Annotated in this window: 47 protein-coding genes (2 of these 47 running past the window's edge); 21 read left to right on the top strand and 26 right to left on the bottom strand. The window is 61.8% G+C overall.

Annotation, left to right across the window (positions count from 1 at the left end; genetic code table 11):
* On the bottom strand, window positions 1-52 hold the start of the coding sequence (locus R8871_RS38335) for an alcohol dehydrogenase (protein WP_217468913.1). 77 nt of this gene lie to the left of the window's left edge; 52 of the gene's 129 nt are visible here — the first part of the coding sequence; it begins with the start codon at window positions 50-52; the stop codon falls past the left edge of the window.
* 107 nt (window positions 53-159) lie between these two features.
* Between R8871_RS38335 and R8871_RS22215 the strand changes: the two genes are divergently transcribed.
* The 3 genes from R8871_RS22215 to R8871_RS22205 are packed head-to-tail and all read left to right on the top strand — an operon-like array spanning window position 160 to window position 1,784.
* The gene (locus tag R8871_RS22215; RefSeq protein WP_175052382.1) at window positions 160-597 is read left to right on the top strand and encodes a carboxymuconolactone decarboxylase family protein; all 438 of its coding nucleotides are present in this window, start codon (window positions 160-162) and stop codon (window positions 595-597) included.
* A 58-nt stretch (window positions 598-655) separates the two neighbouring features.
* The gene (locus R8871_RS22210; RefSeq protein ID WP_175052381.1) at window positions 656-1,348 is read left to right on the top strand and encodes an FMN-dependent NADH-azoreductase; all 693 of its coding nucleotides are present in this window, start codon (window positions 656-658) and stop codon (window positions 1,346-1,348) included.
* Window positions 1,349-1,352: 4 nt separating this feature from the next.
* Window positions 1,353-1,784 (top strand): cupin domain-containing protein, encoded by a 432-nt coding sequence (locus R8871_RS22205; protein ID WP_175052380.1) that lies wholly within the window; start codon window positions 1,353-1,355, stop codon window positions 1,782-1,784.
* Window positions 1,785-1,814: 30 nt separating this feature from the next.
* On the opposite strand, the gene R8871_RS22200 is transcribed toward R8871_RS22205, so the two are convergent.
* On the bottom strand, window positions 1,815-2,186 hold the full coding sequence (locus R8871_RS22200) for a hypothetical protein (RefSeq protein WP_175052548.1): 372 nt from the start codon (window positions 2,184-2,186) through the stop codon (window positions 1,815-1,817).
* A gap of 619 nt (window positions 2,187-2,805) precedes the next feature.
* On the opposite strand from R8871_RS22200, the gene R8871_RS22195 reads away from it, so the two are divergent.
* Complete coding sequence (locus tag R8871_RS22195) at window positions 2,806-4,161, top strand: MFS transporter (protein WP_175052379.1); 1,356 nt, start codon at window positions 2,806-2,808, stop codon at window positions 4,159-4,161.
* A 53-nt stretch (window positions 4,162-4,214) separates the two neighbouring features.
* Here the strand turns inward: R8871_RS22195 and R8871_RS22190 are convergent, their stop codons facing one another.
* Window positions 4,215-6,746, bottom strand: a complete 2,532-nt coding sequence (locus R8871_RS22190; RefSeq protein WP_175052378.1) for a penicillin-binding protein 1A — start codon at window positions 6,744-6,746, stop codon at window positions 4,215-4,217.
* Between the two features lie 150 nt (window positions 6,747-6,896).
* Here R8871_RS22190 and fabV point away from each other — a divergent pair, with 150 nt between their 5' ends.
* The 3 genes from fabV (at window position 6,897) to R8871_RS22175 (ending at window position 9,298) form a co-directional block, all read left to right on the top strand.
* Entirely contained in the window at window positions 6,897-8,093 is a 1,197-nt protein-coding gene (fabV, locus tag R8871_RS22185; RefSeq protein ID WP_175052377.1) for an enoyl-ACP reductase FabV, read from the top strand.
* 97 nt (window positions 8,094-8,190) lie between these two features.
* The gene (locus R8871_RS22180; protein WP_175052376.1) at window positions 8,191-8,754 is read left to right on the top strand and encodes a hypothetical protein; all 564 of its coding nucleotides are present in this window, start codon (window positions 8,191-8,193) and stop codon (window positions 8,752-8,754) included.
* Between the two features lie 163 nt (window positions 8,755-8,917).
* On the top strand, window positions 8,918-9,298 hold the full coding sequence (locus tag R8871_RS22175) for a hypothetical protein (protein ID WP_175052375.1): 381 nt from the start codon (window positions 8,918-8,920) through the stop codon (window positions 9,296-9,298).
* Window positions 9,299-9,373: 75 nt separating this feature from the next.
* Here R8871_RS22175 and R8871_RS22170 read toward each other — a convergent pair whose 3' ends face one another.
* Complete coding sequence (locus R8871_RS22170) at window positions 9,374-9,718, bottom strand: hypothetical protein (protein ID WP_154559318.1); 345 nt, start codon at window positions 9,716-9,718, stop codon at window positions 9,374-9,376.
* 346 nt (window positions 9,719-10,064) lie between these two features.
* Between R8871_RS22170 and R8871_RS22165 the strand changes: the two genes are divergently transcribed.
* Complete coding sequence (locus R8871_RS22165; RefSeq protein WP_407673183.1) at window positions 10,065-11,879, top strand: methyl-accepting chemotaxis protein; 1,815 nt, start codon at window positions 10,065-10,067, stop codon at window positions 11,877-11,879.
* A gap of 119 nt (window positions 11,880-11,998) precedes the next feature.
* On the opposite strand, the gene R8871_RS22160 is transcribed toward R8871_RS22165, so the two are convergent.
* The 4 genes from R8871_RS22160 to R8871_RS22145 all read right to left on the bottom strand — a co-directional run bounded on the left by R8871_RS22160 (window position 11,999) and on the right by R8871_RS22145 (window position 16,019).
* Window positions 11,999-12,622 carry a glutathione S-transferase family protein gene (locus R8871_RS22160; RefSeq protein WP_175052374.1) on the bottom strand — a complete coding sequence of 208 codons (624 nt, stop codon included), beginning with the start codon at window positions 12,620-12,622 and terminating at the stop codon, window positions 11,999-12,001.
* Window positions 12,623-12,767: 145 nt separating this feature from the next.
* Entirely contained in the window at window positions 12,768-13,799 is a 1,032-nt protein-coding gene (locus tag R8871_RS22155) for a histone deacetylase family protein (RefSeq protein ID WP_175052373.1), read from the bottom strand.
* Between the two features lie 91 nt (window positions 13,800-13,890).
* Window positions 13,891-14,784: an N-carbamoylputrescine amidase gene (gene aguB, locus R8871_RS22150; protein ID WP_175052372.1), complete on the bottom strand. Its 894-nt coding sequence runs from the start codon at window positions 14,782-14,784 to the stop codon at window positions 13,891-13,893.
* Window positions 14,785-14,981: 197 nt separating this feature from the next.
* On the bottom strand, window positions 14,982-16,019 hold the full coding sequence (locus R8871_RS22145; protein WP_175052371.1) for an AraC family transcriptional regulator: 1,038 nt from the start codon (window positions 16,017-16,019) through the stop codon (window positions 14,982-14,984).
* A 186-nt stretch (window positions 16,020-16,205) separates the two neighbouring features.
* On the opposite strand from R8871_RS22145, the gene R8871_RS22140 reads away from it, so the two are divergent.
* The 3 genes from R8871_RS22140 (at window position 16,206) to R8871_RS22130 (ending at window position 19,736) form a co-directional block, all read left to right on the top strand.
* The gene (locus R8871_RS22140; RefSeq protein WP_175052370.1) at window positions 16,206-17,555 is read left to right on the top strand and encodes a glutamine synthetase family protein; all 1,350 of its coding nucleotides are present in this window, start codon (window positions 16,206-16,208) and stop codon (window positions 17,553-17,555) included.
* 51 nt (window positions 17,556-17,606) lie between these two features.
* Window positions 17,607-18,965 (top strand): aspartate aminotransferase family protein, encoded by a 1,359-nt coding sequence (locus R8871_RS22135; RefSeq protein WP_175052369.1) that lies wholly within the window; start codon window positions 17,607-17,609, stop codon window positions 18,963-18,965.
* Window positions 18,966-19,088: 123 nt separating this feature from the next.
* Complete coding sequence (locus R8871_RS22130) at window positions 19,089-19,736, top strand: GntR family transcriptional regulator (RefSeq protein WP_175052368.1); 648 nt, start codon at window positions 19,089-19,091, stop codon at window positions 19,734-19,736.
* Window positions 19,737-19,751: 15 nt separating this feature from the next.
* Here the strand turns inward: R8871_RS22130 and R8871_RS22125 are convergent, their stop codons facing one another.
* Window positions 19,752-20,648, bottom strand: a complete 897-nt coding sequence (locus R8871_RS22125; protein WP_175052367.1) for a LysR family transcriptional regulator — start codon at window positions 20,646-20,648, stop codon at window positions 19,752-19,754.
* A gap of 177 nt (window positions 20,649-20,825) precedes the next feature.
* Between R8871_RS22125 and tam the strand changes: the two genes are divergently transcribed.
* Together tam and R8871_RS22115 are read left to right on the top strand one after the other, a co-directional pair.
* Complete coding sequence (gene tam / locus R8871_RS22120) at window positions 20,826-21,602, top strand: trans-aconitate 2-methyltransferase (protein WP_175052366.1); 777 nt, start codon at window positions 20,826-20,828, stop codon at window positions 21,600-21,602.
* A 164-nt stretch (window positions 21,603-21,766) separates the two neighbouring features.
* Entirely contained in the window at window positions 21,767-22,132 is a 366-nt protein-coding gene (locus R8871_RS22115; protein ID WP_054037539.1) for a hypothetical protein, read from the top strand.
* A gap of 94 nt (window positions 22,133-22,226) precedes the next feature.
* Here R8871_RS22115 and R8871_RS22110 read toward each other — a convergent pair whose 3' ends face one another.
* The 3 genes from R8871_RS22110 to R8871_RS22100 all read right to left on the bottom strand — a co-directional run bounded on the left by R8871_RS22110 (window position 22,227) and on the right by R8871_RS22100 (window position 26,364).
* Entirely contained in the window at window positions 22,227-23,441 is a 1,215-nt protein-coding gene (locus R8871_RS22110) for a porin (RefSeq protein WP_175052365.1), read from the bottom strand.
* Between the two features lie 179 nt (window positions 23,442-23,620).
* Window positions 23,621-25,072: an APC family permease gene (locus R8871_RS22105; RefSeq protein ID WP_175052364.1), complete on the bottom strand. Its 1,452-nt coding sequence runs from the start codon at window positions 25,070-25,072 to the stop codon at window positions 23,621-23,623.
* A 293-nt stretch (window positions 25,073-25,365) separates the two neighbouring features.
* Window positions 25,366-26,364 carry an AraC family transcriptional regulator gene (locus R8871_RS22100; RefSeq protein ID WP_175052363.1) on the bottom strand — a complete coding sequence of 333 codons (999 nt, stop codon included), beginning with the start codon at window positions 26,362-26,364 and terminating at the stop codon, window positions 25,366-25,368.
* 196 nt (window positions 26,365-26,560) lie between these two features.
* Between R8871_RS22100 and R8871_RS22095 the strand changes: the two genes are divergently transcribed.
* From R8871_RS22095 to R8871_RS22080, 4 genes are all read left to right on the top strand, one after another.
* Complete coding sequence (locus tag R8871_RS22095; protein WP_175052362.1) at window positions 26,561-28,546, top strand: primary-amine oxidase; 1,986 nt, start codon at window positions 26,561-26,563, stop codon at window positions 28,544-28,546.
* Between the two features lie 358 nt (window positions 28,547-28,904).
* Complete coding sequence (locus R8871_RS22090; protein WP_175052361.1) at window positions 28,905-30,065, top strand: hypothetical protein; 1,161 nt, start codon at window positions 28,905-28,907, stop codon at window positions 30,063-30,065.
* Between the two features lie 169 nt (window positions 30,066-30,234).
* Entirely contained in the window at window positions 30,235-31,716 is a 1,482-nt protein-coding gene (gene styD / locus R8871_RS22085; protein ID WP_175052360.1) for a phenylacetaldehyde dehydrogenase StyD, read from the top strand.
* Window positions 31,717-31,863: 147 nt separating this feature from the next.
* Window positions 31,864-32,799, top strand: a complete 936-nt coding sequence (locus tag R8871_RS22080; RefSeq protein WP_175052546.1) for a LysR substrate-binding domain-containing protein — start codon at window positions 31,864-31,866, stop codon at window positions 32,797-32,799.
* Between the two features lie 151 nt (window positions 32,800-32,950).
* On the opposite strand, the gene R8871_RS22075 is transcribed toward R8871_RS22080, so the two are convergent.
* From R8871_RS22075 to aldA, 4 genes are all read right to left on the bottom strand, one after another.
* Window positions 32,951-34,612, bottom strand: a complete 1,662-nt coding sequence (locus tag R8871_RS22075) for a GMC family oxidoreductase (RefSeq protein ID WP_175052359.1) — start codon at window positions 34,610-34,612, stop codon at window positions 32,951-32,953.
* An 89-nt stretch (window positions 34,613-34,701) separates the two neighbouring features.
* Window positions 34,702-35,919, bottom strand: coding sequence for a mandelate racemase/muconate lactonizing enzyme family protein (locus R8871_RS22070; protein WP_175052358.1), 1,218 nt, complete (start codon window positions 35,917-35,919; stop codon window positions 34,702-34,704).
* Window positions 35,920-37,242 carry an MFS transporter gene (locus R8871_RS22065; protein ID WP_175052357.1) on the bottom strand — a complete coding sequence of 441 codons (1,323 nt, stop codon included), beginning with the start codon at window positions 37,240-37,242 and terminating at the stop codon, window positions 35,920-35,922.
* 159 nt (window positions 37,243-37,401) lie between these two features.
* Window positions 37,402-38,826 (bottom strand): aldehyde dehydrogenase, encoded by a 1,425-nt coding sequence (gene aldA, locus R8871_RS22060; RefSeq protein ID WP_175052356.1) that lies wholly within the window; start codon window positions 38,824-38,826, stop codon window positions 37,402-37,404.
* A 284-nt stretch (window positions 38,827-39,110) separates the two neighbouring features.
* Between aldA and R8871_RS22055 the strand changes: the two genes are divergently transcribed.
* Entirely contained in the window at window positions 39,111-40,268 is a 1,158-nt protein-coding gene (locus R8871_RS22055) for a porin (RefSeq protein ID WP_175052355.1), read from the top strand.
* A gap of 6 nt (window positions 40,269-40,274) precedes the next feature.
* On the opposite strand, the gene R8871_RS22050 is transcribed toward R8871_RS22055, so the two are convergent.
* The 8 genes from R8871_RS22050 to R8871_RS22015 all read right to left on the bottom strand — a co-directional run bounded on the left by R8871_RS22050 (window position 40,275) and on the right by R8871_RS22015 (window position 52,327).
* On the bottom strand, window positions 40,275-40,640 hold the full coding sequence (locus R8871_RS22050) for an ArsR/SmtB family transcription factor (RefSeq protein WP_175052354.1): 366 nt from the start codon (window positions 40,638-40,640) through the stop codon (window positions 40,275-40,277).
* Window positions 40,624-41,109: an SRPBCC family protein gene (locus tag R8871_RS22045; RefSeq protein WP_175052353.1), complete on the bottom strand. Its 486-nt coding sequence runs from the start codon at window positions 41,107-41,109 to the stop codon at window positions 40,624-40,626. Before R8871_RS22045 ends, R8871_RS22050 begins: the two co-directional genes overlap by 17 nt.
* Window positions 41,110-41,234: 125 nt before the next feature.
* Window positions 41,235-41,909 (bottom strand): type IV pili methyl-accepting chemotaxis transducer N-terminal domain-containing protein, encoded by a 675-nt coding sequence (locus tag R8871_RS22040; protein ID WP_175052352.1) that lies wholly within the window; start codon window positions 41,907-41,909, stop codon window positions 41,235-41,237.
* A gap of 100 nt (window positions 41,910-42,009) precedes the next feature.
* Window positions 42,010-43,377, bottom strand: a complete 1,368-nt coding sequence (locus tag R8871_RS22035; RefSeq protein WP_175052351.1) for an MFS transporter — start codon at window positions 43,375-43,377, stop codon at window positions 42,010-42,012.
* Window positions 43,378-43,567: 190 nt separating this feature from the next.
* Window positions 43,568-47,770: a bifunctional nitrate reductase/sulfite reductase flavoprotein subunit alpha gene (locus tag R8871_RS22030; protein ID WP_175052350.1), complete on the bottom strand. Its 4,203-nt coding sequence runs from the start codon at window positions 47,768-47,770 to the stop codon at window positions 43,568-43,570.
* A 43-nt stretch (window positions 47,771-47,813) separates the two neighbouring features.
* A complete protein-coding gene (nirD, locus tag R8871_RS22025; protein ID WP_175052349.1) occupies window positions 47,814-48,167 on the bottom strand; it encodes a nitrite reductase small subunit NirD in 354 nt (117 codons plus the stop codon).
* Window positions 48,168-48,200: 33 nt separating this feature from the next.
* On the bottom strand, window positions 48,201-50,741 hold the full coding sequence (nirB, locus tag R8871_RS22020) for a nitrite reductase large subunit NirB (protein WP_175052348.1): 2,541 nt from the start codon (window positions 50,739-50,741) through the stop codon (window positions 48,201-48,203).
* Window positions 50,742-51,118: 377 nt separating this feature from the next.
* A complete protein-coding gene (locus R8871_RS22015) occupies window positions 51,119-52,327 on the bottom strand; it encodes a GAF domain-containing sensor histidine kinase (RefSeq protein ID WP_175052347.1) in 1,209 nt (402 codons plus the stop codon).
* Window positions 52,328-52,442: 115 nt separating this feature from the next.
* On the opposite strand from R8871_RS22015, the gene R8871_RS22010 reads away from it, so the two are divergent.
* Complete coding sequence (locus R8871_RS22010) at window positions 52,443-52,823, top strand: response regulator (RefSeq protein WP_175052346.1); 381 nt, start codon at window positions 52,443-52,445, stop codon at window positions 52,821-52,823.
* Here R8871_RS22010 and R8871_RS22005 read toward each other — a convergent pair.
* Window positions 52,820-53,695 carry an MOSC domain-containing protein gene (locus R8871_RS22005; protein WP_175052345.1) on the bottom strand — a complete coding sequence of 292 codons (876 nt, stop codon included), beginning with the start codon at window positions 53,693-53,695 and terminating at the stop codon, window positions 52,820-52,822. The two genes, R8871_RS22010 and R8871_RS22005, sit on opposite strands and share 4 nt — an antisense overlap.
* Window positions 53,696-54,059: 364 nt before the next feature.
* Here R8871_RS22005 and R8871_RS22000 point away from each other — a divergent pair, with 364 nt between their 5' ends.
* The gene (locus R8871_RS22000; protein WP_175052344.1) at window positions 54,060-54,464 is read left to right on the top strand and encodes a heme-binding protein; all 405 of its coding nucleotides are present in this window, start codon (window positions 54,060-54,062) and stop codon (window positions 54,462-54,464) included.
* A 102-nt stretch (window positions 54,465-54,566) separates the two neighbouring features.
* Window positions 54,567-56,741: a malate synthase G gene (locus R8871_RS21995; protein ID WP_175052343.1), complete on the top strand. Its 2,175-nt coding sequence runs from the start codon at window positions 54,567-54,569 to the stop codon at window positions 56,739-56,741.
* Window positions 56,742-56,914: 173 nt separating this feature from the next.
* Here the strand turns inward: R8871_RS21995 and galU are convergent, their stop codons facing one another.
* Window positions 56,915-57,671, bottom strand: the 3' portion of a protein-coding gene (galU, locus tag R8871_RS21990; protein WP_175052342.1) for a UTP--glucose-1-phosphate uridylyltransferase GalU. 161 nt of this gene lie beyond the right edge of the window; only the last 757 of its 918 coding nucleotides appear in the window; the start codon falls outside the window, past its right edge; it ends in the stop codon at window positions 56,915-56,917.

The raw sequence follows: 57,671 nt of genomic DNA, 5'->3' as shown, positions 1-57,671 counted from the left end.
TCACGCGGGCGAATGATTCCGCCGGAATCGTCACCCACAGCACACCGATCAAGTGGCTACCTGAAAATAGACAAAATCGGTCATTTAATAACACCAGTCGAACGCCTAATCTTCACTCACCGGCCCACGGTGTGGGTCCAAACCCTCAAGGAGTGAATCATGGAACAACGTCTCGACTTCTACAAAGCCAACCCCGCTGCCATCAAGGCGATGCTCGGCGTCGAAGAACGCATCGGCAAATCGGCCCTCGAAAAATCGCTGACCGAACTGGTCCGTCTGCGTGCCTCGCAGATCAACGGCTGCGCGTTCTGCGTCGACATGCACACCACCGACGCTCGCAAAGGCGGCGAATCCGAGCGGCGTCTGGCCACCGTCGTGGTGTGGCGTGAAACGCCCTTCTTCACCGACCGTGAACGCGCCGCGCTCGAATGGACCGAAGCGCTCACGCTGGTGTCGCAAGAACACGTACCCGACGCCGTGTGGCAAACCGTACGCCCGCACTTCAGCGACGAGGAACTGGTCGACCTGACGCTGCTGATCTCCGCCATCAACGCATGGAACCGCTTTGCGATCGCGTTTCGCAAGATGCCCGCTTGAACGCGCCGTCGCCACGCCCCTGCGAACCCTTTCTGCATAACCCTGAAGGAACGAAGTCATGAAAATCATGCACGTCGACGCGAGCGCCAAACGCGAGCGATCCAACTCGCGCGCGTTGAGCCAGCATTTTCTGGAGCGCCTGCGTGAGGAAGGTCTGGATATCGAGGTCGACTATCTCGACGTCACCGTCGATACGCCGCCGCATGTGAACGAAGCATTCGCCATCGCGACGTACACGCCGTCGGATGAACGCACGCCCGCCATGAAAGCGACGTTGGCGGCATCCGATGCGCTGTGCAAGCGCCTGCTCGACGCCGACGCGCTGGTCTTTGCCATGCCCATGTACAACTGGTCGATGCCCTCCGTGTTCAAGGCGTTTATCGACAGCGTTACGCGTACCGGGTTGACCTACGTATTCACAGACGACGGGCGCATAGAAGGCCAGCTTGCGCGGCAAAAGGTGCTTTTCATCACAAGTCGCGGTGCTGACTTACGCGCCGGGCCCTACTCGTCGATGGATGCGCTGACGCCGGCGCTTCGGGCCGCTTTCGGATTTCTCGGCGTGGCGGACCCGACCTTCGTCGACGCGCAGCCGTTGCAGTTTTCGGATCAGGCCGCGCGGATCGAAGCGCTCGAACGCGCGCGCACCGAACTTGCCGCGGTGGCGGCGCACTGGGCCAACCCGGCGAAGCCGGCGCCAGCCCCTGCGTTGGAACAGGACAACGATGTCATGGCACTCAGCCAGGAGTAATCGCATGAAAATTCGTACGCTGACGGCGACAGTAGCGCTCGCCGGTCTTTCCCTCGCGGCAATCTCGCCAACCGCATTCGCCGCTGATACGGCCGCAGTACACGAGACGATTACGCCTGCGTTCACTGAGGCGATCGCCAACGTTCCGGGCAAAACGATGACGGCGCTTGTCGTCGACTATCCGCCCGGCGGCAAGTCGCTACCGCATCGGCATGGACAGGCTTTTGTGGTCGGCTACGTGCTGTCAGGCGCGATCCGCAGTCGCATTAACGACGGCGAGGAGCGCGTCTTTCATGCGGGCGAATCCTGGACCGAGAAACCAGGTGCGCATCACACGGTCAGCGAAAACGCGAGCGACACCGAACCCGCGAAGCTGCTGGCCATTTTTGTGGCGGACACAAAGGATAAAAAACTGGTGACGTTCGACAAGCAATGAACGCGTAAGTTGAGATACAGCTGCGCCTGTCTAGAACTTCGGATGACACTCAAAATTCACTGACGAGGCGTGCTCGGTCATCATCTGCACGCCGCTCACCGTTTCAGTCGTGACACTGCTCTGCATGCCGCGACGCTCGCAGTAGTCGCGCGCCTCGCTTATCGCATGTTCATGCGCGCGGGCCCAGGCCATCTTCCCGCCGGTCGCGCTCGCCGCTACCGAGTAAGTGCCGGGTTTGTCGGTTGTGACGACATCGGTCGTCGATGCGCATCCCACCAGACTGGCGCACGCGACTACTGCCGCGATGAGCGCCCGCCCCCGCTGGAACAACTCACTTCCACGCAGCGGCGCGACGGACACCTGCTCCCCATCGAGCACCGAATCTGACACTTCGTTGAACATGATCGCCCACATTTTTTAGCCATTTTTCCAATCTCTAAATTATGCGCAATCAGGCGCGCCAGATCAGCTTCGTCACCTGAAAACACTGTTGCACACGCCTGAACAATCGCCGGCAGCCCACGCCAGAAAAGGACTCCGCAAGTCCACTGCATGACAGACAGACATCACGTCCCCGCAGGCCTAAGCTCTGTTTCCACGTCCCTTCTGTTCCATGCAATTTCCGCACTCTTCTCATACGAACAATGCACTGGCTTTATTCCGCCAGCTGATCGAAATTAGCACGGTCATTCCATTTCGCGGTGCACAGGATTCGGGTCGGAGAACCCATCCGCGCGAACCCCGCAGCAAGACTGTGCAATCGAGTCCGCAACAGGCGGATGTAAAAAGAGGAGACATGCATGCGTTTTATCAACCACGGCGTTTGCGGAGCCACGCTGATTCTTGCAACCGTGGGGATGACACATCGGTTCCAGGACGAATCGCTGTCGCCGGGTGGCGCGGGAGCCTCGCCTGGCGGCGCGTGCTCCTGTAGGCAAAACACTTTCGGAATCGTGCTCCACCGACTAGTCTGTATGCACCTCAAGCAAACAGACCGGACGCTGAACCGGAGGAGACGTCGATGGATATCGAAGCACGCACCATAACCCGCGTGACGGTTCGGCTCGTGCCGTTCCTGATTGTCTGCTATTTCATTGCCTATCTCGACCGGGTCAACGTCGGTTTTGCTGCACTGCAGATGAACAAGGCGCTTGGCCTGTCCGCCAGTGCATTCGGCTTCGGCGCCGGCATTTTCTTCATTGCGTATTTTTTCTTCGAAGTCCCGTCCAATCTTCTGCTCGAGAAATTCGGCGCGCGACGCTGGATCGCCCGGATCATGTTCACGTGGGGGATCCTTGCCGGCGCGATGGCCTATATCCCGGACATCGCCCGCTTCACCGGCCTCTCGCCCGCGCACGTGTTCTATGGCTTGCGCATTCTGCTGGGCGTGGCCGAAGCGGGTTTCTTCCCCGGCATCATCTTCCTGCTGACGCTATGGTTTCCCGCCGCCTATCGCGCCCGCGTGGTCGGCTATTTCATGGCGGCCATTCCGTTGTCCACGGTAATCGGCGGCCCGATTTCCGGCGCCCTGCTCTCGATGGACGGACGCGGTGGATTGGCCGGCTGGCAATGGGTCTATCTGATCGAGGCGATGCCCGCGCTGGTGCTCTCGTTCTGCGTACTGTTCTATCTGACCGACAAACCGGCGGACGCCACCTGGCTTGCCGATGACGAACGCGACTGGCTGGTCGCCCGCCAGGCTCAGGAACGCGAGCATCGCGAGGCCGTGCGCACGTTCAGCGTGAAGGAGGCGCTGTTCAATCCGCGCGTGCTCGCCGTCGCGCTCATCTATTTCGGTGCGAATGCAACCAACTATGGCCTCAGTTTCTTTCTGCCGCAGATCGTCAAGTCCTTCGGTCTCACCAACCTGCGGACCGGTTTCGTGACGTCGCTGCCTTACATCGTCGGCGTGGTCAGCATGATCTACTGGGGACGCCATTCGGACCGCAAGCTCGAACGCAAATGGCACGTGGCGATTGCGTTGCTGGTCGCCGCCGGCGGCATTGCGGCGGCGGCCGGGCTCGACAATCCCGTGCAGAAGATGATCGCGCTGTCGATTGCCGGCTTCGGCATTTTTGGTTGCCTGCCGGTGATCTGGACCTTGCCGGCCGCCTTCCTCTCGGGCGCGGCGGCGGCGGGCGGTATCGCCGCGGTCAATTCTCTCGGCAATCTGGCGGGTTTTTTCGGCCCTTACGCGATGGGCTGGATCAAGGACAGCACCGGCGGCTTCGGCGCCGGCCTGCTTTGTCTGTCGGGCGCGGGACTCGTCGGCGTGGCGGCCGTGCTTCTGCTGCATCACGACACGGCACTCGAGGCATCGTGCGGTCTTCCGGACTCCGGCGCGGCAGGCAGGGAGAAAGTTGCCAGGCCGTCCTAGCTGCGTCTGCGGAGGAACGCGGACTTAGCTACGCGGCCCGGCATGCTCGAACCTCAGGGCGACGCACTCCCCGGCGCGCTGGCCGGTCCGCTCGGGAATGAGCTTGCCGCGCCGCCGCCTGCGTCCGGCGACAGCACGTCGTCCGGCGTGGGCGTCGGCGCCAGGGCCGGCTCGCCGTTGCCATGCACCTCACCGTCGACTGCCCTGTTTGCAGGCGCGACCGCTGATGCCGGTGCTTGAAGGAGCGGCGGTTGAGGCGGCAGCGCGCGCGGTTCGACATCTGCGGCAGTCGCAGAGGACGCCGCGGCCGCCGAAGCGGCGGACGCCGGTGCAGTAGCAACAGCAGGTGCATGGCGCGTCGAATTGCGCGTGACAACCGGCGCCTCAGTCTTCGCGGGCGATGCTGCAAACAGATGCTGGAACCACTCGCGCAGCCTGCCCGAGCGCTCCGCAAACCAGCCCGGCTCCTCGTCGGTCGCGAACTTGACGCGGCTGTCCACCAGCTTCGAGCGTTGCGCGCGCTGGAAGAAGTCGCCGACGATCGGCAACGCGCTGTGCGCCCCCTGGCCCCAATAGTCGCTGCGCAAAGTCACCCGGCTGTCGTTGAAGCCGACCCACGCCCCGGCCACGAGCTGCGGCTGGATCAGGATGAACCAGCCGTCCGCGTTGCCCTGCGTGGTACCCGTCTTGCCCGCGACATCGCCACGCACGCCGAAGCGGCTGCGAATGCTAGAACCCGTGCCCCGGCTCACCACGTCGCGCATCACATCGACAAGAGTACGGGCGGCGGCGGCGGGCAACTCCTGTTTGGGCGATGCCGGCTCGAAGTCGGCCAGCACTTCGCCGTTCCGGTCTTCAATGCGCGTGACCATCACCGGCTCCACGTAACCGCCGAGATTGGCGATCGTGCCGTAGGCAGAGACCATCTCCTTCAGCGTCACCGGGCTCGTGCCGAGCGCGAGCGATGGCACCGGGTCGAGTTCGCTGTCGCGCACGCCCATGGCGCGCGCCAGTCTCGCGACCTTGTTCGGACCGACCGTCTCCATCAACTGGGCGGTAATCCGGTTGCGGGAATAAGCGAGACCGTCACGCAGGCTGATCGCCCGCTCGCTCGGCTCGTCCTCGTCGCTCGGACGCCAGACTTCGCCGCCCGCCAGCGGAATCTCGACGGGTTTGTCGATAAACGTATCGCTGGGTTTGGCGCCGTCTTCAAAGGCGGCGGCGTAGACGAACGGCTTGAAGGTCGAACCCGGCTGGCGCCGCGCCTGCTGGACGTGGTCGAACGGGTCCTGGCTGAAGTCGCGACTGCCGACCCATGCCTTGATCTGGCCATTGCGCGGGTCCATGGCGAGGAAGTCCGCCTGCACGCGGGTCTTGGACTCGCACACGCTCTTCACCAGGTCGCGGTCGGCCGAGACACGCTTCATCGCGTCGTCGTCCGTCAGGCCGGCGTCTTTTGCGGCGCGATAGTCGGGCGTTTCACGCAGGAAAGTCTGCAGCAGGTCGCGGCCGTTCGCACAACCCGCGCGCGTGCCCCACGCCGAATTCGCGAGGCCCTGCAACTGGTTGCCCTGCAAGGTCACAGCTTGAGTGGCCATGGTCTGCAAACGTGAATCAATGGTGGTGCGCACCACCAGTCCATCGGAATACATGTTGTAGTCGTTGCGATCCGCCCATGCCGCGAGCCACTTGCGCAGTTGCTGCGCGAAGTGCGGCGCGGGTCCGGGCGGCTCGGTTTGCCGCTCGAAATCGATGCGCAAGGGACGGCGCGCGAGCGTCGCGGAGGCCGCCGGCGTGAGCTTGCCGTACTTGACCATCTGGGCCAGCACCGTGTTGCGCCGCTGCAAGGCGCGCTCCGGATTGAGCACCGGGTTGTAGTAGCTATTGCCTTTGAGCATGCCGATGAGCGTCGCGCTTTCCAGCACGTTCAGGTCGCCGGCCGATTTGTCGAAATAGGTTCGCGCCGCCATCTCGATGCCATAGGCGTTGTAGAGAAACGGCACCGTGTTGAGGTAGGTCTCGAGGATCTCGTCCTTGGTGTAGAGCGCCTCGATCTTGAAGGCCGTAATCGCCTCCTTGATCTTGCGGGTCAACGTGGGCGCGCGGCCGATCTCGTCGGGATAAAGATTGCGGGCGAGCTGCTGGGTAATCGTCGAACCACCCTGCCGGTCGCCGGAAAACGTGTGCAACGCGGCGGACGCCGTGCGGCGCCAATCCAGCCCGAAATGCTGGTAGAAGCGATGGTCTTCCGTGGCGATCAGCGCATTCACCACATTAGGCGAGATGTCCTTGAGTTTCACCCACTCGCGGTTCGAGGGCTTGAACTCGGTCAGCAGTTTGCCGTCCGCCGAGAGAATCTGCGCCGGCTGCTCGATTTTTGCCTTGCGGATGTCGCCGATGCTGGGCGTGAGCGGAATCTGGATCAGCACATACAGAACCAGCAGCACCGGAATCCCGGCACAGGCCCATGCCGCGCCGCGCAGCGTGGGATGGCGCAGGTGCCAGAAGCCCCGCACGATGGGCTGGTTGGCCCGGGTTAGCCCTTTTTCAAGGGTCTGTAGGAATGAGGTGATCAGGCGCTTCACACTTGCTACCGTCTGCTGGGAAAGGCTGAATCCTACCAAGATGCTGGGCGAAGGCCGATTTTTGCGTCGCAATTGGACAAACCCAGGCGCCGCGCACAGGCAGAAACCCAAGCCCACTATAATGTCGGCAATTCTGACAAGAGGTGCTTCATGATCATCAAACCGCGCGTGCGTGGCTTCATCTGTGTATCGACCCATCCGGTTGGCTGCGAAGCCAACGTCAAAGAGCAGATCGAATACGTCAAGGCACGCGGCCCCATCGCCAATGGCCCGAAAAAAGTGCTCGTGATCGGCGCCTCCACGGGCTACGGCCTCGCCGCCCGCATCAGCGCCGCCTTCGGCTCGGACGCGGCAACGCTCGGCGTATTCTTCGAGCGCGCCGGCAGCGAAACCAAGGCCGGCACCGCGGGCTGGTACAACACCGCCGCCTTCGAGAAATTCGCCACGGAAAAAGGCCTGTACGCGACCAGCATCAACGGCGACGCCTTCTCCGACGAAGTCAAGCAACGCACTATCGAAGTCATCAAGCGCGATCTCGGTCAGGTCGACCTGGTCGTCTACAGCCTCGCCGCGCCCAAGCGCACGCATCCGAAAACCGGTGAAGTGTTCACCTCGACCCTGAAACCGGTCGGCAAGGCCGTCAACCTGCGCGGCATCGACACCGACAAGGAAGTCATCAAGGAAACCGTCCTCGAACCCGCCACGCAAGCCGAAATCGACAACACCGTCGCGGTGATGGGCGGCGAAGACTGGCAGATGTGGATCGACGCCCTCCTCGAAGCCAACGTGCTCGCGGATGGCGCGAAGACGACCGCGTTCACCTATCTCGGCGAAAAGATCACGCACGACATCTACTGGAACGGCTCGATCGGCGCAGCCAAGAAAGATCTCGACGAGAAGGTGCTCGGCATCCGCGAGAAACTCGCAGCCAAGGGCGGCGATGCACGCGTTTCGGTGCTCAAGGCGGTCGTGACGCAGGCGAGCTCCGCGATTCCGATGATGCCGCTGTACCTGTCGCTGCTCTTCAAGGTGATGAAGGCGAAAGGCACGCACGAAGGCTGTATCGAACAGGTCTACGGGCTCTATAAAGACAGCATGTACGGCTCGACGCCGCACATCGATGAAGAGGGCCGTCTGCGCGCGGACTACAAGGAACTCGATCCCGAAGTGCAAGCGCGTGTTCAGGAACTCTGGACTCAGGTGACCAACGACAATATTTACGAACTCACCGATTTCAGCGGCTACAAGACCGACTTCCTGCGCCTCTTCGGGTTCGAGATCGCCGGCGTGGACTATGAAGCCGATGTCAATCCGGACGTGCAGATTCCCGGGCTCGTGCAGATGTGATGTTCGCTTGCGGGGTCTTGACGACCCCGCAAGCCGCGGTGTTTTCAGTGTGATTGGCTAGCTCGTTCTGAACTGGCAACACGAGGGCTTCCACGCGATGACGTTCGAAGCGGGCGAAGCGGCAATGTGGCGGCTGGTAGAGCGCTACACGGGTCGCGTGGGATACCAGCGCGGCGTCAAATCCGAGGGACTCTCAGCGAACCCGCCGGTCATCGATTGCTCGGGATGGACCGCCCTGCTTCTCACGCAGGCACTGCATGCGGAAAACGAGGCGGCCTCCCGCATGGTGTTTGCCGCGCACGACATGGACGCGTTGCGCGTATGGTCCGACCGGATCGTTCACGAGATCGAGTACCGCACAGGATTCATTCTCAAGGGGGCCGAGGTCACGGCCCACACCCTTCCTCGCTGCGCAACTATTGGCTTAAAAATGGGCGATCCCTCTTGGGCGATCAACCATCCCCGGCCACGCGGCATCACCCATATCGTTCAGATCGTCCGCTGCCCGGAGGATGATGCGCCGTTCGTTTCCGAAGCGTTCGGCGGTTCGGTCGCGCCGGGAATCAGTCTTACGCCGCTGGCGGAGTGGCTTGCCCGCTCGCAGCCGCATATTCTGGCGAACGAAGTTTGGGCAGTGGACGCGTTCAAGATGGCGTCTTAGCCGGGCTCATCGAGCGTAAAACAGGCCACACGTGCGTGCCGAAACGGTGTTGGTCTGTGCGCTACACCACGCACCGATCCATCCAACCGGTGTAGCGTCGGCCGACGGACGCTTGCCAGATCGTGCGCAAACCAGTTGTCGCCAACAACGCCGGAGACACTCGATGAAATCCCTGCTCATTCTTGCGGTCACGATGCTGCCCGCTCTCGCCGCGATGGCGCAGACCGCCAGTTCGACGGCATTTCCCGACGATGCCACAGCGGCATCGGCCTCCGACATTCAGCAGCGGCTAGCCGGTAAGACCTTCAACATCAAACTGGCCGATGGGAGCCTCTGGCACGTCCAATACAGCACAGATGGCGCATACGACTTCAGCACCAACAAGGGCTTCACGGACAAGGGCGAATGGAAGGCGGAAGACGGCAAGGTGTGCGCCAAAGGCCGCAAGATCGGCAGTTCCTGCAACGAAATTCGCACCAAGGGCGACGCGATCTTCCTGAAGCGCGACAACGGCGAGGTGGTCGAGTTTGTCGAGCAGCACTGAGCCGTAGTGAGCTGCCGCGCTGCCGACGCTACTCGCGAGACAGCGTCGGTCAGGCGTAGCTCTTATGCTTCCGTATCAGCAGGGAAACGCCGCCTGAAGCGTGCGCAGAATGGCCAGCCCGATCGGAAAATCGTCCGAGATGCTCGGATGGTTGGTGAAAAACTGATCGAGCAGCGGATAGACGTTCTGATTGCCAATAGCGAGGTTTTGCGGCGGGCAGAACAGCGGCGGACGCTTCTTCGACACCAGATCGCCGTTCGCCCATCCCAGCGCATTGATCGTGCCGGTGATATACGCCGCGTAGACCGAGTTGTTGTCCGTATGAGCCCAGAGCTTGTATTGCGCGGCCGTCATCTCGGCGCTTGCGTTGAGAGTAAAACAGGCCGTCAGCAAAGCCAGTGCAAATTTCGATACCCGCATCTTTAAACCTTCAATCTGTGTCGCAAAAACGGCCATTGTAGGCGAGTCCGACCGTGGTACGCAGAAGCGTCCGACGTTTAGGATTTCGTAAGTATTCCGTCGATGTTCTTGTAAGCAATCAACCGTGATTAGGCCCCGCGACATCAACGTCGCCGCGGCTCGGCAGTGCTCGCCTGTCCGCCTTGACGGGAAAGCGCGATCCACGCCGCCTGCCCCCTCAAGTTCTCCTTTTTTCCGCCGTAGATCGTGAAGGTAGACCTAAAACCGTGGTTCGGCTCAGGTCGTGCCGAGATGTCGCAGCAGGCGTTCCGAATCGTGCAACACCCTTCCATCCTTCACGGAAACCATGATTTCGTCACTCCGAACCCGCATTCTGATCATTTCGTCCGCTACCGTCATCGGCGCACTCGCGCTCTCGGGCGCCACCGCCTACACCACGGTGCGCGCCAACACGATGGCGACCATCGCGGAGAACCTGAGCGCCATCGCCGGCGCCAATGCGCTGGCCATCGACAAGTGGGTGGCGGCCAAAGCGCTGGCCGTGAAGGTCACCGCCGACGAGGTCGAGCACGGCGATCCGCAAGGTCTGGTCAAGCATATGAGTGCTGCGGACGGTTTTCCGATCACCACAGTCGGTTGGACCGACAAAACCTATTTCTCGACCAGCAGCACCACGCCCAAAGACTACGACCCGACCGCGCGCCCCTGGTACAAGGCGGCTGTCGCGGCCGGCACGCTGATCGTCACGAAACCGTACGGCGACGTGTCGACGGGTGTCCCCTACGTCTCGTTTTCCGCGCCGATGATCCGTAACGGTGAAGCGACTGGCGCGCTGAGCGGCGCCGTACCGCTCGACGGCGTGCGCGAAGTGGTCGCCGCGGTACACCCAACGCCCGCGAGCCTCGCTTTCGTCGTTGCGCGCGACGGCCAGGTTATCGCGCATCCGGATGCCAAGTTGATTCTCAAGCCGGCAACCGACATCTCCGCCGCGCTCACGCCGGACGCGCTGGCATCGCTCGCACAAGCCGGTGCGCCGATGCAAGTTGACCTGGGCGGCGTTGCGAAGCTGCTCAAGGCGCAGCCGGTGCACGGCACCGACTGGTATCTGGTGATCGCACTCGACAAGGCAGAAGCCACAGCAGGTCTGGCCAACGTTCTGCAAGCGCTCGGTGTGGCGATGGTGCTGCTGACGCTGGCGGCGGTGGGCATCGCCGCATTCTTCACCTCGCAGTCGTTCCGCAGCCTCTCGCAGGTGCGCGATGCCATGGATACCATCGGCTCGGGCAGCGGCGATCTCACGCATCGTCTGCCGGTGGTCGGCAGCGACGAAGTGGCGCAGATTTCCGCCTCGTTCAACGCGTTTGTCGACAAGATCGGCACAGTGCTGCTGGAAGTGCGAGCCGGCGTGGAGAACATGAAGACCGCGACCAGCGAAATCGAAATGGGCAACCGCGATCTGTCGCAGCGCACGGAAACGTCGGCCTGCAATCTGCAGAACACCTCGGCGGCCCTCACGCAGTTGACCGCCAGTGTCAAGCAGTCGGCCGAATCCGCCGTGGAGGCCACGCGGCTGGCTACCTCGGCGAGCCAGGCGGCGGCGCGTGGCGGTGAGGTCGTGACGAGCGCAGTCAGCACGATGGACGACATCGCCAGGTCCTCTGCGCGCATTACCGAAATCATCGGCGTGATCGACAGCATCGCGTTTCAGACCAACATCCTTGCGCTGAACGCGGCCGTCGAAGCGGCGCGGGCCGGCGAGAACGGCCGCGGATTTGCCGTGGTCGCGGGCGAAGTGCGCACGCTGGCGCAGCGCAGCGCGACCGCCGCACGCGAGATCAAGGACCTGATTCAGGCATCCGAGGCCAGCGTCGGTACGGGAGCGCAGCGTGTTCAGGCCGCTGGCGCAGCAATGCAGGAAATCGTTGCGGGGATCGATCGTGTGAATCGCGTCATTGCCGAAATCGACGGTGCGATGAACGAACAGAGCGCCGGCATCAGTCAGATCGACCGCAGCGTTGCCGAGATGGACCAGGCAACACAGCAGAACGCCGCCCTCGTGGAGCAATCGACCGCCGCTTCCGCGACGCTGAATGAGCAGGCGCACGGCCTGTCGCGCGTTGTGGGCCTGTTCAGGTTGCGCCACGCTGACGCACGGGTGTAAAGCACATTGACGACGCGGCGCCGCTTCAGGCCGCAGTTGCCACCTTTGAGCGGCGAAGCTGCCTTCCGCACATGCTCCCCGCCCTGGGCGTGTGCAGCGTGTCGCCCCTATGCGCCGGCTTACGGCGTGCCGTTGCGGCAGTAAGCAACGTAGCCCGGGCGCGTGGCAAGCCGCTCCATGTACGCTGTCAGCGCGGGAAAAGCGGCATGCTGCAATGGCGTCTCAAGCCAGCGGTTGATCGAGAGCGCAATCGGAATGTCCGCAAGCGAGAACGACGCTCCGGCGATGAAGGCGCCGGTTGTCTCCAGTTGCCTGTCGAGGATTGCAATATGCCTCTCCCAGTTCGCGCACGACAGCTCGATCTGCTGACGATCCTGATGCGCCGGCGAGCGCCGGACCAGCGCAAGAAACGCGTAGCTCCACGCCCGGTTCAGCTCGCTCGCCTGCCAGTCGATCCATTGATCGCACCTGGCGCGTTCGCAAGGATCGCCCGGGTAGAGAAATTCGCCGGCATAGCGGCCGGCCAGGTAACGGATGATCGAGTTGGATTCCCACAGCACGAACTCGCCGTCCCGGATGACGGGGACCATGGCGTTGGGATTCAACGCGACGAATTCGGGTACGTCGGTCGCCTTGAATCCGGAACCCCAGTCTTCCCGTTCGAACGGCAGACCGAGTTCGGCGCACGCCCACAGTACTTTGCGCACGTTGATGGATGAAGCTTTGCCCAGTATCTGCAGCATGGAATCGTGCCCGCCCGTTCAGTCGCTATGGATAAATTCACCGGAAATCCGGCTCGAATCGTAGCCTATCGATAGCGCGATAAAGCGGACATAGACACTTTGCACGTTGCGCGCTGGGCCAGCTTGCGTCACGGCAGAGAGCCGTTCAAATCGACTCAAAACCCGTCAACACATTCACCGCGTTGACCCCGATCGCCGCAACCGCGTAACCACCTTCCATCACGAACAAAGTCGGTTTCCCCAATCGTCCGATCGCCTCGCCGATGCGCAGATAATCCGCGCTGCGCAGCTTGAACTGCGAAATCGGGTCTTCTTCGAAAGTATCGACGCCAAGCGACACCACCAGCGCATCCGGCGCGTAATCAGCGACACGCGCACAAGCCGCGTCGAGCGCCACGGCATAGTCCGTCCACGCCGTACCCGGTTGCAACGGGAAGTTCGCGTTATAGCCGACGCCCGCACCCGCGCCGGTTTCGTCGGCGTGCCCGAGAAAGAACGGATACTCGGTGCGCGGATCGCCATGCAGCGACGCGAACAGGACGTCCGAACGGTGATAGAAAATGCTCTGTGTGCCGTTGCCGTGGTGATAGTCGACATCGAGAACCGCCACGCGTTTCGCGCCCGCGTCGAGGAATGACTGCGCCGCTACTGCCGCGTTGTTGATGTAGCAGTAGCCGCCCATATAGTCCGCCGCTGCGTGATGCCCAGGTGGCCGGCACAACGAGAACGCGCCGCGTGCGCCCTCCCTCACGTGGCGCGCGCCGGTCAGCGCGACATCCACGGCATCGCTCACGGCAGCCCACGTGCCCGCGGTGAGCGGCACACCCGCATCCATCGAGTAGTAGCCGAGCTTACCGTCGATATCTTCCGGCACGCGATCCTGGCGCATGCCGCGCACCGGCCAGATAAGCGGCAGCGCGTCATGCTTGCGGCCGAGCGCGCTCCATTCGTCCCATGCGCTGGCAAGAAACGCAATGAAGCCCTTGTCATGAATACGGTGCACGGGATCGAGCCCGAACGATGCGGGCGCAATCACGTCGCCGAGCTTCGTTTCGCGTACCCGCTCCAGGATGAAATCCGCACGGCTCGGCATCTCGAAGCAAGGCTTCATTTCGCCGTCGATCAATTCGGCGTGGCCATGGTGCAGCCGGTGCCGATCGCTATACACAGTCAACATGCAATGTCTCCTCGGGATACTTGCTGCTCGAATCCGTCGCTCAATACGCCGCTGAACGCGTCGAGGTTGGTCACGCTCGTGAATACGACACTCAAGATACCTGCTCGTGGGTACGGTGCTCGCCGTCGCTCGTCGCGAGGATGCCGTAGCAGGCCGGACGCCGGTCGCGAAACACGCCCCATGCGTGACGAGTCGCGGCGACCACATCCAGATCGAAACGGTGCAGCAGGATCGCGGGCTCGTCGCGCCCGGCTTTCTGCACCTGCTCGCCGTACTGATCGGCGATGAACGACGATCCGTAATAACGCTGCGGAAAATCGCGGCCCTGCTCGCGGCCGGTGCGGTTCGCGGCGATCAGCGGCACGAGATTCGCGCCTGCGTGGCCTTGCATCACGCGTTGCCAGTGCGCGCTGCTGTCGAGCGAAGCGTCCTGCGGTTCGCTGCCGATCGCGGTCGGATAGAACAGCAGTTCGGCGCCGAGAAGCGCCATCGCGCGAGCCGTTTCCGGAAACCACTGGTCCCAGCAGATGCCGACGCCGAGCGTGCCGTAACGCGTCGCCCAGACGCGAAAACCCGTGTCGCCGGGCGTGAAGTAGTACTTCTCGCTGTAGCCGGGGCCGTCGGGGATATGAGTTTTGCGGTAGCGGCCGAGCACGCTGCCATCGGCGTCGATCATCGCCACCGTGTTGTAGAAGACGTTGCCGGCCCGCTCGAAGAAGCTGATCGGCAGCACCACGTTCAACTCCGCAGCGACGCGGCTAAAGCGCGTGATGGCGGGATGGCCCTCGAACGGCAGCGCATGACGGAAGTGCTTTGAATCCTGTTCGGTGCAGAAGTACGGCAGTTCGAAAAGCTCGGGTAGCAGGATCACCTGCGCGCCCTGCGCCGCCGCTTCGCGCACGAGGCGCTCGGCTTGTGCGAGATTCGCCTCGCGATCCCACCCCGCTACGGCCAACTGGATTGCCGCCACGCTGACTGCTCGCATCTCGTGTCTCCTCTGTGTTCGTCTGGGAAAATTCTGCCCGAGGAACGCGGCTGTGCGATAACGGGGAAACGGTCATCGAGGGGATAAATGTGGCCAATCTCGTCGCGGCAGCATGACATCGGAGCGTGACTCGACGACAGCACGTAATTGCGCCGCTGACGCCGTACGCTCAAAAGGACTCAGGACAAAACCGTAGGCTACGCGCAGCGGTAGTCGCTCGGACAACGGCCGGTCCAGCGGCGAAACGCATGGCGGAAGCCGGCCGTTTCGCTATAGCCGAGCCGCTCAGCAATATCCGACATCGACAGGCGCGTGCGCACCAGGTAGTCGAGCGCAAGATCGTGACGCACACGGTCGAGCAGCGCCTGGAAGGCCGAGCCGCTGCCTGCGAGGCGCCTTCTGAGCGTGCGCTCCGACACGCACAGCGCATCGGCGAGCGAGCGCAGCGAACCATAGCGGCGTGGATCGGAATACAGCAGGCGCAGGCTGCGCGCGGTGACGTCGTTGCCCGCCGCGGTGGCCCATTCGCGCTCGAGCTGCGCGCATTGTTGACGCGACATCAGATAGCTCACCGGCTCGGCGAGGGGCAACGGTTCGTCGAGCCAGCTGGCCGGAAAAATCAGCGCGTTTTCGGCAGCGTCGAAGGTGGCGTGGCGGCCTATGCGCTCTTCGTAGGCGTCCGCATGAGCGGGTGCGCCGAACGTCACCTCAAGCGCGGATGGCGCGCGCCGCGCTGACAGCACGTCGCAGACCACTGCCCACATCGACGCCAGACACATGTCCGTATTGATCACGGTGAGATCCGGCCGGTAGCGGTAATCGGTCGCGACGATCGCCGCTGTGTCTGCGTTGCGGCGCAGCGAAATCTTGAAGTAGCTTCCGAGCAGCAAGGGAAAGTCCTGGGCGCATTGCAGCGCGTCGCCAAGCGTCGGGCTCACCAGCATCGCGTAGCCGAGGATGCCGTAGCTCGAGATATGCATCGCGCGGCCGATGTCGAGGCCGATGCGCGTATCACCGCAAGCCTGCAACGCGTTGGCGAACACGACCAGTTCCTGCGCGTGCGTGACAAGCCCGGACGGCTGACGCAAATCGCCCTCGCTGACGCCGCTTCCCGCCAGCAACACGTCCGCGCCAGTCCCCTGCCGCTCCAGCAAAGAAACGGCGGCGGCAATCGTATGCAAGGTCGCAACGCATTGGGCCGGCGACGGGCGTGGCGAACATGCTGCATCGTTCATGGGTGATTCTCAGCTTCCCTCGATCACCCGATGATATTTGATCAAATTTCCCAAAAGGGAAAATCCATGCGATGATTTGATCAAATCCCATGATGCAAAACGCCCAGCTTTTCCGAACAGGCGGTACGTTGCGCAAGGTTTGCAGCCGCGCTGCGCGCCGCCTTCATCAACCGACTGGAGTCAACCTTGCAAAGCGACCTACGCGACGACCTGCGTGAATTCCTGGAACATCACCGCATCCATGAAGTGGAATGCGTGATACCGGACATGACGGGCGTGGCGCGCGGCAAGATCGTGCCGAAGAACCTGTTTCTCTCGGAAGGCAAGATGCACATGTCGAACGCGCTGTTGATGATCACCGTCAACGGCGAGTTCGCGGATTTCGAGCGCTTTGTCGGGCCGAGCGATCCCGACATGGTCTGCATTCCCGATCCGAACACGGTACGGCTCGTACCGTGGGCGATCGAACAGGTCGCGGTCGTGATCCACGATTGTGTCGGACTCGACGGCAAGCCGATCGGCATTTCTCCGCGCGCGGTGTTGCGGCGCGTGCTGAAGCTCTATGAGGACAAAGGCTGGCGCCCTGTGGTTGCGCCGGAGATGGAGTTCTACCTGATCGCGCAGAACCAGAATCCGCATGAACCGCTGCGCCCGCCGCAAGGCCGCGCGGGGCGCAGCGAAGCCGGCCGCCAGTCGTTCTCGATCGACGCCGTCAACGAATTCGATCCGTTCTTCCAGGACCTCTCGCGTTTCTGCGAGACCACGCATCTCGGTGTCGAAACGCTCGTGCACGAAGTGGGCGCGGGGCAAATGGAGATCAACTTTTCGCATGGCGATGCGCTCGATCTCGCCGACCGCGTGTTCCTGTTCAAGCGCGCGGTGCGCGAAACCGCCTTCCGTCATGGCATTTTCGCGACGTTTATGGCCAAGCCGATGGAGCATGAGCCCGGCAGCGCGATGCATATTCATCAGAGCATCGTCGATAGCAAAACCGGCGAGAACATCTTTTCTCTGCCAGATGGAACGGCGAGCCCGCTGTTTTTCAACTATATAGGCGGCTTGCAGAAGTACATGCCGCAAGCCATGCCGATGTTCGCGCCCTACGTGAACTCCTACCGGCGCCTGTCGCGCTTCACCGCCGCGCCGATCAACGTGCGCTGGGGCTACGACAACCGCACCTGTGGCATCCGCGTGCCGAATTCCGGACCGGACGGCCGGCGGCTCGAAAACCGCGTGCCGGGCGTCGACGTCAATCCGTATCTGGCGATGGCGGCCACCCTCGCCTGCGGCTATCTCGGCATGGTGGAGCAGCAGGAAGCGTCGGCGCCGATGATCGAAAGCGCCTACGACCTCGAATACGAATTGCCGCGCGGTCTCGAAGATGCGCTCAAGGCGCTCCTGAAGTGCACCGAACTCGCGGACGTGCTCGGCGACAAATTCGTGCAGGCCTATTGCGCGGTGAAGGAAAAGGAGTTCGAGACCTTCTCGCAGGGCATTACCGCGTGGGAACGCGAGCATCTGCAACTGCTCGTCTGAGCGCGGGCGGACGCTGGAAACATTCTGGAAACGTCATCGGAGAAGCTGGATTTGAATACTCGCCAAGGCATCAACTGGGAGCGCGCGCAGGCGCTCGTCGAACGCGAACGCCACACGTTTGCCGAAGCCATGCCGACATCGCGCGCGCTGTCCGAACGCGCCGCGCGCCACCTGTTGTTCGGCGTGCCGTTGCACTGGATGAACGACTGGTCGACGCCCTTCTCGCTCTATGTCGAAGAAGCACGCGGCGCCGCGTTTACCGACGTGGACGGTCATCGCTACGCCGATTTCTGCCTCGGCGACACGGGCGCAATGTTCGGCCACTCGCCGGCGCCCGTGGCCCGCGCGCTGGCGGCCCAGGCCGAGCGCGGCCTGACGACCATGCTGCCTGGCGAAGACGCCGCGTGGGTCGGCGAAGAACTCGCACGCCGTTTCGGGTTGCCCTACTGGCAGTTCGCGATGACGGCGAGCGACGCCAACCGCTTTGCGTTGCGCTGGGCGCGCGCGGCGACCGGACGCAAACAGATCGTGATCTTCAACGGCTGCTATCACGGCACCGTGGACGACGTGTTCGTCGATCTCGTCGACGGCCGGCCGCAACAGCGCGACAGCCTGATCGGCCAGGTGCACGACCTGCTCGGCACCACGCGCGTGATCGAATTCAACGACCTGGCCGCGCTGGAAAACGCGCTGAAAGACGGCGACGTGGCCTGCGTGCTGGCCGAACCCGCGATGACCAACATCGGCATGGTCCTGCCCGAGCCCGACTACTGGCGGCAAGCGCAAGCGCTCATGCGCCGCTACGGCACGCTGCTCGCGATCGACGAAACTCACACTATCAGCTGCGGGCCGGGCGGTTACACGAGAGCGAATCGCCTCGAACCCGATCTGTTTATCCTCGGCAAACCGGTGGGCGGCGGCTTTCCGTGCGCGGTGTACGGATTCAGCGCCGAACTGGCCGCCCGAGCGCAGCACGCCAAGCGCAGCGCGCCGCCCGGCCACTCCGGCATCGGCACGACTCTCACGGCGAACATGCTGGCAATGAGCGCGATCCGCGCGACGCTCGCCGAGGTCATGACCGACGCCGCCTACGATCACATGTTCGCGCTCGCCGAGCGGATCGAAGCCGGCCTGAAGGATGCGATCGCGCGCCATGGTCTCTCGTGGTGCGTGACGCGGGTGGGCGCCCGCACCGAATTCCAGTTCACGCCGACGCCGCCGCGCAACGGTGACGAAGCCGGCCGCCAGCTCGACCCGGAACTGGAACATATCGTGCACCTGTACCTGCTCAATCGCGGCGTGCTGATCACGCCGTTTCACAACATGATCCTGGTGTGCCCCGACACGTCGGCGGCCGACGTCGACAGGCTGGTTTCTACGTTCGACGCCTGTCTTGCCGAGTTGATCTGATGTGATCTGAGCGTTTTCAGATCGAGGTTGATCGAGTGCGGCTGGCGCTAAACTGCCGGCCCTTTTTGCAGTCCTTTTTTCCGGCCTTTTTGCAGTCTTTTTTCGGGCCCCGCATCGAGCTTTATGAAAACTTCGCGCCATCACACGCTGCAGGACCAGACCTACGAAACGCTGCGGCAGTGGCTGACGATCGGGCGCTTCGTGCCGGGCGAGCGCATCAAGATCCGTCACGTCGCCGCCGAGCTCGGCGTGGGCGAGATGCCGGTGCGCTCCGCCTTGCAGCGCCTTGCGGCCGAATCGGCGCTGGTGAACGTGCCCAATTGCGGCGTCACGGTGCCGCGTCTGTCAAAAGAACAATTCGACGATGTGCTGCGCGTGCGCCTGATTCTCGAAGGTCAGGCTGCCGAACTGGGCGCGCCGAATCTTAGCGAACACGATCTGGAAACGCTGGAAAAATTGAATGCGCAGATGGTGCAGGCCTTGCGGATCGCCGATGCCAAGGGCTATCTCGATGCCAACGAGGCGTTTCACCTGATTCTCTACCGCGCGGCCGGCTCGCCGCTTTTGCTCGAATTGATCGAAACGGTGTGGCTGCAGGTTGGGCCGATTTCGAATCTGCTGTTTGGCGATGCGCAGTTCGCCGCTACGCTCAACGATGCACACGATGACTTGCTGAACGCCGCGAAGGCGCGTGATGCGGCCGGCGTGCGGCGCGCGATTGAGCAAGATCTGAGTCATGCGGCGAGTTGTTTGCGCGCGCAGTGTTTGTAGCGGCTGGCGCCAACCTCACGCCTTCAACGTCGCCTGCTCGAGAATCATGTCGTAAAGCGCCTGCGCCGCCGGCGACAACTGAGCGGTCTTACGCGCCACGAGCACGAGCGTGCGCGAAACCACCGGGTGCGTGAGTTCGACCGTGCGAACCGTCGGATACGCGCCCTTCTGGATGGCGAGCGCCGGCACGACGGCTGCACCCACGCCCTGAGCGACGAGCCCCACAGCAGTCGAACTGCGCTGCACTTCATAAAACGAGCGCAGCGCCAGTTCGCTCTTTTCCAGCGCGACGTCGAGCAACGCGCGATTGCCACTGACCTCGCCCGCAAAAATCAGCGGATACGATTGCAACTGCTGCCAGGCGATGCGCCGCCGTTTCGCCAGCGGATGATCTTCATGGCAAATCAGCACGTAGCGGTCTTCCGTCAACGGCACGCTGACGAGATCCGGATGATGCTCACCCGCGATATTGATGCCGAACTCCACCTCCCGGCGCAGCACGGCCTCCTCCACCGCGGACGACGCGTGATCGAGAATCTTGATACGGTTATGCGGATAACGCGCGGCATACGCCTGCAGAATGCGCGGTAGATACTGCACGCCTACGGTCGGCACGCAGGCGATCGACACATCGCCGCGACGCGCCACGCCCGTCTCACGAATTTCCACCAGCGCATCGGCAAGCTCGCCCAACAAACGGCGCGCCTGCGGCAGAAAACTGCGCCCTATTTCCGTCAGCGCCATGGAACGTGTGGTTCGCTCGATCAGCGTGACTCCAAGGTACGTTTCGAGCTTACGCAGACGTTGCGTAATGGCCGTTTGCGTGACGTGCAGCGAATCGGCGGCGCCTTGAAAGCTGCCGCGATCCGCAATCGCAACGAACGCCTGTACGCCGAGCGTGTCGATTTTCATTAGAAAAATGAAGGAATTGGAATGATAAATTCATTTTACTCCGCCTTCGCCGCCGCACAGAATGAGCGGATTGGATCGATTCGACACCGCACACACTGCGCGGTTGTCAGCGAAAACGGTCCGGCACTCGGGTGTACCCGGGTGCAATTGGGTGCAATCGGAACAAAGGAGCGCGAGATGACTTCATCGACGAATTGGCAGGCAAAACAGTACGTGTTGTTCGAAAACGAGCGCACGCGTCCAGTCCGGGATCTGCTGGCGGCGATCCCGGCAACGGATGTGCGCGTGGCGGTAGACATCGGCTGCGGCCCCGGCAATTCCACCGAAGCGCTGGCGGCCCGCCTGCCCGGCGCGGCGGTCAGCGGTATGGACAGTTCCGCCGACATGATCGCGGCGGCCATCAAGCGCCTGCCGCAATTCAAATTCGAGGTGAGCGACATCGAAACGTGGGCTGCTCCCGGCCCCTACGGCCTCATCCTCGCCAATGCCGTGCTGCAGTGGGTACCGAATCACGAGCAACTGTTTCCGTCGCTGGTGAAAAAACTTGCGCCGGGCGGCAACCTGGCCGTGCAGATGCCGGACAACCTCGACGAACCCGCGCACCGTCTGCTGCGCGAAATCGCGGCGGACGGCCCGTGGGCGAACAAGCTGAGAGGCGTGGAACGCACCATGCGCTACGGCGCGGACTGGTACTACGCGTTGCTCAAACCGCTGTGCGCGCGGGTCGACGTGTGGCGCACCGTCTACCACCACCCGCTCGCGGGCGGCGCGGACGCGGTGGTCGAATGGTTCAAGGGCAGCGCGCTGAGGCCGTTCCTCGCCGAGCTCGACGACAGCGAACAAGGCGTCTTCCTCGCGCGCTACCGGGATGCAATCGCGCGAGCGTATCCGGCCCAGACTGACGGTACGGTATTGCTGCCGTTCCCGCGGTTGTTTATCGTCGCTACGCGCTAGCGGCGTCAGGCCGCCCGCGGGTTACCCCGCGGTGTTTGAGGTGCCGGAGTCGCCAGGGTCAGTCAGGCATTGCCGCTCGTGAATTCTGCGTGATATTGTGTAACGTAAGCGGAGGGCGGCTTGCCGCCCTCACCGGAACGCAAATTTCAGCAGCGAGCGTCGCCATGAGTGATGTACGCCATCATCTGAGTCCACGGGACCGTTTGGAGCTGTTGTGCTGGCTCACCTGCGGCTGCCTGGGCGCTTATTACCTGAATGAGGACTGGCCTGACGCGGCGTTTCACGTGCAGGCCGCTCATAAGTGGCTCGACTATCGGTCCCGGGAAGCAGACTGGTTGAGCATCGCCAGGTTGTCCGCAACCGCACTGGAGATTGCGCAGCGGCACGCGAAATTTGTCGAGGCCGATTGGGCGCGGGATGCGGTCGAGGAAATTCTCGATACAGACGAGCTCGACCCTCAGGCGCGGCTGGTGAAGCAGGTGCTGGCGGATTGCCAGAACGCGCTCTCGGACAAGCGCCTGGCCGATTAATTTTTTTCCCGCGTGGCACTTTGCGTGAGTCGGGACGCGGCATTGGCTCCGTTGATCGCTCAGGTGATCTGTTCGCCAGCGCCGCGCAGGCAAATTAAAAATTGTGCCTCAAACCCACGATCACGGAGAGTTGTTTGTCCGTGTCCGAATTGACGATATTCGGGATCTGCGCCAGATTCTCCGTCTGCCCCGTCGACGGATTAATCCCCAGCCCCGCGCCGGACGATTTCTGCCCGATCGCCACCGCATAAACCGCCGTCCGCTTCGACAGGCTATACACCGCGCCAAGATTGATCTGGTGCACGCGTGTCGAGGCACTGCCGCTCGGTTTGGCGTCGTTGAAAATATAGGCCAGACCAAGCTGCAAATCCGGCGCGACCATATAGGTCGTATTCAACTCGGCAATGTCGAAAGAGATATCTTGCCCCGCGGGCGTTGCCGCACTCGCGAAATACTGGCTCTGCGATAAACGCGTATGCGTATAGGTAAGCGCCACGCCCGCCTTGCCGAACGCATACGAGCCCCCTGCTCCGAAAATCCTCACTTTGCTCGCCTGTTGCAGCAGACAATACGACGCGTCGGCGTTCGCGCAACTGAAATCGCCGATATACCCGGTCGTGCCGCCCAAGGCCGCCTGCAACGGCTGGTTCAACTCGAGATACCCCGCGCTCAACGACAACGGCCCCTGCGCGTAATTCGCCGCCAGTGCCCAGCCCTTGTTCTGCGAAAAATTGCCCGCCACGCCACCCAGGCTGAACAACCCGCCCACCGTCAAACCACCGAAACTCGGGCTGATGTATTTGATCGAGTTGTTGAAGTTGAACGCTTCGTTGAGGTTGTCGACGTCGCCGAAATGCGAGCCGTACAGCGTCGCCCAGTTATTGCTCGATGCGTACGCCCCCATGTAGTCGGAGAACGGATCGTATTGACGGCCGAACGTCAGCGCGCCGTACGTGCCGTTGTTCAAACCGACCCATGCGTTGCGGTTGAACAGCGTGTTCGATTGCAACATCGCGCCGTTGCCGATCAGAAAGCTGTTCTCCAACGTGAAGTTCACCGTGGTGCCGCCACCGATATCTTCAGCGCCCGTCAAACCCCAACGCGACGGCACCAGATTGCCGCCCGCCAGCTGATAATTCGCGTGGCCGTTGGTGCTGCCGTCGGCGAGCGTCGTCTGCTGGTTGGTGGTGTACACGACGCCGGCGTCGACCGTGCCATAGAGCGTCACCGAAGATTGCGCATGTGCGCCCATCGCGAGGCCGCACGCGGCCAGCGCAAGCGCTGAGCGCTTGACGAATGTGTCTGCCATATTTTTTAGCCGGAAGTTGAGTGGTGAAATCAGCAAGAACTAACAGGACACCCCGAGGACGCCCCGAGCACGGTCCAAACGAACGACACCACTCCGCCGCCGTTCAGGAATGAACGGCAACAGTCGGTCGTTAGAACGTGGCGAGCTGGCGCGCGCTGAGTGTCCTGCGCGCTGTTTGATTACTGCCCGAAGCGCGCGTAGATATCCGGTCGCTTCTTACGCAAGATGAGACCGATCACGACGCCGCAGAGCGCCACCGCGAATACGATCCAGGGAAAAGACTTGACGATCGGGCTATCGGAGCCGCTGAGCGCGTCGAGATTGCGCACCAGAATCACGCCGATATACAGCAGGCCGATGCCACCGACGAGGGGGGCGACGAACGAGTGCCATACACGCGTGTCTTTGCGCGTCTTGCGGAAGAACGCGATGACGGAAAAACTCGTCACTGCCTGAAGCATCACGATGCCGATCGTGCCGAGCGCCGAACTCCAGCTGAACACGATGTTGAACGCATCGCTGCCGGCCGCAATGAAGAGCCCAAGCAGAACGCACACGGAGAGCGTTTGCAGATAGCTCGCCACATACGGCGAACGGTATTTTTCGTGCACGCGGTTCAGCGCTTGCGGCAGGATGCCCTCCAGACTCAACGCATGGATATAGCGCACCAGCGTGTTATGAAACGACAACAGGCTCGCGAAGATACTGCTGAGCAACAGGAAGCTCATCACAGTCGTTACCGCACCGCCCAGGTACTTGCCGGATTGAATGAACCAGAAGTCGCCCGGTTGCTTCGTCGCGACCGCGACCACGTCGTTCAGTCCGTACGCGCAAACAATCGTCCACGTAACGAAAGCGAAGAACACGAGAATCAGCATCACCGACACATACGTCGCGCGTGGCACGGTCACCTTCGGGTCCCGGCATTCCTTGCCGTAAATCGCCGTCGCTTCGAAGCCGATAAACGACGCGAAGGCGAACATCACCGCAATGCCGAGGTGGCCGCTGAACACATGCTCCGGTGTGAACGGCGCGAGCGTGAGGCCGTTCGGGCCACCACCATGCATGACGATCGCAATTGCCAGCAGCAACAGAATGCCAAGTTCGAGACACATCAGCACGCCGAGCAGCCGGCTATTCAGATCGATGCCGCGGATGCCGGTGAATTGCACCACCGCCACGCAGATCAGCGAATAGCCGTACCAGGGCATCGCCGTGTGCAGGACTGGCGAAAGAATCACCGTGCAGAAAAATCCAAACAGCCCGTATAACGCGATCTGGATGAAGGTGTACGACATCAGCGCGACGAGTGCGCCGGCCATGCCTAAAGGCCGGCCAAGTCCGGCGGTGATGTACGCGTAAAACGCACCGGCGCGCACCACATGCCGGCTCATCGACGCGAAGCCCACGCTGAAAATCAGCAGCACAACGCCGGCAATTACGAACGCGCCCGGAATGCCGGCGCCATTGCCCAAACTGATCGCGGGCGGCACCGCGCCGAGCATGCCGGTAAGCGGCGCGGCCGCGGAAATCACAAGAAACACGATCTGCCACAGGCCCAGCGTATTGCCCTTCAGTTCCACGGGATTCTCCGCGTCGACCAGACGGGTCGGAGAGTAGGGTTCATTCATCGCTGCCTCAATTTTGTTGGCTAGTCTGGAACTCGCCTAAACCCTGGAAATACTGGTCCAGACGCTCGCTTAACCGACGTTCGACGTTTCGGTGTGAGCGCATGGTAGGTAGCTAAAAAATAAAGCGACTTCGCGAACTGCGCCAAATTTTCGATAAATTGCGCCAATGCTCGCGAGCGTCTCAGGCACCGCGGTTTGCAGCGAATAGTTAGGAAACGGAAGTTTTTATTTTCGTGTGAGGATTGTGTCCTCACGTGCTTTCAGAATGAAAGCAACTGCGGCGCCGCCACCATTTATTGTTTTTTCCAGTTGCGCGTGGCGCGCCACAGCACGGTTGCGTCGGCATAACCCACAGCGCGAGCGATCGCCGCATTGGTGAGCCCGTCACGTTCCAGCAATCCTTCCACACTACGTTGCCGTTCTTCGCGCACGATCTGCCGCACGGACGTCCCCGCCTCCGCCAGATGCCGCTGTAACGAACGATGCGAGAGCCCGAGATCTTTCGCGATGTCGGCAACGATCAGCTTTTCGTGCGCGAGCCGCCGCGTCACCAGATCGCGCACCTGGTCGGCGATGCTGTGGGGCACCGCATCGCGCGCAATCAGATCGGTGGCATGGCGCTCCATCATGCGCGCCATTTGCGTGTCGGCGCTTTTGAGCGGCGCATCGAGATCCGACGGACGCAGGATCACGCCGTTGAAAGGCTGCTGAAAGCGCACAGGTACACGGAAAATGCGCGCATACGGTTTGATGTCAGCGGGAGCGGCATGTTCGAAATGCACTTCGACCGGATTCCACGCTGCGCCACGCACGGCGCGGATCATATGGCACATCGTCGAAAGGCTGTATTCCGCGTCCTGGCGGCGCGGCCAGATCTGCGGATTGGCGATCTGATAGGTCCATACCGGCCACTCGCCATCACGCAGCAACTCGCAGGTCGTGGTGTTCTGCCACGACGCGAGCGCGAGCGAGAACTTGCGCACGGCCGCGTTCAGGGTTGGCGACGATAGAAACACGAGACCTGCCGGCCCGAGTTCAGTCACCTGCAATTCGCTGCCCAGACGCAAGCCGAGCAACGGTTCGCCGAGTACTTCGGCCGCGCGCTCAAAGGCCGCCACGTAACGCGTCAGCGGCAGGATTTCATAGGGATTCGACAGGAGCTTGCGGCTCATGCCGAACGCTTCGAGCAGCGCGTCGCAATTGGCGCCGGATGCATCGAGTGCGCGCACAACCGGCCCCATGACCGCAGCGCGGATCATCGGGAAACTACCGTTGAGCGTGACTTTTTTCATGCTGAGCGTCTCCTCTCAAGTCTTCGCTGATGTGCTGCAGTGTCTTTCCTCCTGGCGCACTTTATCGTTCATTTGGCGCGATAAGCAAGCGCGAAAATATTATTGGGTTCCTACGATTTGCCATCGACTCAGCGTTCGACGCGTTTCACCCAGCCTCGCACGCAGTCCGGTCCAGCACACTCCTTACGGGAATCTTATGAACACGAATGCCACGAAAACCGCACACGCCCCCGTTCATCCGCTCGATCCGCTGAGTCCGGATGAAATGCAGCTTGCCTGCGATCTCGTGAAGGCCGCCGAAAATCTCGACGGACACGTGCGCTTTCCGATGGTCGAATTGCGCGAGCCGCCGAAGGCCGAAGTGATCGCATTCAAGGCCGGCGAATATTTTTCGCGCACAGCGTTCGTCCTGGCGATCGATCGCACGAATGGCACGACCACCGAATTCCACGTGGACCTGAGAGAGAAAAAAATTGCCTCGCGCAACGTGCTGCCGTTCGATCAGGCGCCCTATGGCCAGCCGCCGATCATGATCGAAGACTTCATGAACGCCGAGCAGATCGTCAAAAGCGACGACGCATGGCGCGTTGCGGTCATGAAGCGCGGCCTCACCGAGAAGGATCTGGAGCGCGTCCAGGTCGATCCGTTTTCCGCCGGCTGCTTCGACCGCGAAAACGAGAACGGCCGCCGCCTTGTGCGATGCGTGAGCTACTACCGCGAGACCGTGACCGACAACGGCTATGCGCATCCGATCGAGGGCGTGGTAGCGGTGGTCGATCTGCTCGAGAAGAAAGTGATCGAACTGGTGGACGACGGCCGCATCATTCCGATTCCGCGCGCGACGCACAACTACGACACGCCGAGCCTCGGCAAGCCGCGCAACACGCTCAAACCGCTGTCGATCAGCCAGCCCGAGGGCCCGAGCTTCAAGATCGACGGCTGGCACGTGAGCTGGCAGAACTGGAGCTTCCGCGTCGGCTTCACGCCGCGCGAAGGCCTGGTGCTGCATCAACTGTCATGGGACGACGGCAAGAACGCGCGGCCGATCATCTACCGTGCGAGCGTGACGGAGATGTGCGTGCCCTACTCCGACCCGAGCACGAATCACTACTGGAAGAGCGCATTCGATGCCGGCGAATACGGCCTCGGCAAACTGGCGAATCAACTCGAACTCGGTTGCGATTGCCTCGGCACGATCCGCTACTTCGACATTCCTTCCGCCGACGATTTCGGCAATGCGTTCGTAATGAAGAACGCCGTGTGCATGCACGAAGAGGACTACGGCACCCTGTGGAAGCACTACGAGTTTCGCACTGGCGTCTTCGAAATGCGCCGCTCGCGACGCCTCGTGATCTCCTTCTTCGCGACGGTCGGCAACTACGACTACGGCTTTTACTGGTACCTGTACCAGGACGGCACGATCCAGCTCGAATGCAAGCTGACCGGCATCGTTCAAACCTCGGCGGTGGCTGACGGCGACACATATCCGTGGGGCGGCATGATCACCGAGAACCTCGGCGGCCCGACCCACCAGCACTTTTTCAATGCACGGATGCACATGATGGTGGACGGCGAGCGCAACACCGTGAGCGAACACGAATTCGTGCCGCGTCCGATGGGCGAAACGAATCCGTATGGCAACGTCTTCGACACCACCAAACACGTCTTCAAGACCGAGAGCGAAGCCGCACGTCTCGCGAACGGCCGCACCGGGCGTTACTGGAAAGTGACCAACCCGAACGTGAAAAACACTGTGGGCGCGAATCCTGGCTACAAGTTGATCGTGAACGACTCCCCGCTGATGCTGGCCGACGAGCGCTCGAAGGTCCGCCAGCGCGGCGGCTTTGCGACACGTCACGTGTGGGTCACACCATTCGATCCCGCCGAGCGCTACGCGAGCGGCGACTATCCGAACCAGCACGCGGGCGGTGACGGCTTGCCGCGCTATATCGAGGCGAACCGCAACATCGAGAACGAGGACATCGTCTTGTGGCACAGCTTCGGCCACACGCACGTGTGCAAGCCCGAGGACTTCCCCGTGATGCCGGTGGAATACGCCGGGTTTATGCTCAAGCCGAACAACTTCTTCTCCGCCAACCCGACGATGGACCTACCGTCCGAGCGTGACCAGAACAGCGTTGAAGACGGCAAATCCGCGGATCATGGCTGCTGCAAACGCTGATTCGATGACGCGTGACGCGCGGCGTGCTGCTGCAGGCGTGGCCGATGCTGCATACGTGCGTCCCGCGATTTCGTGCAGCGTGATACGCCGACTGACCTCAAGTGAAGACAGCGTGGCACGCATGCCGATCGCGGGCGAAGGCAGTTCGGCACACGGGTGGATTGCGCGCGCGAGGGGCACCGTACGTGGATCAATTGCAAGCGTGGGTTGCGCTGCACACCGGCTAATTGTGAGCGTGGGTGGCGCGACGCGCGGGCTAATTGCGAGCGTGGGTGGCGTGACGCGCGGGTTAATTGCGAGCGTGGGTGGCGTGACGCGCGGGTTAATTGCGAGCGTGGGTTGGGCAGCAGGTTTGCTGATGGCGAACGTGGTGGGCGCAACACACCGGCCAATTGTGGGCATGAGTAGCGCGACGCGCGGGCTAACTGCCGCCGTAAGCAGCACGGCCTGTGTGTTGCTCGTGAGCGGCGCCGCGACGCTGGTGACTCAAGCCGGTCTTAGTCAACGAGCCAACGCGCTGTGGATGAGCGCGTTGGCGTTGGCAACGATGACGATCGTACCGTTGTTGATGTCACGCGTATCCAGGGCGCACACGACGCTTGCGACGGCTGCGACGCTGATTGCCGCAATGAGTGCAATGGGCGTGATGCCAACGTATTTGAGTGGATTGGAGCATTCCACCACGATAGCTGGGTTGTTTGTGGCGGTGGGTGGCGTGTTGCTGCTGTATGGGCAGTATCTTGCCGGCGCGTCAGCCTTGCGTCATGAGGATTTCGATCCGCATCAGTACGCGAATCGAAGCACGGACCAGCCGACCGGAGCCATCCACGCAATCGGTACGACCGCGCTGCTCGCATTGCTTGCAGGCATATCGAGCGGCAGTCTTGCACGTTTCCAGTTGTTTGCGATTTGCGGCGTGAGTAGCACCCAGCCGACGTGGCAGATCTTGCTATCGGCGGGTGCCGTTTGCGCACTGGCGTTCATCGCCGACCGTTCCGGCAACAACAACCGGATGTTGATTGTGCTGTACGTGCTACGAGCAGCGGCAATTGGAGCTCTCGCACTTGTAGACAGTCCAACGTTGGCACTACTCGCAGCAAAGATATTCCTGGTTCTCGACTGCCTGACAATTCCAGCGCTGATGAAACAGCCGGGCAAATCACGCAGCGCATTAAGCGCGAGTTGTCCTGGAGCGGCACACCACATCGGAATGGTATTGGGCGCAACGTTATCGACGACGCCTTACTTTTTCGGTGACGGATTCATGATTCTGTACGCACTAAGCGTGATCACGAGCCTGACCTGTGCCGGTACGTTAGCAATCAACTGGCTCGAAAGAAAGCCGTTCCTTAAGCATCCAAACCATCACCACCGCCAGACAGACTCTTCCGACGAGCACAAAGTGCGAGTCGGGAAGTATGACTCCCTTGTCACGAGCGCCGAATGTGGGAGAACCCAGATTCCAGATGCACCACTACCCGATGCAAACCACGGCGCCCGCTTAGCAGGAGTGGTTTGAGCCGCTTTCTTTTGCCTACTTTTCTTTGCGGCAAGCAAAGAAAAGTAGGTGCCGCCCCGCACAGGGGCAACGCTAATAGACCACGAACAAAACAAGGAAAGGCACCGCCGCAGGCAAGCAGCAGAACAGACCGCAACAGCACCAATCCACCCCCGTCGGAGACAAAACCATGCCCGAACAAAAAACCCAAGCAGCGCAGCTACCCACCACCATGTTCATCAACGGCGAAAAAACCCCAAGCGCCGCAGGCAAAACCTTCCCCATCTACAACCCAGCGACAGGCGAAGAACTAGCCCACCTCCCAGACGCATCAGAAAACGACATCGACCACGCGGTCAAAACTTCAAGAGCAGCCTTCGAGTCAGACACCTGGCGCAGAATGCCGCCAGCCACCCGTGAACGCCTGCTACTAAAACTAGCCGACCTGCTAGAACAACACACAGACGAACTAGCCACATTAGAAACCCTGAACCAGGGAAAACTAATAGCCTTCTCAAAGATGCTGGAGGTTTCAGGCAGCGTCCAATGGCTGCGCTACATGGCCGGCTGGGCCACCAAAATCGAGGGCACAACTTTCGACCTGTCGATCCCCTTCCCACCGGGCACCCGCTACAACGCCTCAACAAAACGGGTTCCGGCGGGTGTAGTCGCCGCTATCGTCCCGTGGAATTTCCCGCTCCTGATGGCAGTCTGGAAGATCGCCCCAGCCCTCGCATGCGGCTGCACCGTCGTGCTGAAGCCAGCGGAAGAAACGCCACTCACGGCAATTCGCCTGGCCGAACTGGCCCATGAAGCCGGCTTCCCCCCGGGCGTATTCAACGTCGTCACAGGCCGCGGCGAAACCGCCGGCGCAGCGCTAGTCAAGCATCCACTCGTGAACAAGGTCACCTTCACGGGATCGACCGAAGTGGGCCGCATCATCGGCCGCCAATGCGCTAGCGATCTGAAACGAGCATCGCTGGAACTGGGCGGCAAGAGCCCCGTGATCGTGCTGGACGATTGCGACCCGAAGAAAGCGATCGAAGGCGCGGCCGGCGCGATTTTCTTCAACCACGGACAAGTCTGCACTGCGGGTTCCCGCCTGTACGTCGCGCGCTCGATCTACGACGAAGTGGTGCAAGGCATCGCCGCAGTGGCCGATGGAATCGCCTTGGGTTCCGGTTTCGATGCTGCAACGCAAATGGGACCCATGGTTTCCGCACGGCACCGCGACAAGGTCATGGGAATGATCGCGCAAGGCCGCCAGGAAGGCGGCGAAATTCTGTCGCGTGACGCGGCCGTTGATGCAGACGGCTTCTTTGTCCGCCCGACGGTCATTGCCAATCGCGCATGCAAGCCGCTTTCCGTAGTCAGGGAGGAGGTATTCGGCCCCGTGCTGGTGGCGATGCCCTATGACGATATCGATGAGGTCCTGACTCAGGCCAACGCATCGGAATACGGTCTCGGCGCGAGTGTGTGGACAAATCAGCTCGACAAGGCGTTGAGGCTGGTTGACGGCATCGAAGCGGGAACCGTTTGGGTCAACACGCACAACATGGTCGATCCCGCCATGCCGTTCGGCGGGTTCAAGGCGTCCGGAATCGGACGCGAGCACGGCAAAGCCATTGTGGATGCTTATACGGAGAGCAAGTCGGTCTGTATCGCGTATTGACCGGTCGCTGCACGTCTTGCGGCACGAACGCATCGTCGCCACAAGACGTGCAGACCTATAACGCATCGAGGGCAACACAGTAAAATAGCGGGCACCCGCGCCGCCGCGCGTCAGCCTACCCTTAGGTGCCCCACCTTGAAACGCAAAATGCCCGCGCTGAACGCGCTGAAAGCCTTCGAAGTCGCCGGCCGCACGGGCAGCTTCACGCGCGCAGCCGAACTGCTGAACGTGACGCAAAGCGCGGTCAGCCGGCAGGTCCGCCAACTGGAAGCCCAACTCGGCGAGACGTTACTCCAGCGTCACCATCACCACCTCGAACTCTCGGCCGCCGGCCGCATCCTCCTGCAAGCACTGCAGCAATCATTCGACCGGATCGAGCTTACGGTGCGCAGCCTGCAGGAGAAAACCCATCGCAACCGTCTGCGTATCAACGCGCCACCCACCTTCACGAGCCGCTGGCTGATGCCGCGTCTCGGACGTCTGCGCGACGCGCATCCGCATCTCGAACTCAGCCTGTCGACCCGCGTCGACGACAATCTCGCCGAATCGGGCGTGCTCGACTGCGCCATCCGTTTCGGCAACGGCGAGTGGGAAGGCTTCGACAACCGCCTGCTGATGAACGAACGGCATATCGCCGTCTGCGCGCCCGCGTTGCTCGCGCGCCAGGCCGGCCGCGCGGCCATCGATCTGAATCAGTTCACGCTATTGCACGTGCTCGCGAGCGCCGATCAGCGTTATCTGACCTGGCAGCATTGGTTGAAAGCCGCCGGTATCGAAAACGTCGATACGCGCGGCGGGTACGAATTCGATCTGCTTGATCACGCGATCCGCGCGGCAATCGACGGGCTTGGCGTGACCATTGCCGATCGTCACATGATTGGTCGCGAGCTGGCGGAGGGGCAGTTGGTACAGGTGCTCAATGTCCACGTCGACGGCCACCAGTCGTATTGGCTCATCACGCGCGCAGGGCAGGACGAGTTGCCGCACGTCGCGCTGTTCCGCGAATGGTTACAGCAGGAAATCTGGTTGACCGAGCGCGCGCTCGATTCGTCGGAGTCAGCACAGTCGGGCGCAGCGGATTGATGCGGATGCAATTCGTCTGAGTGCCGGCGCGTAGGCGACCCCGGTCCATACGAGCCATCCCGATGCCGCGGTGCATGACGCAAAAAAACGCGCCGATTGCATCGTATCAGCGCGTTTTTTCTCTACACCGTTAAAGGTGACTTTCCACCGGTCAGGCGGCCGCAGCCAGCTCCGCTGCTTCGGGTTTAAAGGCGGCTTCGACGGCCGCATCCATCAGAATCATCTCAGCGCCCTTCTCTGCCACCATCATCGTCGGCGCATTGATGTTGCCCGACGTGATGTTCGGGAAGATCGACGCATCGACCACGCGCAAGCCGGTAATGCCGTGCACCCGCAAGCGCGCATCGACCACTGAAGTGCGCGGGTCGTCGCCCATCGCGCACGAGCCGCACAGGTGATAGATCGAACCCGATTGTTCACGAAAATACTGCAGGAAGCCTTCGCGCGTATTCACCTGCGGCCCAGGCGAGATTTCCTCGACCGTGATCTCTTTCAACGCCGGCGATGCCATCACCTTGCGCACCAGTTCGCAACCCTGGATCACTTCGTCGATGTCTTTCTCCGTGGTCAACGCGTTGATGCGGATCTTCGCGGCATCCTCCGCACGGTTCGACGCGATCTCGATCGAACCGCGGCTCGTCGGCCGGCACGGGTTAAATGCCAGCAGGAAGCCCGAATACGGCTCGGGTTCCAGATTCGCCTTGTTGCTCTTCGGAATCCTGTACGACAGCGGATTGAAGTACAGCTGCAGATTAGGCTGCGCTTCCTGATCATTACCCTTGAAAAAGCCGCCCGACTGGTTCACGCTCATGGCGAGCGGCCCCTTGCGCGTCAGCAGATACTGCAGGCCGAGCTTGAGCTTGCCGAGCAACGGGCGCAATTCGTCGTTCAACGTCTTCACGTTCGCGCGATAGTAGAAACTCACGCACAGATGGTCCTGCAGATTCTGGCCCACAGCGGGCAGTTCCTTGACCATCGCAATGCGATGCTTTGCGAGCAATGCGCTGTCGCCGACGCCCGAGAGTTGCAGCAGCTTGGGCGAATCGACCGCGCCCGCCGACAGGATCACCTCACGGTTCGCCATGAACTGCCGCGTCGCGCCGTTCTGCGTCACGGTGACACCAATGGCCCGCTGATTGCCGTCGAATAGCACGCGGCTGGCGAGCACGTCACGTTCGACCGTCAGGTTCTTACGCGTCAGAACCGGATGCAGATACTCGAAGCTGCTCGACGAGCGTTGCCCGTTGCGGGTATTTACGTCGTAGATGCCCGCGCCTTCGAAACGTTCGCCGTTGAAGTCGTCGCTGCGCTTGTAGCCGGCCTGGTCGCAGCCCTTCAGGAACACGTGGCAGATCGGATGAACGGCATCCTTCATCGGCGAGATACGGATCGGGCCGTCCGCGCCGTGATACTCCGTGTTGCCGAGCGGATGCGATTCGAGCTTGCGGAAATACGGCAGCACGTCGCGAAACGCCCAACCCGGGTTGCCCGCCGCGGCCCAGTCGTCGAAATCATGCGGCTGGCCGCGCACGTAGATCATTGCGTTGATCGAGCCGGAACCACCCTGCACCTTGCCGCGCGGGCAATAGATCGGCCGGTTGTCGAGTTCCTTTTCGGGCTCGCTGTAGTACATCCAGTTATAGGTTTCGTTGTAGTACGTCTTGGTGAAACCCACCGGGATCTTGAACCAGAACGAGCTGTCCTTGCCGCCCGCTTCGAGCAACAGCACTGAATATTGGCCCGACGCCGAAAGGCGATTGGCAAGAATGCAGCCCGCCGAACCCGCGCCGACGATGATGTAATCGTAGTTCATGCTCTATGTCGCCAAGCGGCGCCCAATCCATTGAATGCGTAAAACGGCCTGAAACCCGCAGGTTGCAACCCGGCAGCTTTAGCCCGGCCTCAACCCTTGGCCGGCGCGAGATCCTTCACGTCGGCAGGAAGTGCTGCCATCTGCAGATGCAGACGCTCGCCGGTGTACGGCGTGTGTTGCCGAACGACGTCCATGTTCAACTCCACACCCAGACCCGGTTCCTGCGAAGGAATGATGTAACCGTCTTCCCATTGAATCGGCTTCTTCAACACCGCTGCGTGGAAACCGTCCCACGTGCCGATGCTTTCCTGAATCAGGAAGTTCGGCGTGCAGGCTGCGAGCTGAATGCTGGCGGCAGCACCGATCGGACCGTTGTACAGATGCGGCGCGATCTGCGCGTAATACACTTCGGCGATCGCCGCGACTTTCTTCGCTTCCAGCAGACCACCCACGCGCGCCACGTTCAGTTGCAGAATCGATGCCGCGCCCGCTTCGAGCAGTTTGAAAAATTCATACTTGGTGGTCAGGCGCTCGCCCGCCGCAATCGGAATGCTCGTGTGCTGCGCGACCTGCGCCATTGCACCTTCCTGCCCCGGTGGCACCGGTTCTTCGAACCACAGCGGATCGTATTTCTCGAGCCGTTTGGCGAGCCGGATTGCCGAGGACGGCACCATCTGCCCATGCGTGCCGAACAGCAGATCGGCCTTGCTGCCGACGGCTTCGCGCACGCGGCGGCAGAAGGTCTCGCAGCGGTCGAGCACTTCCATCGACAACTGGTGGCCCGAATAAGCCGTGTACGGACCGGCCGGATCGAACTTCACCGCAGTGAAACCACGCTTCACGTTCTCAACCGCACATTCGGCGGCGAGATCGGGATCGTCGTAGTCGTATTCGCCTTTGCTGTTCTTCGGATACAGGTAGGTGTACGAGCGCAGACGCTGGTTCACCATGCCGCCGAGCAGTTCATACACCGGCTTGTTCGCCGCCTTGCCGATGATGTCCCAGCACGCCATTTCCAGCCCGCTGACCACACCCATCATCGTCAGATCGGGGCGTTGCGTGAAACCGCTCGAATACGCTTCGCGCCAGAGCCGTTCGATATGATGCGGATCCTTATCGAGCAGGTAGCGGCCGAATACATCGTCGATGATGTGGGTCATCGCTTTCGGATGGAACGTCGCCGAATAGATTTCGCCGACGCCTTCAATACCGCAATCGGTTTTGAGCTTGACGAAGATCCAGTACATGCCGCCCACGTGCGGCGGCGGTACGGCGACGATATGCGTTTCGAGCGAGACGACTTTCATTTACGCAACCCCTTTCCTGTTAAGCATGTTTCTCAGCGCGAGGCCGGCAAAGCCGCCGAGCGCCGCCATTCCGGCCACATAGCCGAAGTAAAGCTGATAACCGAAGACGCCCGGGAAGTTCTGCGTCAGATAGCCGTTGATCAACGGCAGGAACACGTCGGGCGAATAACCGAGTACGGAGATCAGGCCGATAGCGAGGCCCATCGTTTCGACGGAAATGTTGCAGCGATCCAGCAGCGACCAGTAGAGCCCGCGAATCGCGTAAGTCAGAATGCCGATGAAGAGCACGAGGAACACGAGCAGCACGTGGCTCGAAATACGCGGTGCCGCCATCAAACCAAGCAGCGACAGTGCGGCGAGAAAGAGCGCAATCACCAGCACCGAGACTTTTGAATAACGGTCGCCGAGAAATCCACCGCCGATGCCGCCGATCGGGCGCATCCACAGCTTGAGCGTCGTGATCGTGCCGGCCATCACCACCGTCAAGCCAATCTCGCCTTCATGCAGATACGCGGAGAAGCTGTAAGTCGCCCAGAACACCTGATAACCGCAGAACACGATAGCCGCGACCAGCCACAATTCAGGAATCGATGCGAGCGTTTTCAGATCGACCAGCACGTTGCTGCGTTTCTTCGTGGCTCGGTTGGCGGCCGCGTCCCTGGCGCCTTGCGGATCTTTGACAAGCGCAAGCACCACGCCAAGTGCGATGCACAGAAACGCGTACATGTAGACGACCAGCTTGAAACCCGCCGCCACCGGTTCGCCTTTGGTCTGCGTGAACCAGGCGAACAGCGTGATTGCGATCGTCGCGAGCATGGCTTCGATCAGGCCACGCCCACCATCGAGCAAACCGAAGAAACGGCCCTGCTCGTGCGTGCCGGCGATCATGGTCACGCGCTTGATGACGGCTGCCCAGAAGGTCAACCCGGTCGACAGTCCCCAACCGCCGAAAATCAGCATCAGCATCTGGAACGACGGCGCGGTCGAATACCACAGGCCGAGCACGCCGGTTGCGATCAGCGAAAAGCAGATCAGCAGACGCGGCGCGATCCGGTCGGCGAGCCAGCCGCTGGGCAAGTAACTCAGCAGAAAGATCGTGCCGAGCGACGAATACAGGTAGCCGAGTTGACTATCGGTGATGTGAAACACTTCGAGCATCGTCGGCTGATAGACCTGCCGCAGATACAGAATCGGGTAAATCGCGCCGGCTGCCACGACCAGCAGCATGAGCTGGATGTAGCGTTGCGCCTTGTTGGCTTGCAATGCGGTTTCCGCGGCGCTTGCGGCAAGCGAAGCGGTGGTTTGAACGGGTTGAGATGACACGTGAGCGCTCCTGGAAGACACAGCGCCGGTTCTTCGGGCTGCCGGGTCTTCAAATATTTTTATAAGTGCAGCGGATTTGCTGCGTTTCTGCGGGTTTCAAATCACCGCGTGCCGTCTACTCCGAATCGCGCGGCACGCGGCTGTTTCAGCTTTTCAGCTTTAGTACTTCATGACCACGAGACGGGTCTGCGTGAATTCGAGCATGCCGTGCTTGCCGTCGTCGCCGCCGAGACCCGAGCGTTTCCAGCCCGCGTGAAAACCTTGATACGGATCGGCCGGCGTACGGTTCACATACAACTCGCCTGCCTCGATGCCGTTGGCGATCTTCATCGCACTGCGGTAGTTCTCGGTATAGAGCACCGACGACAGACCAAACTGGTGGTCGTTGGCCATCTCCAGTGCTTCGTCGAGCGTGCGGTATTTGACGACCGGCATGATCGGACCGAAGGTTTCTTCCTGGATGATTTCCATGTCCTGACGGCAGTTCGACAGCAGCGTAGCCGGATAGAAAAAGCCTTTGCCTTGCGGCAGCTTGCCGCCGGTTTCGAGCGTGGCGCCTGCAGCGATTGCGCGTTCGACCATGCCGTGAATCGACTGGCGCGACGCGTCGTTGACGAGCGGCCCCATCAGCGACGGCTGTTCGCTGCGATCGCCGCTTTCCACTGCGCTCATGTGCTTCTTCAGCAGCGCGACGAAACGATCATGCACGCTTTCCTGCACATAGACGCGTTCGATCGCCGTGCAAAGCTGCCCGCAGTGAGTGGTTTTGGAGGCGACCAGATCGCGCGCGGCCTTCTCCAGATCGGCATCGGCCTCGATGATCGCCGGCGTCTTGCCGCCCAGTTCGAGCGACGGCTTGGCGATGTTCGTCTTGCAGTATTCGAGCACCTTGCGGCCCGCGCCGACGCTGCCGGTCAGCGTGATCATGCCGACCTTCGGATGCGTGCAAAGCGCCTCGGCGGTTGCGTGATTCATCGCGAGAATGTTCACGACGCCGGCCGGCAGTCCGGCCTTCTCTACCGCCCTGGCGATTTCGAACGCGGAGGTCGGCGTGTTATTGCTCGGGCGCACCACCACGGTATTGCCGGCGATCAGCGCGGGCGCCACCTTGCGCATGAACGTATAGACCGGGTAATTGAACGGGATCAGGCACGCGACCACGCCAATCGGCTCGCGATGCAGCACGAGGTTTTCGTCGGGCGTGTCGCTCGGAATCACCTCGCCTTCGATGCGGCGCGCCCATTCGGCGTGGTAACGGGTGATCTGGCCGGCGTAGATGGCTTCGTTGGTGGCGTCGGCGACGCTCTTGCCTGACTCCAGCGCGAGCGCCGCGCCGATGGCGGGCGCGCATTCGGTGAGCGCGTCGGCGAGCTTGTGCAGATAGACCGCGCGCTCGGCCGAAGGCAGCTTGCGCCAGCCCTTCTGGGCGGCCGCTGCTGCGTCGACCGCGGCGATGGCCTCGGCTTCGGTGGCGCCCGTGACGTGGGCAATCACGGCTTCGGTGGCGGGGTTGGTGACGGCGATGAGCTCGTCGCTTGCCGCGTCGATAAAGCAGCCGTTAGCAAAATTCCGATCGAGTCGCATGTCGTCTCCTGAAAACCTGGTGCGGTGGCGCATTGCCTTCGGCTATCGCCTTCATGCCAAAGGTGCATGACCGGAATTTTTCTCTCCGTGACGGCTCGCCACAAGCGAATAATTCGCGGGACAAACATTCGAAAAAATCACGTTTATCCAGGGATGTGCCTCATACGCGAATCTCATCCCGAATAGCAGAATCCGGGCTTTGCCAATAAGCAGCGGCCTTTGCAAGCGGTCGAACCCCCATTTCGAACCACGGGGCCGCTCATTACCAAAGTCTGGAGCTCACAATGAAAAAGAATGTCATCGCCACCGCCGCCTTCACGGCACTCACCTCGCTGGCGGCCCCGTCCGCCTTCGCGCAAAGCAGCGTGACCCTGTACGGCGTACTGGATGAAGGCATCGACTACACCAACAACGCCGGGCACGGCGCGGTCTGGGAAATGGCGAGCGGCTATGCGCAAGGCAGCCGCTGGGGCATGAAGGGTTCGGAAGATCTGGGCGGCGGCATGAAGGCCGTGTTTCAACTGGAAAACGGCTTCGACGTGAGTTCGGGGCGGCTCGGCCAGGGCGGCCGCATGTTCGGCCGCCAGGCCTATGTGGGCTTGAGCGACAACCGGTTCGGGACCGTTACGCTCGGGCGCCAGTACGACTCGGTGGTCGATTACCTCGCGCAGACCACCGCCAACGGCAACTGGGCCGGCTACCTGTTTGCGCACCCGTACGACAACGACAACACGGACAACTCATTCCGCCTCGGCAACAGCGTGAAGTACGCGAGCCCGGAAATCGCGGGCTTCCAGTTCGGCGGCGTGTACAGCTTCAGCAACGACACGAACTTCGCGAACAACCGCGCCTACAGCTTCGGCGGCCAGTACGCGAACGGCGGACTGCTGATTGCGGCCGCGTACCTGCAGGCGAACAATCCGGGCGCAGGTTCCACCGGCGCGATCACGGCAAACGACGCGAGCTTCATCGCCGGGCGCATGCGGGTGTTCGGCGCCGGCATCAACTACACGTTCGGTTCGGCGACAGCCGGTTTTGCTTACACCAACTCCAACTATAAGGACCCGACCGGCAACGGCTATATCGGTGTCCCGCTGGCGGCATCGGGTGTCAGCCTGAATACGCTGAAATACCAGAACTTCGAAGTGAACGGCAAATATCAGTTCACGCCTGCCTTCTTTATCGGCGCGCAGTATGTGTACACGATGGAGAACTACGACGCGTCGACGGGCAGCGTGAAGCCGAAGATTCACTCGGTCGGTGTGATGGCGGATTACAACCTGTCCAAACGCACGGACGTTTACGTGCAGGGCGAGTATCAGAAGGTTGCGGGCGACTCGACCCACTCGATTCTCGACGACGCGTTCATTCCGGGCGTGCAGGCGCCGTCGTCAACGGGGAATCAGGTGGCCGTGCGGGTTGCGCTGCGGCACAAATTCTAGGAAATTTCACTCTTCCACCGCGGCCTTCAATCTCAGCAGCGCGTGATCCCACTGCTGCGAGATCGCGTCAAGCGCGCGCCGCGCTTCTTCGAGGTGCGCCGGTTCGAACGCCCATAAGCGTTCACGGCCCACCTTGACGTCGCGCACCAGGCCCGCATTGGCAAGCACCTGCAAATGCTGCGTGACCGACTGCCGCGTAATCTCCGTACCGGCGGTCAACTGCGCAATCGACATCGCACTGCCCGCGCACAACACGGCGATCAGACGCAGTCGCGTTTCGTCGCCGAGCGCCGCAAAAATCTGCGCGGAACTTCGCAGCATGGCCGCCTTCACCCGCGCATTGCCGGCAGCCGGCTTATCCCTTGGCGACATGCTTTTCGATGTTGACCAACTGCTCTTCCCACCCGCCGTTATTCATGCGAAACGCTTCCGCGCGGCGTGCGGCCGGAATCTGATCGAAGCCCGATTCGACCACCCGCAGCAACGTGCCTGAATCGACCTCGCTCAACTCAAATACGACCAGCGTGGTGGGCTCGGGCGAGTAGTCGACCGACACATCGACCGCGGCCGGATGCCAGCGAAACGACAGATGATGTTCCGGTTCGACGCGCTCGACCAGCACATCCATAACGAGATGTTCGTAGCCCGGATAGGTGATGTTGCCTTGCACGGACTGACCGGCGACAAACTGTTTGCCGTTGAAATCCACGCAAAACCATTTGCCAAATTCCTCGGCGTTGGACACCGCGCGCCACACTCGCGAGCGCGGCGCCTTCAGCAGAATCTGTTTCTCGATGCGGTCAGTCGAAGCATTATTGAGTGTGCCAGATGAGATCGTCATATGCAGCCTCCTGACTGCATATTAGGCTTGCGTCCGACAACATGCAAGTATTCGCCTGCGTATTTTCTGGCAGCGCCCTGCTCTTCCGCTGAAGCACAGCCAAACAGATTGCAACAGGCGCTCGCCTATCCCGCCGAAGTCTTCTGCACAAACGCGCTCACCACAGCCTCAAGTTCCTTGGTGATAGATGTCATCACGCCTGCTATCACAGCGAACTCCCGGCCGGTCACATTCGAGCGGCTTGCCACGATCTGACCGTTGAACGAGACGATATGCGCTTCCTTTGCGATCGCTTTGATCCGCTCGATAAGATCCTGCTGGCCTTTCTTCTGCGCCCGCGCAATGCGCCTGCTTTCCTGCTCGTAGACAGCGGTTACGGCGTGCAAATGCGTCAGCAACGGATCGACGGAACCGATCAACGCGTTCAGCGCTTCATTAGCGCGCGGCGAACCGCGTTCGATCGCCTCCAGCGCCACCGAGGCCAGCGCGATAAAGTCCGTGATCTTCTTAGCAACGTCCCCGCTGCCGTGAAAAGCTTCGCGCAACGCCGGAGAGAACAGTCCGGGCAGGCCGTCGCGGCCTTGCACCAGCGCCGTGTGGCTGTCCGAAAACGTACGCAAGGTCTCCCGCGCGATTGTCAACGCACCGTCGAACTCTTGAAACGCCAACATCGACTGCAATGCGATGCGCTGCGACAGCATCCGTTGACGCCCCGACATGTTGATCAACGAGCTCAATACCTCGCTGGAGACGTCCACTTCGGACGGTGGTGCCTGAACCCGATCTTTCGTGACGCTCATGTCATCTACTTATGATTCGATGCACCATTTCGCTCTGCCGGGCATTTTCGCCGCGTGACCACCATCGCCAGACACGCAGCGCCGCGGCCCCCGAAAACCGTTACTCCGTTGCGTGTGCATGCATCACGTTGGCATGCATTGACCACGCCATCCACGGACGGCGCAGCGCGACGATCGCGAGGAACGCACAAGCCGCCAGCGTACCGAAGGTCGCGAAGCCCATCTGATAGCTGCCCGTGCTTTCCTTCGCAATGCCCATCACGACCGGCAGATAGAAGCCACCGATGCCGCCCGCAGCGCCGACGATGCCCGACATCAAACCGGTGCGGCCAGCCCAGCGATGCGGCACCAACTGGAAGGTCGCGCCATTACCCAGACCGAAGGCCACGTACAGACACAGCAGTAGCACAATCCCGCCCAGCATCGACGGCATGGCGGCAGCAAAAACGAAGTCGCACAGCGAAATGACCGCGAGCAGGAAGGTCAGCGCGCGCACGCCCGACACCTTGTCGGCGATCAGGCCACCAAGCGGCCGTACGATCGCGCCGGTCGCGGCAAGCAGCGCCATGAACAGGCCCGCATCAATCTTCGACAACTGATACAGGTTGGTCAGCAGCAGCGAAACATACGACGACATGCCGACAAAACCTCCGAACGTGATGCTGTACACCAGCATGATCGCCCACGTGTCACGCTCAGACAGCACCGAGCGATAACGCTTGGGCAGCACCGCGATAGCCAGCAGCGCACCGATTACTGGCAGCAGCAACACACCAGTCTTGCCGGAGCCGAACATGCCCGCTTCGACCAGCAGCACGAGCACGATCAAGCCGACGAGCGTCACCGCGAAACTGCCGAACGCGCGCAGCACACTGCCGGATTTGATACCGGAATCGTTGGCCCAGAAGTACAGCGTGATCGCGGCGATCGCGAGCAACGGCAGTGCGCCGGCGGTCGCCATTTGCCAGCCGTAGTGCGTCGCCAGCTGCGGGAACAGGAAGCCGTCGAGCACCGCGCCGATGTTGCCGGCGGCGGCCAGCCCCAGCACCAGACCCTGCACCTTCGGCGGATAGTTGCTGCCGGCCATCGGCAGCGCCACCGCGAAGCTCGCGCCACCTACGCCGAGGAACACGCCGAGCACCAGCAGCAGAGTGTACGAAGGCACGAACGGCAACAAGGGCAGCACGATCGTCGGCACCGCGGACAGCAATACGCCCATCAGCGCGATGCGTTTTCCATGTGCGGATTGATACAGGTTACCGAGCGTCACGCGCAGGATCGCTGCCGACAGCACCGGCACGGCAACCAGCAAACCTTGTTGCGCAGGCGTCATTACAACGCTCTTGCTAATGAATGGCGCGAGCGGCCCGTATAGCACCCAGACTGTGAAGCCGGTGTCGAAATAGAGGAAACACGCCACCAGCGCGCGCCAATCCCCGCTCTTTAGAGAGCTCATCACGTTTTTCATTAGACATCCTCACATTGACTGATTGTTCGCTCACCTGGTCCACGGCGCTGAGGCGCCGCGCACCGGAATGATCACGATGTTGAATACCGGTTTTGACACGCAATCTCCATGCCATCCGGGTCCTTCTTCCGAAGCTTGCTGCGCACTCTCTTGAACCGTGATACAGCGCCTGATCCGATCGCTTTGAAAATCAATAAACATCGCGTACGTAGCGCTTTTCCTGCGCTAAACCGCTCACATAATCAGCGGCTTTTTCTGCGCTCATGCCGCCGTGCTGAGCGACCACTTGCTTGAGCGTCGCGTCGACATCTCTCGCCATCCGGCTTGCGTCGCCGCAGACATAAAAATGCGCACCTTCTTCGAGCCATGCCCACAGGTATGCACCCTGCTCGCGCATACGGTCCTGCACGTAGACCTTCTCCGTTTGATCGCGCGAGAAAGCGACATCGAGTCGGGTTAGCAATCCGCTGTCGCGCATCGCTTCCAATTCGTCGCGATAGTAGAAATCCGTAGCCGCATGTTGTTCGCCGAAGAACAGCCAGTTGCGTCCTTTGTCGCCACGTGCACGCCGCTCGTGCAGAAAGCCGCGAAACGGTGCGACACCGGTACCGGGACCGACCATGATGATCGGTGTGTCCGAAACATGAGGAGGCCGAAAGTGTGCGGATTTCTGCACGAACACCGGCACATTCACATCGCCGGCGCGGTCGGCGAGAAACGTCGACGAGACGCCTTTGCGATGACGGCGGCCATTGCTATAGCGAACCGCGGCAACCGTCAGATGAACTTCGCCGGGATGTGCCTTCGGGCTCGATGCAATCGAATACAAACGCGGCTGCAGGCGCTTGAGCATGCCGGTCAATTCGGCGGCCGTCAGGTTGACGGGAAATTCGTGGAGTACGTCGGCAAGTTGCTGGCCCCACAGCCAGTGTTTAAGATCGGCTTTGCGTGCGGGCGTCAACAGATCGCGCAATGCGCCGTTGCTGCTTCGTGCAGCGATGAATACCAACGCATCTGTGCTGGGGCGCGCGATTTCGTAGTGCTTGCCGAGTGCGTCAGCGAGACGCATGTCACCCACACCGGAGACGTTCACGGCAGCGTCGGCACTCAAACCGCTCAGGCCGATCAGTTCGTCGACCAGTTCGGGACAATTGCTCGGCCATACACCCAGCGCATCGCCAGCTTCGTATTCGAGGCCCGAATCGCCGGTGCTCAATGAAAAGTAGCGCGTATCCTTCGCGGCGCCCTGCTTGTTCAGTTGCAGGTTCCTGACGAGGCGCGATGCGGCCGGACGCGTCCGGCTCGGCACGGCGCCGCGAACCACAGCGTTGATCATGCCGCCAGGAGGCACCGCATGCAGCGCCGCGTCTTCCTCCTTGATACGTACGATGATGCTTTCGAGCCACGCGTCGGCATTCTCCTGATACTCGCTATCGCAGTCGACGCGATCCATCAAACGCAGCGCGCCTTGCGCAGCGAGGCGTTCATCCAGACGGCGGCCGTGGCCGCAAAATTGATCATAGTTGCGATCGCCCAGTGCGAGCACGGCGTAGCGCAGCCCTTCGAGACGAAGCGCTGCATCGCCGGCCAGTTGGGACCAGAAACCTTGCGCGTTATCAGGCGCATCGCCGTCGCCGAAGGTGCTCGACATCAGCAGCACGTATTGCGCTTTCGCAAGCGCCGAGGCCGGATAGTCCGCCATACACGACGTGCGGATTTCGAAGCCCGACTCCATCAAACGCGTGGCATAACGCTCCGTCAGCGATTCGGTGTTCCCAGTTTGCGAGGCCCACAGCAAGGTGACTTTGGGGCGCACGCGCAAGATGCGCACACCGGATCCATTCGCCGCTTCGGAATGCGTAGTGGCAAGCACGCCCGCCGGCACCGCCGCAGATGTCCCGCTGCGGCTATAAAGTCCAGCCAGCAAACCGTCCACGTACAGGCGGCTCGCCGGATCGAACGGTGCACCCGTCGGCAGAACCGGCACGCTGTCGATACCCTGTCCTTCCGCTGAGCGCAGGCCACTGACGAAACCGGCCAGATACGCCCGCTCGGTTTCCGTGAACGACGGCGCGGATGTCTGTGGAAGCTGCAGCAGGCTAGTTAGCGCATTGATGCGGGGCATTTCCAGTTCCTCGGTGTTCGCCGATATAGCGCTTGCTGTTGCTGGGTCGACTGCGGCAGCAGGCGTGTCGATGAGCGTTTCGTCACCTGCATTCGAAACCGGCTCGATGGCGTCAAGCGAGACCGGGCTCAGCGCGACCGCACAGAACTTGAGTTCGGGTTGTTGCGAGATCGGATCGATTGCATCGCTGGTGACTGCGTTGATGCACAGATCGTCGCCGAAGACTTCGTTCCAGTGCATCGGCGCGAAGCAGTTCCCTGCTTGCACGCGCTCCGTAACAACCGCAGGCAACACGGCACGTCCACGCCGCGAACGGATTTCAACCGGATCTTTTGCCTTGATGCCAAGCGTTGCAGCGTCTTCAGGATGAATCTCGACGAACGGCCCGGGGTTCAGCTTGTTGAGCATTGCAACCTTGCCGGTCTTGGTCATGGTGTGCCATTGATGCTGCAAGCGGCCCGTATTCAACACGATCGGAAATTCCCGATCGGGTAATTCGGCCGGGGCTGCAAACGCGCGAGCGAAGAACACCGCTTTGCCGCTCGCCGTCGGGAACACGAGCCGCGGCAGGCTGCCGTCGGGCAATTTCTTCAGCGTCTGGCTGACACCGTCGTTGACGTAGCGAACCGGGTTGCGGTCGGCGGCATAGTCAGCGGCGAGCGGCCATTGCAGCGGCGTTTCCTTCAGACGGCGATGGCTCGCGCCGCGCAGGTCGTAGCCCGTCTTTGGATTCGACGCGCGCGTGATTTCCGCGAAAACTTCTTCGGCGCTTGCGTAGGTAAACGCATCCGCGAAACCCATTTCACACGCGATGCGCGCGATGATCTGCCAATCCGGCAACGCGGCGCCCGGCGGTTCGATGCCCTTCTGCATCAACGTCAGGTTGCGCTCGGAGTTGATCATCACGCCTTCGGCTTCGGCCCACAATGCGCCGGGCAACAGCACGTCGGCGTAACGGTTGGTCTCGGTGTCGAGGAAGGCGTCCTGCGAAATCACGAGTTCCGCGGCGCGCAAGCCAGCAATCGCGGTCTGACGGTTTGCAACGCTCGCCACCGGATTCGTGCAGATGATCCAGCACGCCTTGATCTCGCCCGCTGCCATGCGAGTGAACAAATCGATCGTGCCGTTGCCGACTTCAGTCTTCAGCACGCCCTTCGGAATGCCCCAGAGGTCCTCAATAAACGTACGGTCCTCTTCGACCAGCACCGAACGCTGCCCCGGCAAACCGGGTCCCATGTAACCCATTTCACGACCGCCCATCGCATTGGGCTGCCCTGTCAGCGAAAAGGGACCACTGCCGCGGCGGCAGATCCTGCCTGTCGCCAGATGCAGATTGCAGATCGCATTCGTGTGCCATGTGCCATGCGTGCTTTGATTCAGACCCATGGTCCAGCAGCTGATCCACTCCGGTGCGGCGCCGATCATTTGCGCGGCCCGGCGGATATTTTCTACAGAAAGGCCCGTAATCGCCGCCACTTTCTCCGGTGTGTAGTCCGCGAGAAAATCCGGCATTCCGTCCCAGCCTTCGGTGAAGTCCGCAATAAAAGCCGCATCCGTGTGGCCGTTTTCGTGCAGCAAATGGAGCAAGCCGTTCAGCAACGCCAGATCGGTGCCCGGCTTGATCTGCAGAAAGAGATCGGCCTTGTCGGCGGTCGTATTGCGGCGTGGATCGACTACGATCAGTTTCGCACCCGCCTTCACGCGATCCATCATGCGCAGGAACAGAATCGGGTGACAGTCGGCCATATTCGCGCCGATCACGAAGAACAGGTCGGCATGATCGATGTCTTCGTACGATCCCGGCGGGCCGTCCGCGCCGAGCGAAAGCTTGTAGCCGCTACCCGCGCTCGCCATGCACAGACGCGAATTCGATTCGATATTGTTGGTGCCGACAAAACCCTTGGCGAGCTTGTTGACCAGGTACTGCGCCTCGATCGACATCTGTCCCGACACATAGAACGACAGCGCGTCCGGTCCGTGCTCGTCAAGCAGGCCGCGCAACCGCGCCGCCGTGGTGCTGATCGCCTGCGCCATCGGCAGCGGCGTCGGGTCCTGATCGCGTGCATGACGCACGAACGCGCCTTCGAGACGGCCCGACTTGCGCAACGCGACGTGCGCCGACTGGCCCTTCGTGCAGAGCCGCCCGAAGTTAGCCGGATGCTCCTTGTCGCCGGAAATCTTGACGACCTGCCCGTCCTCGACGTGCAGCACCATTCCGCAGCCAACGCCACAGTAGGGACACACGGTTTTTACGCTAGAGGAGGACATGGAGAGCGACGTCGTTCGAATTGATTCAGAAGAAAACGGCAACTCAGGCCGCGACCCACACCTGCCCGTCTTCCACGCGCGTAGCGAACGCACTGACGGAATACGCCGGTGCTTCGAGGCACTCACCGGTGCGCAGATCGAAGTGGTGCTTGTAGATCGGCGAGGCGACCACAAGGCGCTCGCCGAGGCTGCCGATCAGTCCGCGCGAGAGCACTGCGGCTTGCGAGCTCGGATCGTAGTTTTCGATCGCGTATACGGCGCCGTCCGTGTCGCCGTTGTTCACATGAAATACCGCTACCTGCTCGCCGTTGACGAGCGCGCACACGCCCGTGTTGGGCACGATGTCGTCGAGCGGGCAAACAGGCGTCCAGGCGGGCGGCAGGCGGTCAACGTTCATGGCGGAAGTCCTCGGTGAATAGCGCAAAAAGAATCAAACGGTCTCGACAACCACGGGAATCGACGTGAGCTTCGACAGCCGCTCGGCCACCGTCGCGGGCCGGATCTGGCCGCGTTCCTCGACGAAGGTGACATTGCTGTCCGGCTCGCCACTGTTGACGAAGTGACGGAAGCGCTTGCGTGTCTCGGGATCGGTGACGGCCCGCTTCCACTCGCATTCGTAGGTGTCGACCACGTGCTGCATTTCCACCTCGAGCTCCGCGACTACGCCCAGGCGATCGTTGACGACCACGTCGATCAGATAGTCGAGGCCGCCTTCGAGGTTCTCGCGCCACACGCTGGTGCGTTGCAGACGGTCTGCCGTGCGCACGTAAAACATCAGGAAGCGGTCGATGTAGCGCACCAGCGTTTCCTTATCGAGGTCCGAGGCAAGCAGTTCGGCGTGGCGCGGCTTCATCCCGCCGTTGCCGCACACGTAGAGATTCCAGCCCTTTTCAGTGGCGATGATGCCGACGTCCTTGCCCTGTGCCTCCGCGCATTCGCGCGTGCAGCCGGACACGCCGAACTTGATCTTGTGCGGCGTGCGCAGGCCCTTGTAGCGGTTCTCGAGTTCGACCGCGAGACCCACCGAATCGCCGACGCCGTAACGGCACCACGTCGAGCCGACACACGACTTCACCGTGCGCAGCGACTTGCCGTACGCATGACCCGACTCGAAGCCGGCCGCAATCAGTTCTTCCCAGATGAACGGCAGTTGTTCGACGCGGGCACCGAATAGATCGACTCGCTGACCGCCGGTGATCTTCGTGTAGAGGCCATATTTCTTCGCCACCTGGCCGACGGCAATCAAACCGTCCGGCGTCACTTCGCCACCGGCCATGCGCGGCACGACCGAATAGGTGCCGTCGCGCTGGATGTTGGCGAGGTAGTAATCGTTGGTGTCCTGCAGCGCCGCGTGCTCCTTCTTCAGCACGAATTCGTTCCAGCACGACGCGAGAATGCTTGCCACCACGGGTTTGCAAATATCGCAGCCGAGGCCGTGACCATGCTTCGACAGCAGCTCGCCGAAGCTGCGCACGCCCTCCACGCGCACGAGGTGATAGAGCTCCTGGCGCGAATAGGGAAAGTGCTCGCACACGTGGTTGTTGACCGCGAGGCCCTGCTTTTTCATCTCGGCCTTCATCACCTGCGTGACGAGCGGCACGCAGCCGCCGCACGAGGTGCCGGCCTGGGTCGCGCACTTCAACGCGCCGATGTCGGTCGCGCCCGCGCACACTGCGGCACACAGGTGAGCCTTCGAGACGTTGTTGCACGAACAGATTTGCGCGCCGGCGGGCAATGCCTCGACGCCGAGCGCCGGTTTCGCCTGACCGTCGGACGACGGCAGGATCAGGAATTCGGGCGAAGCCGGCAACTCGATCCGGTTCAGCATCATCTGCAGCAGCGTGCCGTATTCGCTCGCGTCGCCAACCATCACGCCGCCGAGCAGATACTTGCCGCATTCGGACACCACCAGTTTCTTGTAGATCTGCTTGCGTTCGTCGCTGAACTGATAGGCGCGGCTGCCCGGCGTGTTGCCATGCGCGTCGCCAATGCTCGCGACGTCCACGCCCATCAGCTTCAACTTGGTGCTCATGTCGGCGCCGGCGAATTCCGCCGAGTCGCCGTGCAGTTGCTTCGCCACCGCGCGCGCCATGTCATAGCCGGGCGCGACGAGGCCGAACAGCTTGCCTTCCCACAGCGCGCACTCGCCGATCGCGTAGATGTGCGGGTCGCTGGTGCGGCATGCGTTGTCGATCACGATGCCGCCGCGCTCGCCGAGCGTGAGCCCGCATTGGCGCGCGAGATCGTCACGCGGACGAATGCCCGCGGAGAACACGATCATGTCGGTGTCGAGGTGACTGCCGTCGGCGAATTGCATGCGATGCGTGCCCGTCTCGCCATCGACGATCGCCGAGGTGTTCTTCTGCGTGTGCACCGTCACGCCCAGTTCTTCGATCCGGGTGCGCAGCACGCGGCCACCGCCTTCGTCGACCTGCACCGCCATGAGGCGCGGTGCGAACTCGACCACGTGCGTTTCCAGCCCCATGTCCCGCAACGCCTTCGCGCACTCGAGGCCAAGCAGGCCGCCGCCGACCACCGTACCGGTCTTCGAACGGGCGCCGCACTCCTGCATCGCTTCGAGGTCGTCAATGGTGCGGTAAACAAAACAGTCGGCGCGTTCACGCCCTTGCACAGGCGGCACGAATGGATAGGAACCCGTAGCGAACACCAGCTTGTCGTACGGCAAGGTCTCACCGGTCGATACCGTTACGGTGCGCGCGTCGCGATCGATCGCCACAGCTTTCGCATTGAGCTTCAGCAAGACGTTCTGGCGCTCGAAGAAACCCGGTTCGACGAGCGAGAGATCATCTGCCGTCTTACCCGCGAAGAATTCGGACAGATGCACGCGGTCGTACGCCGGGCGTGATTCCTCGCACAGCACGGTGATGTCGAGCCCATGCGCCGCGTCTTGAGCCAGGCATTCGACCAGTTTGTGGCCGACCATCCCGTGACCGATAACGATAATTTTCATGACCGCGGCTTCCTCAATGTACTGGGCTCGAATCGCTGCCGACTGGCTGCTGTGCAAAAGCGATTCCGGAAATAAAAACGGCGTCCCGCGAACCCAGTCGATGACTGAATTCGGGGGACGCCGTTGTCCTGACCTGTGCTGCGGCGAGTACCTTGTTGTTGCACTCGCGACGGATCCACGTTGATCCGCTGGCAAGGCTTAACGCAAAGGCCGTGCCAATTGGGTGAAATTCCCGCTGCAGCGCCGTGGGACGGGGCTTTGCTGCCTATGACATTAGTGGGTTGCTAGCGGAGTGCGTGGCGCGTCCTGATGCAGGGAGGCACAGCGATGGTGCGACGCAGCACCGTGCACGTGCGACCGAAGCTCGCCGTGCACGCTCAAACTCCGATCGGCAATCTCGCGACGAACACCGTGCCTTCCGTGGCGCTCGATCTGACATCGAGCGTGCCGCCGTGCGCGCCGACAATCTGCTTGCAGATATACAGGCCGAGCCCGAGGCCTCCGCCCGGCTTGCTGGTAGGCGGGCGCCAGTAAGGCTCGAACACCTTGCTCAAGGTATCCGGCGCGATCACGTTGCCGCCGTTCGACACGGTCAGCACAAACTCGCCGCTCTCCACCCGCGCTTGCACCGTGACCGGCAACTCAGCCGCGCCATGCGTGATCGCATTGCCGAGCAGATTCGAAAGCAGTTGCTGGACACGCATGCGGTCGCAGCGAACCCGCGTGGAGATCGCGATGTCATCGGCCAGCAACCGCTGCGGATTGGCCTCGCGCGCTTCGGCGACCACCACGCGCAAAGCGGTCGCCAGATCGTCGACGTCATCGATCGACACGCCAATGCCAGAACCGAGCCGGCCGCGGGCGAAGTCCATGACGTCGTCGATCAGGCGGGCCATCCGCGACGTGGTGGTCTTCAGCCGCTGACCGATTTTCACGAGGTCGGGCTCGTTCTTGCGCAGCGTCAGCAGTTCGGCGGTCGCGCTGACCGCGGAAAGCGGATTGCGCAGGTCGTGCCCGAGTACGGCGATGAACTGCTCGCGCAAGCCGGAATTCTCCCGTTCGCGCAACAGCGCCGCCTCAGCCGCCTGTTCGCGGCCTTCCGAGGCGAGCTGGATCGCGATCAGATCGGCGAATACCTCGAACATGCCTAGCGTGCGCGCGTTGGATAACTCATTCGGGTTCGGATCGATCGCGCAGAGATTACCGAAGTAGCGGCCATCGGGCAAAACGATCGGTACGGAAATATAACTACCCAGGTTGTAGATCCGCGCTGTGTGATGGCCGTGATAGACCGGATCTTCGTTGAAGTTATCAATCACGATCGACGCACGCGCGGCGCGCGATTCGAAACACAGCGTGGTGTGCAGATCGAGCTGGCCACCCGCGGCCAGACCGAAGTTCACTTCGTCACGCACCGCGCAGGCGGTCCAGCTGTGCTCCGTGACCCGGGCGACCGCTGCAAAGCCCATCCCGGTGTTCTTGCAGATGAGCCGCAGGATCGAAGGCACGGCGTCGATGCGCTTGACCGCCTCGATATCGCGTTCGATTCGCGCTTCCTCATCATCCCCAATCGGTAATTTATTCATAAGAAAGCAGTGCAGGACACCTTGCCGGAAAGGGCGAAGAAAACGGAATAGTGAGCCCCGATTCTATCGGGACCTCAAATTGCTCAATACCAGGTACGTAACCTGGAGAAGCCGGATGTCCATTGATGATGCCGCCCGCCTCCTGATCGCCGACGACGATCCGGATCTGCTGGCCGCCTACGTACTCTATTTCAGCGCACACGGTTTCGACATCCGGACCGCGCGCAACGGCCTCGACGCAATCGCGCAGTATTGCGCGTGGCACCCGGGGGCCGCGTTGCTCGATGTCGAAATGCCGCGTCTCGACGGACGCGCGGTTGCCCGGCGCATCCGCCATGAAGCCGACACGCCGGCGCCCATGCTGGTCGCCGTGACCGGCCTCGCGCGCGCCGAGGACAGGCGTGAGTCGTTACGCTCCGGATTCAATCATCATTTTGTCAAACCCGTGCCGATGCCGGTGATCCTCGCGGCGCTGACCGGGCGTGATCGGCATTAATCGCCAAAGCCCAATTCAGCGTCGAGCGTTTGACCGACGCGCAGCCATGCCCCGGCCCCGCGCGCGACGAGCGCATTATTGCCGAACGTCACCGCCCCATCCCGCTGCGGATTCGCCCGGTAGACGCTCATCGTGTCCGTCGGCTCGTTTGGCCACTCCGGATCGGGCGCGCCTTTCGCCTGATCGACGGTCGGCATCGGACAGCGCGCGCACAGCTTGACCAGCTTCAGTTCCACGGCCTCCTCCGCAGCGCCGCCAACGCTCAGACTCTCGACATAGTCCTCTTCGTACGCTTCGAGCCCTGTCAGCACGACGTTCGGGCGAAACCGGTCGATCGGAACAGACGGCGCGCCCTTACGGTTCAGGCGCACGTTCAGGTCGTCGAGGGACGCCTGGCCGATCACCAGTAGCGGAAAACCATCGGCGAAATACGTGGTGGCCCCGGAGACGCTGGCGGTGTAGTCCGGATCGACCTGCCGTTCGCGTTCGGGATCGAAGCGCAGCAGCCGCGAAGGCACGCCGAGAAACGCAGAAAACCACGCTGCGCTCTCTTCTCCGGTGTCGAGTCCATAGGCCGCGTCGCGCCAGACCACGGTTTGCACCTTGCGCGGAGCGCTGAGCCCGGCGGCCTCGAGCGGCGTACGCAACGCACTCATGCCCGGTGCGCGGATCACGAGTTCATGTTCGCCGAGCTCGACCCTGATCAGCGCCATGCGCGGATACGCGCGCTGCGTGAGCATTGCGCCGCTCGGGTCGGTGACCATCCAGCATCGATCGTATTCGAGGCCGGTGGCGAGCAGCCGTGCCTCGTTCAACGCAATGCCGGCGCAGGATTTGATCGGATAGACGAAAAGCTCGCTGATGGTAGGCATAGTGTGGGTGGTGTGGGAAACACGCGCTTTTTGTGTTGAACTTCGATTGTAAAGCGCCGGCGCGTGCTGCCGGGCATCGGTCGCACTGAACTTGAGCGGCCTACCGAGCTCCGTTGTAGGGCGGTCCGCCTCGGAACGCCTGCTGCGCAAGAGTTTGCGCCGCACGATTGCGAATCCGGCGGAGTTCGCCATGCTGCCTGAAACCGGCCGGGCGATGCGGTCGTTTCGTCCGGCCACGCTTGGACGTAAAATCCCCAATCGAACCGCTCGGGCAAAGACAGAGCCGGCGCCGGGCACATTCCGGTGCGTCACTGAACTGAACTTGTAGAAGCATCCCTACCATAAACGAAACAGGAAATTCATTATGCTGAGCAAACCCGTGTTGACCATTGCCGAAACGACCCGCATCCTCGAAGCCGCCCGCGCGGAGGCCGAGAAGAACCAGTGGGCCGTTGCCATCGTGGTGGTCGACGACGGCGGCCATCAACTCGGCATGCTGCGTCTGGACGGCAGCGCGCCGGCCAGCTCGTACATCGCGACGGAAAAAGCCCGTACTTCGGCAATCGGCCGCCGCGAAACCAAGGTATACGAAGACATGATCAACAACGGCCGCACGGCATTCCTGAGCGCGCCGCTGCAAGGCACGCTGGAAGGCGGCGTGCCGGTGATCGTCGACGGTCAGGTGGTCGGCGCCGTCGGCGTGTCGGGCGTCAAGTCGGATCAGGACGCGCAGATCGCCAAGGCGGGTATTCAGGCAATCGCTGCTTAAGTCCGGAGCCATTCGGAATCCGTTCAAGGCGGCGGCAATAAAAACGAAACACAACACGGACCGATGCCCCCTCATCGGTCCCATTCAAGGATGGAGCAGTCGATGACTCAGATGAACACGCGCGGTGGACTGCAAGTCGCCGCCAACCTCGACCAGTTCGTCGAAACCGAAGCCCTGCCCGGCACCGGAATCGACAGCGCCGCATTCTGGTCAGGTTTCGACGCCCTCGTGCATGAGCTGGCGCCGAAAAACCGTGCGCTGCTGGCCGAGCGCGACCGCCTGCAAACCGAACTCGACAGCTGGCATCGCGCCAATCCGGGTCCGGTGCGCGATCTGCGCGCGTACCGTGCCTTCCTCGAAGGCATCGGCTACATCGTGCCGTCGCCGGCAAGCGTCAAAGCCACGACCGACCAGGTGGACACCGAAATCGCCGAACAGGCCGGCCCGCAACTCGTCGTGCCGCTGTCGAATCAGCGCTATGCGCTGAACGCGGCCAACGCGCGCTGGGGCAGCCTGTACGACGCGCTGTACGGCACCGATGCGATCCCCGAGACCAACGGCGCCGAAAAGCAGAAGGCCTTCAACCCGGTGCGTGGCGCCGCGGTGATCGCCTACGCCCGCAAGTTTCTCGACCAGGCGGCCCCGCTCGCGAACGGCTCGCACGTCGACGCCACGTTGTATAGCGTCGAAGGCGGCAAGCTCGTCGTCACGCTGAAGAGCGGCAAGACCGAGCTGAAAACGCCGGCGCAATTCATCGGCTATCAGGGCGAGGCGAGCGCACCGTCCGCCGTCCTGTTGAAGCACAACGGCCTGCACTTCGAAATCCAGATCGACGCGAACGATTCGATCGGCAAGACCGATTCGGCGCACGTGAAGGATGTGCTGGTCGAAGCCGCGGTGAGCACGATCATCGACTGCGAAGACTCGGTTGCAGCCGTGGATGCGGACGACAAGGTCCAGCTCTATCGCAACTGGCTCGGCCTGATGAACGGCACCCTGACTGAAGAAGTCACGAAGGGCGGCAAGACCTTCACGCGCAGTCTGAACGCCGATCGCGTGTACACCGCCGCGAACGGTACGGCGCCGGTCGTGCTGCATGGCCGCTCGCTGCTGTTCGTTCGCAACGTCGGTCATTTGATGACGAACCCGGCCGTGCTGACGAAAGACGGCAAGGAGATTCCGGAAGGCATTCTCGATGGCGTCATCACCGCGCTGTGCGCACTGCACGACCGCAAGCACAAGCTGAATTCGCGCACCGGTTCAATCTATATCGTCAAGCCGAAAATGCACGGCCCGGCCGAAGTCGCGTTCGCGAGCGAACTGTTCGCGCGCGTCGAAGACCTGCTGAAGCTGCCGCGCAACACGATCAAGATGGGCATCATGGACGAGGAGCGCCGCACCTCCGTCAACCTGCTCGCCTGTATCGGCGAAGCGTCCGAGCGTGTCGCGTTCATCAACACGGGTTTCCTCGACCGCACCGGCGACGAAATGCACACGGCGATGGAAGCCGGTCCGATGATGCGCAAGGGCGACATGAAGTCGAGCGCATGGATTGCCGCGTACGAACGCAGCAACGTGCTGGTCGGTTTGAGCGCGGGCCTGCGTGGCCGCTCGCAGATCGGCAAGGGCATGTGGGCGATGCCGGACCTGATGCACGCCATGCTCGAACAGAAGATCGCGCATCCGAAGGCCGGCGCGAACACTGCATGGGTGCCCTCGCCGACCGCCGCGACGCTGCACGCGTTGCACTATCACCAGGTCGACGTGCAGGCGGTTCAGCAGGAGCTCGAGCGCACGGACTACTCCAAGGTGCGCGACGAACTGCTCGACGGTCTGCTGACGATTCCAGTCGTCGCCGAAGCGAAGTGGAACGCGGATGAGATCCGCAGCGAAGTCGAGAACAACGCTCAAGGCATTCTCGGCTACGTGGTGCGCTGGGTCGATCAGGGCGTGGGCTGCTCGAAGGTGCCGGATATTCACAACGTCGGTCTGATGGAAGACCGCGCGACGCTGCGTATCTCCAGCCAGCACATTGCAAACTGGCTGCATCACGGTGTGGTCACGCGCGAGCTGGTCGAAGAGACCTTCAAGCGCATGGCGAAGGTGGTCGACGAGCAGAACGCGGGCGATCCGCACTACCAGCCGATGGCGCCGGGCTTCGACACGCTGGCGTTCAAGGCCGCGCAAGCGCTGGTGTTCGAAGGACGTGAACAGCCGAGCGGCTACACGGAACCGTTGCTGCATAAGTTCCGGCTGGAAGTGAAGAAGGCGCAGTAAAGGCCTTTTTGCGCGTGGTCCGGGTACACGGCTCAATCTTGCGAGCCGCCCAGGCCTCGGCCGCAAACCCGGCCAGATAGAAAGACGGGCGCCGCATGATGCGGCGCCCGTTTTAATTTGCGCGGTAGTGTTGCGCGTTGCTTCTGCGTGAAGCGTGAAGAGTTTCCTACACCTTAAGCGGCTTCAGCCGTGTACTGAGCCGGCGCGCCAACCTGCATATTCGCCTGCATATAGGTTTGCAAATACGCTTCGAATTCCGCTTTCACTTCCGGATGACGCAGCGCGAATTCCACCGTCGCCTTCAGATAGCCCAACTTGCTGCCGCAATCGAAGCGTGTGCCGAAGTAGCGATACGCGAGCACCTGCTCTTCGGTCAGCAGCGATTGCACCGCATCGGTCAATTGCAGCTCACCGCCTGCACCCGGCTTGAGCGCACGGATATGCTTGAAGATAGTCGGCATCAGCACATAGCGGCCCACCACGCCGAGGTTCGACGGCGCCTTGTCCGGTGCCGGCTTTTCGACGATGCCCGACAGCTTGATCACATTGTCTTCCCACTCGCGGCCATCCACGACGCCGTACGAACGGCTGTCTTCGCGCGCGATGGTTTCGACGCCGATCACCGAGCTGTGATAGTGGTTGAAGGTGTCGACGAGCTGGCTCATCACCGGCTTGGAGCTGTGCAGCAAGTCGTCCGCCAGAATCACGGCAAACGGGCTGTCGCCCACCAGTTTCTCGGCGCACAGCACCGCGTGGCCCAGACCGAGGGCTTCGGCCTGGCGCACATAGAAGCAGTCGACGTTAGCCGGCTTGATGCTGCGCACGAGGTCGAGCAGTTTCTGTTTGTTGCGTGCCTCGAGTTCGGCTTCGATCTCGTAGGACTTGTCGAAATGATCTTCGATAGCGCGCTTGCTGCGGCCCGTCACGAAG

This window comes from Paraburkholderia sediminicola, assembly GCF_902859805.1.
In the GTDB taxonomy this organism is placed as follows: domain Bacteria; phylum Pseudomonadota; class Gammaproteobacteria; order Burkholderiales; family Burkholderiaceae; genus Paraburkholderia; species Paraburkholderia sediminicola.
Note: the sequence above shows the minus strand (reverse complement) of the source record. Positions and strands in the feature narration are given on the sequence as shown.

Bases quoted from the DNA above. Each gene is read 5' to 3' on its own strand.
- R8871_RS22215 (WP_175052382.1), top strand. From the start codon at position 160: ATGGAACAACGTCTCGACTTCTACAAAGCCAACCCCGCTGCCATCAAG.
- R8871_RS22210 (WP_175052381.1), top strand. From the start codon at position 656: ATGAAAATCATGCACGTCGACGCGAGCGCCAAACGCGAGCGATCCAAC.
- R8871_RS22205 (WP_175052380.1), top strand. From the start codon at position 1,353: ATGAAAATTCGTACGCTGACGGCGACAGTAGCGCTCGCCGGTCTTTCC.
- R8871_RS22200 (WP_175052548.1), bottom strand. From the start codon at position 2,186: ATGTTCAACGAAGTGTCAGATTCGGTGCTCGATGGGGAGCAGGTGTCC.
- R8871_RS22195 (WP_175052379.1), top strand. From the start codon at position 2,806: ATGGATATCGAAGCACGCACCATAACCCGCGTGACGGTTCGGCTCGTG.
- fabV (WP_175052377.1), top strand. From the start codon at position 6,897: ATGATCATCAAACCGCGCGTGCGTGGCTTCATCTGTGTATCGACCCAT.
- R8871_RS22180 (WP_175052376.1), top strand. From the start codon at position 8,191: ATGACGTTCGAAGCGGGCGAAGCGGCAATGTGGCGGCTGGTAGAGCGC.
- R8871_RS22175 (WP_175052375.1), top strand. From the start codon at position 8,918: ATGAAATCCCTGCTCATTCTTGCGGTCACGATGCTGCCCGCTCTCGCC.
- R8871_RS22170 (WP_154559318.1), bottom strand. From the start codon at position 9,718: ATGCGGGTATCGAAATTTGCACTGGCTTTGCTGACGGCCTGTTTTACT.
- R8871_RS22165 (WP_407673183.1), top strand. From the start codon at position 10,065: ATGATTTCGTCACTCCGAACCCGCATTCTGATCATTTCGTCCGCTACC.
- R8871_RS22160 (WP_175052374.1), bottom strand. From the start codon at position 12,622: ATGCTGCAGATACTGGGCAAAGCTTCATCCATCAACGTGCGCAAAGTA.
- R8871_RS22155 (WP_175052373.1), bottom strand. From the start codon at position 13,799: ATGTTGACTGTGTATAGCGATCGGCACCGGCTGCACCATGGCCACGCC.
- aguB (WP_175052372.1), bottom strand. From the start codon at position 14,784: ATGCGAGCAGTCAGCGTGGCGGCAATCCAGTTGGCCGTAGCGGGGTGG.
- R8871_RS22145 (WP_175052371.1), bottom strand. From the start codon at position 16,019: ATGAACGATGCAGCATGTTCGCCACGCCCGTCGCCGGCCCAATGCGTT.
- R8871_RS22130 (WP_175052368.1), top strand. From the start codon at position 19,089: ATGAAAACTTCGCGCCATCACACGCTGCAGGACCAGACCTACGAAACG.
- R8871_RS22125 (WP_175052367.1), bottom strand. From the start codon at position 20,648: ATGAAAATCGACACGCTCGGCGTACAGGCGTTCGTTGCGATTGCGGAT.
- tam (WP_175052366.1), top strand. From the start codon at position 20,826: ATGACTTCATCGACGAATTGGCAGGCAAAACAGTACGTGTTGTTCGAA.
- R8871_RS22115 (WP_054037539.1), top strand. From the start codon at position 21,767: ATGAGTGATGTACGCCATCATCTGAGTCCACGGGACCGTTTGGAGCTG.
- R8871_RS22110 (WP_175052365.1), bottom strand. From the start codon at position 23,441: ATGGCAGACACATTCGTCAAGCGCTCAGCGCTTGCGCTGGCCGCGTGC.
- R8871_RS22105 (WP_175052364.1), bottom strand. From the start codon at position 25,072: ATGAATGAACCCTACTCTCCGACCCGTCTGGTCGACGCGGAGAATCCC.
- R8871_RS22100 (WP_175052363.1), bottom strand. From the start codon at position 26,364: ATGAAAAAAGTCACGCTCAACGGTAGTTTCCCGATGATCCGCGCTGCG.
- R8871_RS22095 (WP_175052362.1), top strand. From the start codon at position 26,561: ATGAACACGAATGCCACGAAAACCGCACACGCCCCCGTTCATCCGCTC.
- R8871_RS22090 (WP_175052361.1), top strand. From the start codon at position 28,905: ATGGCGAACGTGGTGGGCGCAACACACCGGCCAATTGTGGGCATGAGT.
- styD (WP_175052360.1), top strand. From the start codon at position 30,235: ATGCCCGAACAAAAAACCCAAGCAGCGCAGCTACCCACCACCATGTTC.
- R8871_RS22080 (WP_175052546.1), top strand. From the start codon at position 31,864: ATGCCCGCGCTGAACGCGCTGAAAGCCTTCGAAGTCGCCGGCCGCACG.
- R8871_RS22075 (WP_175052359.1), bottom strand. From the start codon at position 34,612: ATGAACTACGATTACATCATCGTCGGCGCGGGTTCGGCGGGCTGCATT.
- R8871_RS22070 (WP_175052358.1), bottom strand. From the start codon at position 35,919: ATGAAAGTCGTCTCGCTCGAAACGCATATCGTCGCCGTACCGCCGCCG.
- aldA (WP_175052356.1), bottom strand. From the start codon at position 38,826: ATGCGACTCGATCGGAATTTTGCTAACGGCTGCTTTATCGACGCGGCA.
- R8871_RS22055 (WP_175052355.1), top strand. From the start codon at position 39,111: ATGAAAAAGAATGTCATCGCCACCGCCGCCTTCACGGCACTCACCTCG.
- R8871_RS22050 (WP_175052354.1), bottom strand. From the start codon at position 40,640: ATGTCGCCAAGGGATAAGCCGGCTGCCGGCAATGCGCGGGTGAAGGCG.
- R8871_RS22045 (WP_175052353.1), bottom strand. From the start codon at position 41,109: ATGACGATCTCATCTGGCACACTCAATAATGCTTCGACTGACCGCATC.
- R8871_RS22040 (WP_175052352.1), bottom strand. From the start codon at position 41,909: ATGAGCGTCACGAAAGATCGGGTTCAGGCACCACCGTCCGAAGTGGAC.
- R8871_RS22035 (WP_175052351.1), bottom strand. From the start codon at position 43,377: ATGAAAAACGTGATGAGCTCTCTAAAGAGCGGGGATTGGCGCGCGCTG.
- R8871_RS22030 (WP_175052350.1), bottom strand. From the start codon at position 47,770: ATGTCCTCCTCTAGCGTAAAAACCGTGTGTCCCTACTGTGGCGTTGGC.
- nirD (WP_175052349.1), bottom strand. From the start codon at position 48,167: ATGAACGTTGACCGCCTGCCGCCCGCCTGGACGCCTGTTTGCCCGCTC.
- nirB (WP_175052348.1), bottom strand. From the start codon at position 50,741: ATGAAAATTATCGTTATCGGTCACGGGATGGTCGGCCACAAACTGGTC.
- R8871_RS22015 (WP_175052347.1), bottom strand. From the start codon at position 52,327: ATGAATAAATTACCGATTGGGGATGATGAGGAAGCGCGAATCGAACGC.
- R8871_RS22010 (WP_175052346.1), top strand. From the start codon at position 52,443: ATGTCCATTGATGATGCCGCCCGCCTCCTGATCGCCGACGACGATCCG.
- R8871_RS22005 (WP_175052345.1), bottom strand. From the start codon at position 53,695: ATGCCTACCATCAGCGAGCTTTTCGTCTATCCGATCAAATCCTGCGCC.
- R8871_RS22000 (WP_175052344.1), top strand. From the start codon at position 54,060: ATGCTGAGCAAACCCGTGTTGACCATTGCCGAAACGACCCGCATCCTC.
- R8871_RS21995 (WP_175052343.1), top strand. From the start codon at position 54,567: ATGACTCAGATGAACACGCGCGGTGGACTGCAAGTCGCCGCCAACCTC.